48 protein-coding genes and 12 pseudogenes (2 of these 60 cut by a window edge) are annotated in these 57,671 nt (G+C 65.4%); 38 read left to right on the top strand and 22 right to left on the bottom strand.

Features of this window, described 5'->3' with window-relative positions:
* Positions 1 to 1,540 carry the 3' portion of a TonB-dependent receptor gene (locus tag PIB19_RS12055; RefSeq protein WP_271237556.1) on the top strand. The gene continues 1,187 nt to the left of window position 1, outside the view, so only the last 1,540 of its 2,727 coding nucleotides appear in the window; its start codon lies off the left edge, out of view; its stop codon occupies positions 1,538 to 1,540.
* A gap of 142 nt (positions 1,541 to 1,682) precedes the next feature.
* On the opposite strand, the pseudogene PIB19_RS12060 reads toward PIB19_RS12055, so the two are convergent.
* From PIB19_RS12060 to PIB19_RS12130, 15 genes and pseudogenes are all read right to left on the bottom strand, one after another.
* Positions 1,683 to 2,149 (bottom strand): annotated as a pseudogene (locus tag PIB19_RS12060) (GreA/GreB family elongation factor).
* Positions 2,146 to 3,208, bottom strand: a pseudogene (gene mgrA, locus PIB19_RS12065) (L-glyceraldehyde 3-phosphate reductase). The pseudogenes PIB19_RS12060 and mgrA overlap by 4 nt, the downstream one beginning before the upstream one ends.
* Before the next feature lie 44 nt (positions 3,209 to 3,252).
* On the bottom strand, positions 3,253 to 3,609 hold the full coding sequence (locus PIB19_RS12070; protein ID WP_271237557.1) for a HesB/IscA family protein: 357 nt from the start codon (positions 3,607 to 3,609) through the stop codon (positions 3,253 to 3,255).
* On the bottom strand, positions 3,602 to 3,877 hold the full coding sequence (locus PIB19_RS12075; protein ID WP_271237558.1) for a hypothetical protein: 276 nt from the start codon (positions 3,875 to 3,877) through the stop codon (positions 3,602 to 3,604). Before PIB19_RS12075 ends, PIB19_RS12070 begins: the two co-directional genes overlap by 8 nt.
* Complete coding sequence (locus PIB19_RS12080; RefSeq protein WP_271237559.1) at positions 3,877 to 4,341, bottom strand: SUF system Fe-S cluster assembly protein; 465 nt, start codon at positions 4,339 to 4,341, stop codon at positions 3,877 to 3,879. Before PIB19_RS12080 ends, PIB19_RS12075 begins: the two co-directional genes overlap by 1 nt.
* A pseudogene (locus PIB19_RS12085) lies at positions 4,338 to 5,548 on the bottom strand (cysteine desulfurase). Before PIB19_RS12085 ends, PIB19_RS12080 begins: the two are co-directional and overlap by 4 nt.
* Complete coding sequence (locus PIB19_RS12090; RefSeq protein ID WP_271237560.1) at positions 5,545 to 6,627, bottom strand: SufB/SufD family protein; 1,083 nt, start codon at positions 6,625 to 6,627, stop codon at positions 5,545 to 5,547. Before PIB19_RS12090 ends, PIB19_RS12085 begins: the two are co-directional and overlap by 4 nt.
* A gap of 105 nt (positions 6,628 to 6,732) precedes the next feature.
* Positions 6,733 to 7,476 carry a Fe-S cluster assembly ATPase SufC gene (gene sufC / locus PIB19_RS12095; protein WP_271240974.1) on the bottom strand — a complete coding sequence of 248 codons (744 nt, stop codon included), beginning with the start codon at positions 7,474 to 7,476 and terminating at the stop codon, positions 6,733 to 6,735.
* A gap of 7 nt (positions 7,477 to 7,483) precedes the next feature.
* Entirely contained in the window at positions 7,484 to 7,783 is a 300-nt protein-coding gene (locus tag PIB19_RS12100) for a hypothetical protein (RefSeq protein ID WP_271237561.1), read from the bottom strand.
* Positions 7,780 to 8,205, bottom strand: a complete 426-nt coding sequence (locus PIB19_RS12105) for a hypothetical protein (protein ID WP_271237562.1) — start codon at positions 8,203 to 8,205, stop codon at positions 7,780 to 7,782. Before PIB19_RS12105 ends, PIB19_RS12100 begins: the two co-directional genes overlap by 4 nt.
* A gap of 79 nt (positions 8,206 to 8,284) precedes the next feature.
* On the bottom strand, positions 8,285 to 8,797 hold the full coding sequence (locus tag PIB19_RS12110; RefSeq protein WP_271237563.1) for a hypothetical protein: 513 nt from the start codon (positions 8,795 to 8,797) through the stop codon (positions 8,285 to 8,287).
* Positions 8,797 to 9,006, bottom strand: coding sequence for a hypothetical protein (locus PIB19_RS12115; RefSeq protein ID WP_271237564.1), 210 nt, complete (start codon positions 9,004 to 9,006; stop codon positions 8,797 to 8,799). The genes PIB19_RS12110 and PIB19_RS12115 overlap by 1 nt, the downstream gene beginning before the upstream one ends.
* A pseudogene (gene sufB / locus PIB19_RS12120) lies at positions 9,003 to 10,465 on the bottom strand (Fe-S cluster assembly protein SufB). The gene PIB19_RS12115 and the pseudogene sufB overlap by 4 nt, the downstream one beginning before the upstream one ends.
* A 1-nt stretch (position 10,466) precedes the next feature.
* Positions 10,467 to 10,943, bottom strand: a complete 477-nt coding sequence (locus PIB19_RS12125; protein WP_271237565.1) for an SUF system Fe-S cluster assembly regulator — start codon at positions 10,941 to 10,943, stop codon at positions 10,467 to 10,469.
* Positions 10,944 to 11,017: 74 nt separating this feature from the next.
* Positions 11,018 to 11,947, bottom strand: a complete 930-nt coding sequence (locus PIB19_RS12130; RefSeq protein ID WP_271237566.1) for a helix-turn-helix domain-containing protein — start codon at positions 11,945 to 11,947, stop codon at positions 11,018 to 11,020.
* 241 nt (positions 11,948 to 12,188) lie between these two features.
* On the opposite strand from PIB19_RS12130, the gene PIB19_RS12135 reads away from it, so the two are divergent.
* The 3 genes and pseudogenes from PIB19_RS12135 (at position 12,189) to PIB19_RS12145 (ending at position 16,757) form a co-directional block, all read left to right on the top strand.
* Positions 12,189 to 13,175: a quinone-dependent dihydroorotate dehydrogenase gene (locus tag PIB19_RS12135; RefSeq protein WP_271237567.1), complete on the top strand. Its 987-nt coding sequence runs from the start codon at positions 12,189 to 12,191 to the stop codon at positions 13,173 to 13,175.
* A gap of 45 nt (positions 13,176 to 13,220) precedes the next feature.
* Complete coding sequence (ggt, locus tag PIB19_RS12140) at positions 13,221 to 14,936, top strand: gamma-glutamyltransferase (protein WP_271237568.1); 1,716 nt, start codon at positions 13,221 to 13,223, stop codon at positions 14,934 to 14,936.
* A gap of 37 nt (positions 14,937 to 14,973) precedes the next feature.
* Positions 14,974 to 16,757: pseudogene (locus tag PIB19_RS12145) on the top strand (AMP-dependent synthetase/ligase).
* Positions 16,758 to 16,915: 158 nt separating this feature from the next.
* On the opposite strand, the gene PIB19_RS12150 reads toward PIB19_RS12145, so the two are convergent.
* Positions 16,916 to 19,636 (bottom strand): M16 family metallopeptidase, encoded by a 2,721-nt coding sequence (locus PIB19_RS12150; RefSeq protein WP_336297136.1) that lies wholly within the window; start codon positions 19,634 to 19,636, stop codon positions 16,916 to 16,918.
* 325 nt (positions 19,637 to 19,961) lie between these two features.
* Here PIB19_RS12150 and PIB19_RS12155 point away from each other — a divergent pair, with 325 nt between their 5' ends.
* The 13 genes and pseudogenes from PIB19_RS12155 (at position 19,962) to PIB19_RS12215 (ending at position 30,433) form a co-directional block, all read left to right on the top strand.
* Complete coding sequence (locus PIB19_RS12155; protein WP_271237569.1) at positions 19,962 to 20,225, top strand: hypothetical protein; 264 nt, start codon at positions 19,962 to 19,964, stop codon at positions 20,223 to 20,225.
* Between the two features lie 71 nt (positions 20,226 to 20,296).
* Positions 20,297 to 20,872: a NifU family protein gene (locus PIB19_RS12160; RefSeq protein ID WP_271237570.1), complete on the top strand. Its 576-nt coding sequence runs from the start codon at positions 20,297 to 20,299 to the stop codon at positions 20,870 to 20,872.
* A 32-nt stretch (positions 20,873 to 20,904) separates the two neighbouring features.
* The gene (locus PIB19_RS12165; protein WP_271237571.1) at positions 20,905 to 21,498 is read left to right on the top strand and encodes a malonic semialdehyde reductase; all 594 of its coding nucleotides are present in this window, start codon (positions 20,905 to 20,907) and stop codon (positions 21,496 to 21,498) included.
* A 4-nt stretch (positions 21,499 to 21,502) separates the two neighbouring features.
* A complete protein-coding gene (gene tsaB, locus PIB19_RS12170) occupies positions 21,503 to 22,132 on the top strand; it encodes a tRNA (adenosine(37)-N6)-threonylcarbamoyltransferase complex dimerization subunit type 1 TsaB (protein ID WP_271237572.1) in 630 nt (209 codons plus the stop codon).
* A complete protein-coding gene (locus tag PIB19_RS12175) occupies positions 22,129 to 22,605 on the top strand; it encodes a GNAT family N-acetyltransferase (RefSeq protein WP_271237573.1) in 477 nt (158 codons plus the stop codon). Before tsaB ends, PIB19_RS12175 begins: the two co-directional genes overlap by 4 nt.
* A gap of 109 nt (positions 22,606 to 22,714) precedes the next feature.
* Positions 22,715 to 23,128, top strand: a complete 414-nt coding sequence (locus tag PIB19_RS12180; RefSeq protein WP_271237574.1) for a MucR family transcriptional regulator — start codon at positions 22,715 to 22,717, stop codon at positions 23,126 to 23,128.
* A gap of 109 nt (positions 23,129 to 23,237) precedes the next feature.
* A complete protein-coding gene (locus tag PIB19_RS12185; protein WP_271237575.1) occupies positions 23,238 to 23,660 on the top strand; it encodes a Fur family transcriptional regulator in 423 nt (140 codons plus the stop codon).
* A 181-nt stretch (positions 23,661 to 23,841) separates the two neighbouring features.
* Positions 23,842 to 24,620, top strand: a pseudogene (locus PIB19_RS12190) (lysophospholipid acyltransferase family protein).
* Between the two features lie 162 nt (positions 24,621 to 24,782).
* Positions 24,783 to 26,063 carry a tRNA (N6-isopentenyl adenosine(37)-C2)-methylthiotransferase MiaB gene (gene miaB / locus PIB19_RS12195; RefSeq protein ID WP_271240975.1) on the top strand — a complete coding sequence of 427 codons (1,281 nt, stop codon included), beginning with the start codon at positions 24,783 to 24,785 and terminating at the stop codon, positions 26,061 to 26,063.
* A 421-nt stretch (positions 26,064 to 26,484) separates the two neighbouring features.
* Positions 26,485 to 27,491: pseudogene (locus PIB19_RS12200) on the top strand (PhoH family protein).
* A gap of 124 nt (positions 27,492 to 27,615) precedes the next feature.
* A complete protein-coding gene (gene ybeY / locus PIB19_RS12205) occupies positions 27,616 to 28,125 on the top strand; it encodes an rRNA maturation RNase YbeY (RefSeq protein WP_271237576.1) in 510 nt (169 codons plus the stop codon).
* An 8-nt stretch (positions 28,126 to 28,133) separates the two neighbouring features.
* Positions 28,134 to 29,057 carry a hemolysin family protein gene (locus PIB19_RS12210; RefSeq protein ID WP_271237577.1) on the top strand — a complete coding sequence of 308 codons (924 nt, stop codon included), beginning with the start codon at positions 28,134 to 28,136 and terminating at the stop codon, positions 29,055 to 29,057.
* 5 nt (positions 29,058 to 29,062) lie between these two features.
* Positions 29,063 to 30,433: a PQQ-dependent sugar dehydrogenase gene (locus tag PIB19_RS12215; protein WP_271237578.1), complete on the top strand. Its 1,371-nt coding sequence runs from the start codon at positions 29,063 to 29,065 to the stop codon at positions 30,431 to 30,433.
* A 3-nt stretch (positions 30,434 to 30,436) separates the two neighbouring features.
* Here the strand turns inward: PIB19_RS12215 and PIB19_RS12220 are convergent, their stop codons facing one another.
* A complete protein-coding gene (locus PIB19_RS12220; protein WP_271237579.1) occupies positions 30,437 to 30,739 on the bottom strand; it encodes a polyhydroxyalkanoic acid system family protein in 303 nt (100 codons plus the stop codon).
* Positions 30,739 to 31,158, bottom strand: a complete 420-nt coding sequence (locus PIB19_RS12225; RefSeq protein WP_271237580.1) for a VOC family protein — start codon at positions 31,156 to 31,158, stop codon at positions 30,739 to 30,741. Before PIB19_RS12225 ends, PIB19_RS12220 begins: the two co-directional genes overlap by 1 nt.
* Before the next feature lie 234 nt (positions 31,159 to 31,392).
* Between PIB19_RS12225 and PIB19_RS23060 the strand changes: the two genes are divergently transcribed.
* The 13 genes and pseudogenes from PIB19_RS23060 to PIB19_RS12285 all read left to right on the top strand — a co-directional run bounded on the left by PIB19_RS23060 (position 31,393) and on the right by PIB19_RS12285 (position 45,400).
* Entirely contained in the window at positions 31,393 to 32,304 is a 912-nt protein-coding gene (locus PIB19_RS23060; protein WP_336297137.1) for a hypothetical protein, read from the top strand.
* The gene (gene lnt / locus PIB19_RS23065) at positions 32,301 to 32,936 is read left to right on the top strand and encodes an apolipoprotein N-acyltransferase (RefSeq protein WP_336297138.1); all 636 of its coding nucleotides are present in this window, start codon (positions 32,301 to 32,303) and stop codon (positions 32,934 to 32,936) included. The genes PIB19_RS23060 and lnt overlap by 4 nt, the downstream gene beginning before the upstream one ends.
* A gap of 73 nt (positions 32,937 to 33,009) precedes the next feature.
* A pseudogene (gene metK, locus PIB19_RS12235) lies at positions 33,010 to 34,220 on the top strand (methionine adenosyltransferase).
* Between the two features lie 193 nt (positions 34,221 to 34,413).
* Entirely contained in the window at positions 34,414 to 35,130 is a 717-nt protein-coding gene (locus PIB19_RS12240; RefSeq protein ID WP_271237581.1) for an EAL domain-containing protein, read from the top strand.
* A 59-nt stretch (positions 35,131 to 35,189) separates the two neighbouring features.
* Positions 35,190 to 35,870, top strand: coding sequence for a tRNA (guanosine(46)-N7)-methyltransferase TrmB (trmB, locus tag PIB19_RS12245; RefSeq protein ID WP_271237582.1), 681 nt, complete (start codon positions 35,190 to 35,192; stop codon positions 35,868 to 35,870).
* Positions 35,871 to 36,128: 258 nt separating this feature from the next.
* Positions 36,129 to 36,227 (top strand): annotated as a pseudogene (locus PIB19_RS23070) (Arm DNA-binding domain-containing protein); the annotation flags it as partial.
* Positions 36,228 to 36,236: 9 nt separating this feature from the next.
* Complete coding sequence (locus PIB19_RS12255; RefSeq protein WP_271237583.1) at positions 36,237 to 36,698, top strand: hypothetical protein; 462 nt, start codon at positions 36,237 to 36,239, stop codon at positions 36,696 to 36,698.
* A complete protein-coding gene (locus PIB19_RS12260) occupies positions 36,614 to 37,210 on the top strand; it encodes a tyrosine-type recombinase/integrase (RefSeq protein WP_271237584.1) in 597 nt (198 codons plus the stop codon). The genes PIB19_RS12255 and PIB19_RS12260 overlap by 85 nt, the downstream gene beginning before the upstream one ends.
* Before the next feature lie 367 nt (positions 37,211 to 37,577).
* Complete coding sequence (locus tag PIB19_RS12265; RefSeq protein ID WP_271237585.1) at positions 37,578 to 38,486, top strand: LysR family transcriptional regulator; 909 nt, start codon at positions 37,578 to 37,580, stop codon at positions 38,484 to 38,486.
* 274 nt (positions 38,487 to 38,760) lie between these two features.
* Positions 38,761 to 39,871 (top strand): annotated as a pseudogene (locus PIB19_RS12270) (MFS transporter).
* The gene (locus tag PIB19_RS12275; protein ID WP_271237586.1) at positions 39,868 to 40,983 is read left to right on the top strand and encodes an alpha/beta hydrolase; all 1,116 of its coding nucleotides are present in this window, start codon (positions 39,868 to 39,870) and stop codon (positions 40,981 to 40,983) included. The pseudogene PIB19_RS12270 and the gene PIB19_RS12275 overlap by 4 nt, the downstream one beginning before the upstream one ends.
* A gap of 185 nt (positions 40,984 to 41,168) precedes the next feature.
* A complete protein-coding gene (locus PIB19_RS12280; RefSeq protein WP_271237587.1) occupies positions 41,169 to 41,294 on the top strand; it encodes a hypothetical protein in 126 nt (41 codons plus the stop codon).
* A gap of 518 nt (positions 41,295 to 41,812) precedes the next feature.
* Positions 41,813 to 45,400 (top strand): autotransporter family protein, encoded by a 3,588-nt coding sequence (locus PIB19_RS12285; RefSeq protein WP_271237588.1) that lies wholly within the window; start codon positions 41,813 to 41,815, stop codon positions 45,398 to 45,400.
* A 510-nt stretch (positions 45,401 to 45,910) separates the two neighbouring features.
* Here the strand turns inward: PIB19_RS12285 and PIB19_RS12290 are convergent.
* Complete coding sequence (locus tag PIB19_RS12290) at positions 45,911 to 46,177, bottom strand: GlsB/YeaQ/YmgE family stress response membrane protein (RefSeq protein WP_271237589.1); 267 nt, start codon at positions 46,175 to 46,177, stop codon at positions 45,911 to 45,913.
* 424 nt (positions 46,178 to 46,601) lie between these two features.
* On the opposite strand from PIB19_RS12290, the gene PIB19_RS12295 reads away from it, so the two are divergent.
* The 7 genes and pseudogenes from PIB19_RS12295 to PIB19_RS12325 all read left to right on the top strand — a co-directional run bounded on the left by PIB19_RS12295 (position 46,602) and on the right by PIB19_RS12325 (position 53,541).
* Entirely contained in the window at positions 46,602 to 47,591 is a 990-nt protein-coding gene (locus PIB19_RS12295) for a sugar-binding domain-containing protein (RefSeq protein ID WP_271237590.1), read from the top strand.
* Positions 47,588 to 48,217 carry a glycoside hydrolase family 2 TIM barrel-domain containing protein gene (locus PIB19_RS12300; RefSeq protein WP_271237591.1) on the top strand — a complete coding sequence of 210 codons (630 nt, stop codon included), beginning with the start codon at positions 47,588 to 47,590 and terminating at the stop codon, positions 48,215 to 48,217. The genes PIB19_RS12295 and PIB19_RS12300 overlap by 4 nt, the downstream gene beginning before the upstream one ends.
* Positions 48,103 to 48,753, top strand: coding sequence for a hypothetical protein (locus PIB19_RS12305; protein WP_271240976.1), 651 nt, complete (start codon positions 48,103 to 48,105; stop codon positions 48,751 to 48,753). The genes PIB19_RS12300 and PIB19_RS12305 overlap by 115 nt, the downstream gene beginning before the upstream one ends.
* Complete coding sequence (locus PIB19_RS12310; RefSeq protein ID WP_271237592.1) at positions 48,750 to 49,286, top strand: DUF4982 domain-containing protein; 537 nt, start codon at positions 48,750 to 48,752, stop codon at positions 49,284 to 49,286. The genes PIB19_RS12305 and PIB19_RS12310 overlap by 4 nt, the downstream gene beginning before the upstream one ends.
* A gap of 372 nt (positions 49,287 to 49,658) precedes the next feature.
* Positions 49,659 to 50,957 (top strand): annotated as a pseudogene (locus tag PIB19_RS12315) (TonB-dependent receptor plug domain-containing protein); the annotation flags it as partial.
* 56 nt (positions 50,958 to 51,013) lie between these two features.
* Positions 51,014 to 52,600 carry a TonB-dependent receptor domain-containing protein gene (locus PIB19_RS12320; protein WP_271237593.1) on the top strand — a complete coding sequence of 529 codons (1,587 nt, stop codon included), beginning with the start codon at positions 51,014 to 51,016 and terminating at the stop codon, positions 52,598 to 52,600.
* 572 nt (positions 52,601 to 53,172) lie between these two features.
* A complete protein-coding gene (locus tag PIB19_RS12325) occupies positions 53,173 to 53,541 on the top strand; it encodes a UrcA family protein (protein WP_271237594.1) in 369 nt (122 codons plus the stop codon).
* 6 nt (positions 53,542 to 53,547) lie between these two features.
* Here PIB19_RS12325 and PIB19_RS12330 read toward each other — a convergent pair.
* Positions 53,548 to 54,287 (bottom strand): annotated as a pseudogene (locus PIB19_RS12330) (LytR/AlgR family response regulator transcription factor).
* A complete protein-coding gene (locus PIB19_RS12335) occupies positions 54,277 to 55,470 on the bottom strand; it encodes a sensor histidine kinase (RefSeq protein WP_271237595.1) in 1,194 nt (397 codons plus the stop codon). Before PIB19_RS12335 ends, PIB19_RS12330 begins: the two are co-directional and overlap by 11 nt.
* On the opposite strand from PIB19_RS12335, the gene PIB19_RS12340 reads away from it, so the two are divergent.
* Positions 55,469 to 55,657 (top strand): hypothetical protein, encoded by a 189-nt coding sequence (locus tag PIB19_RS12340; RefSeq protein ID WP_271237596.1) that lies wholly within the window; start codon positions 55,469 to 55,471, stop codon positions 55,655 to 55,657. The two genes, PIB19_RS12335 and PIB19_RS12340, sit on opposite strands and share 2 nt — an antisense overlap.
* Positions 55,658 to 56,446: 789 nt before the next feature.
* Here PIB19_RS12340 and PIB19_RS12345 read toward each other — a convergent pair.
* Positions 56,447 to 57,671, bottom strand: the 3' portion of a protein-coding gene (locus PIB19_RS12345) for a S8 family serine peptidase (protein WP_271237597.1). It continues 131 nt past the right edge of the window; the window shows 1,225 of its 1,356 coding nt (coding positions 132-1,356); its start codon lies beyond the right edge, outside the window — the gene reads right to left on this strand; the stop codon is at positions 56,447 to 56,449.

Genomic DNA, 57,671 nt, shown 5'->3' on the forward strand with positions numbered 1-57,671 from the left:
GGTGAGCTGTCAGGTCGGCTATATCGGCGGTACGCCCTATTTCGGCCGTGACCTCAACGGCGACGGCGACCTGCTCGACACCGTCCGCTTGCTCGCGCCGAGCCAGACGCAGACCCATCGCATCGGCGTGATCTCGTCGCTGCGCTACACCGTCGCGCCGGGGCAGACCGTGCGCGTCGCCTACACCTATGATCGCGCACGCCATCGCCAGACCGGCGAGACCGGCTTCCTGCAGTATAACGGCAAGCCCTTCGACGTCTTCCCGGTCAACGATCCGATCCTCGACGTGAACGGCCGCGCCCTGCAGAAGCGCGATCGCCTGTCCTTCGCGATCCTGCATCAGTTCGCGGCGCAGTATAATGGCGAGTTCTTCGACGGCACCGTCCGCGTCGATGCGGGCATCAGCGTCAAGTTCATGCGCCGGAACCTGAACAACTATTGCGCCACGTCGAGCGCGGCGGGCTTCATCGAGTGCTTCGGCTCGGACAGCGCGGCGCAGGCCGCGTGGCTTGCGGCGAACCCGACGCAGACCGTGCCCTACGCCGCAGGCGTCGGGGGCGCGACCTGCCCGGCCAACCCGGTGCCGGCGACCAACTGCACCTTCCCGACCCAGGGACCGCAGCAGCGCATCGTCGACTATAAGCGCGCGCTGCCGAACATCGGCTATGTCGCCGACATCACCGACAAGCTCTCGCTCTACGGCAACTTCTCGCAGAGCATCCAGGTGCCGGGTACGGATAATCTGTACAACTCGTTCTTCTACCCGGTGACCGCCGAACAGGCGAACCCGAAGCCCGAGACCACCGACAATCTGGAAACCGGCGTGCGCTATCGCTCGTCGAAGATCCAGGCACAGGTCGCGGCGTGGTACACCAACTACAAGAACCGGCTCGCTTCGTCCTACGACGCCGATCTGGACAAGACGGTGTATCGCAACCTCGGCAAGGTGAAGCGCTTCGGCTTCGACGGCACGATCGCCTATCGCCCGATCAACGAGCTGAGCGTCTATGCCTTCGGTTCGTACCTCGACTCGGAGATCCAGGACGATGTGGTCGCCGGCCGCACTGCGGCGGGTGCGCCGATCTACGCTCCCACCAAGGGCAAGCGTGAATCGAACGCACCGGTCTACACCTTCGGCGGCGGCGCGCAGGCGACTCTGGGCTTCGCCGACTTCGGCTTCAACGTGAAGCGTACCGGCCCGCGCTACGTCTACGACACCAACGAGCCGGTGCGGCAGATCGTCAGCGGCAACGTGGTTCAGGTCTTCGGCGCCAAGGTCCCGGCCTATACGCTCGTCGACTTCAACGCGCGCATCCCGCTCGGCTGGGCCGGTCTCAACGACAAGACCTACTTCCAGCTGAACGTGCTCAACGCGTTCGACAAATTGTGGGTGAGCTCGCTCAACAGCGGCAACGGCGCGCTGAACCAGGGCCCGACCTTCAACCCGGGGACGGGCGCGGTCACGGCGTACGGCAACGCGCCGAACTCGCAGATCGGCTATCCGCGCACCTTCATGGGTTCGCTGGTGGTGGGCTTCTAAAAGCCCGGCTTCCGATCCGGGAACGAAAAAGCCGCCGCTCCAGCGATGGAGCGGCGGCTTTTCTTGTCCGCTGTGTCTGGTTCCTGATGACTTCACTCGAAACGAACGGGGAATGTAGGCGCTCCGACCAACTCCTGCCGCGCTAGCCCGGGATCGCGGAGACTTCCAAAATCTCGATGGCCTCTGGCCGGCCGTTGAAATCGACGCACTCGCCTTCTTCCGCGCCGAGCAGCGCGTGCGCGAGCGGGGCCGAGAAAGCGAGGCGATCGGCGTGCGGATCGGCTTCGTCATGGCCGACCAGATCGATCGTCCGCGCCTTGCCCCCAGCCGGATGCGCACCCGCGATCCGATGCCGACCACGCCTTTCTCCGGCGGAGGCGCGATCTCGGCGGTGGTGCGGCGGGTGTTCCAGTAGCGCAGCTCGCGCTTGAGGACTTCGCGCGGCTCCTCGGCGGCCTCGGCGGCGATGGCCGCCTCGAGCTCGGCAACCTTCGTCTCGATCAATGCGAGCCCGCGCGCCGTCACCAGATTGGCGCCGGCGGGCAAGGGGATTTCGAACTTCGGTTCCTTATGTTCCTCGTCGCTCTCGCGACGGAAGGCGACGCTCATCGCTGCGGCAATTCCTCTAGCGTGGATGATATCTTCCAAAGATCCACGGCGCCTTCGGTTGCATGGGTGTCGATTTCGGCGAGCTCATCGGCACTGAATCCGAGATTCTTCACTGCATCGAGCGAGATCATCGAGCTGCTGGACATTGCGCGCGCCGATCAGCGCCGAGGTCACCCGCGGATCGCGCAGCACCCAGGCGATCGCCATCTGCGCGAGCGTCTGGCCGCGGCGTTCGGCGATGGCGTTGAGCGCGCGGATGCGGGCGAGGTTCGCATCCGACAACAGCCCCTGCCCGAGCGAACCGCCCTTGGCCGCGCGCGCATCCGCGGGAACGCCGTTCAGATATTTGGACGAGAGCATCCCCTGCGCCAACGGCGAGAACGCGATGCAGCCGGTGCCGAGATCGCCCAGCGTGTCGAGCAAATCCTCCTCGATCCAGCGATTGAGCATCGAATAGCTCGGCTGGTGGATGAGCAACGGCACCTTGTATTCGGCGAGGATCGCCGCGGCCTGGCGCGTCAGCTCGGGCGAGTAAGACGAGATGCCGACATAGAGCGCCTTGCCCTGGCGGTGGATGTGCGCGAGCGCGCCCATCGTCTCCTCGAGCGGGGTCTTGGGATCGACGCGGTGCGAATAGAAGATGTCGACGTAATCGAGCCCCATCCGCTTCAGGCTCTGGTCGCACGAGGCGATCAGGTATTTCCGGCTGCCGCCGACATCGCCATAGGGGCCCGGCCACATGTCCCAGCCCGCCTTGGTCGAGACGATCAGCTCGTCGCGGTGCGCGGCGAAGTCGGCCGCCATCACGCGCCCGAAATTCTCCTCGGCCGAGCCGTAAGGCGGGCCGTAATTGTTCGCGAGATCGAAATGGGTGACGCCGCGATCGAATGCACGGCGCAGCATCGCGCGGCCGGTCTCGAACACATCGGTGCCGCCGAAATTCTGCCAGAGGCCGAGGCTGATCGCCGGGAGATCGAGCCCCGAGCGGCCGGTGCGCCGATAGGGCATGCGGCCGTCGTAACGCGCGGGATCGGCGGTCCAGGGCTGGGGATAGGGCATGGTCTCTCTCCGATGGTGTCGGACAGCGCCCTATGCGCCATGGCTCAGACGGTAAAGCTCTCGCCGCAGCCGCACGCGCCCTTGGCGTTGGGGTTCTCGAACGTGAAGCCGGCGGCGAAATCGTCCTCGACCCAGTCCATCGTCGAGCCGACGAGGTAGAGCACCGAGGCACCGTCGACATAGAAGGTCCCGCCCGGCGTCTCGATCTTCTCGTCAAAGGGCGCCGCCTCGCTGACATAGTCGACCGAATAGGCCAGCCCCGAGCAGCCGCGGCGCGGCGTCGAGAGCTTGACGCCGATCGTGCCCTCTGGCGCCTTGGCCATCAGCTCGGCGATGCGCGCGTGGGCGCGCTCGGTGAGGTTGAGCGCGGCGGGGCGCTGGCGGGTCTTGGTCTCAGTCACGGGGCTGCCTCTTGATCCCGATGCCCTGTTTCATCGCCTCGATATTGATATTGACGCCAACAGCAGTCGGCACCACGGTTTCGATTAATTTAGCAGCATTTTCTTCACCTTGCCGACGACACATCGAGGCTGCGCTAGCGGCTACGAAGTTCAACTGCTCCTCGGTCAGGGCACCTGCAACCCCCAACTGTGCCATCAAAGCCAGTTGAAGATTGAAGGCGGCCGTGGCGATTTCGTCCGGGGCTACGGATAGCTTTCCTTCAGCCATCACAGCATCCCCAGTTCGAGCTTGGCGTCGTCTGTCATCTTCTGCGGATCCCAGGGCGGATCCCAGACGAGGTTGACTTCGGCATGGCCGATCCCGGGTACCGATCCGACGCGCAGTTCGACTTCGCCGGGCATGGATTCGGCGACCGGGCAATGCGGCGTGGTGAGCGTCATCTGCACCGAGGCATGGCCGTCGCTGGTGATGTCGACGCCGTAGATCAGCCCGAGATCGTAGATGTTCACCGGAATCTCGGGATCGTAGATCTCCTTGAGCGCCTGGATCACCGATTCGTAGAGCTCGCCGCCGGGCTCGCCGGCCGGATGGGCCTCGGGCTTCTGCTGAAGGAAGCCCGTCAGGTAATCGCGCTTGCGCTCGAAAGTCTGAGCGACATCCTCGACGCGCGCCTTGGGCGGCGCATCGACGGCGTCGACTTCCTCGACTGCGATCTTGCGTTCCTCGTTCACCCGAAAATCCTCGTCACGCGTTCGATACCCTTCACCAGCGCGGCGATATCGGCCGCATTATTGTAAACCCCGAAGCTCGCCCGCGCCGTCGCCGGCACGCCCAGCGCATCCATCAGGGGCTGCGCGCAATGGTGGCCGGCGCGGATCGCGACATTGCCTTCGTCCAAGATGGTGGCGACATCGTGCGGATGCACCCCTCGACTGCGAAACTGACGATGCCGGCGCTGTCGTCCGGACCGAACAGACGGACGCTGTTGATCCGTGACAGCGCATCGCGGGCCTGACGGACCAGAGCGGTCTCGTGCGCGTGGATGCGATCCAGACCGATCGCGTCGACATAATCGACTGCGGCATGGAGCCCGACCACGCCGACGATGTGCGGCGTCCCCGCCTCGAAGCGGCCCGGCGGCGGCGCGTAGGTCGTCTTCGCAAAGGTGACGCGGTCGATCATCGATCCGCCGCCCTGATAGGGCGGCATCGCGTCGAGCAGCTCATAGCGGCCCCACAGCACGCCGATCCCGGTCGGGCCGTAGAGCTTGTGGCCCGAAAAGACGTAGAAGTCGCAGCCGATCGCGGCGACGTCGACCGCCATGCGCGGCACGGCCTGGCAGCCGTCGAGCAGGATCTTCGCGCCCACCGAATGCGCGATCTCTGTCGCACGCTTGGCGTCGAGCACCGAGCCGAGCACGTTGGAGACATGCGCGAGCGCCACCAGTTTGTGCGCCGGCGTGATCATCGCCGCCATCGCGTCGAGATCCACGCGCTGATCGGCGGTGAGCGGGATCACGTCGATCGCGGCGCCGATCTTCTCGGCGACCATCTGCCAGGGCACGATGTTCGAATGATGCTCGAGCGTCGAAAGCAGGATGCGGTCGCCGGCTTTCAGCTGCGTGCCTGCCCAGCATTGCGCGACGAGGTTGATCCCCTCGGTCGCGCCACGGACGAAGATCGTTTCCTGCGGCTTGCCGCCGATGAAGCGCGCGACCCGCTCGCGCGCGGCCTCGAACGCGAGCGTCATATCGGCCGAGCGTTGGTACACGCCGCGATGCACGGTGGCATAGGTCTCGCCATAGCCGCGGTTGATCGCGTCGAGCACCGGCTTGGGCTTTTGCGAGGTCGCGGCGGTATCGAGATACGCCCAGCCCGCCGGGATCGCCGGGAAATCGGCGAGCAGGTCGAGCGGGCGGGTGTCGGTCGTCACGCTCACAGCGCACTCTCCAGCCACTTGTCGGCGTCCGCCACGAACGCATCGCGCACCTTTTCCTCGCCGATCCGCGACATCGCGTCGGAGACGAAGGCGCGGGTGAGCATCGCTTTGGCGCGCGGCGCGGGGATGCCGCGGCTCTGCAAGTAGAAGAGCGCGCGCTGGTCGAGTTCGCCCACCGTCGCGCCGTGCGCGCACTTCACGTCGTCGGCGAAGATCTCGAGTTCGGGTTTGAGGTTCACCGTCGCGGCGCGTTCGAGCAGCAGCCCGCGCAGCGACTGCTCGCCGTCGGTCTGCTGCGCGCCGCGCGCGACTTCGACGCGGGCCGCGAGGCTCACGGTCGAGCGGTTGGCCGCCACGGCGCGCCAGAGCTGGCGCGAAGTGCCCTCTACCGCCTCATGCCGGACGACCACGGCCGCCTCCTGCTTCTGCGTCCCCGAAGTGAGCAAAGCACCGCCCATCTCGGCAAAAGCGCCCTTGCCGGTGAGCGTGAGCGCGCCGTCGATCCGGCTGCCCATTCCGCCGGCACCGAGGAAGATCGAGACCAGGCTCGCCGCCTCGCCGATCTCGGCCTCGTCGCGCAACGAGACGAAGCCATCGGCCTGGAGCAGCCGCACCGAGCGCATCAGCCGCGCGCCCTTGCCGAGCGCGATCTGCGTCAGCCGATTGGCCCAGCCGCTGCCGGCATAGGTCTCGACGACCGACGCGACCGCGTCGTCGGCCAAAGTGATGCGCGCGGGGACATGGCTCTCGCCGCCCGAGCCGAGATGGACGATCTGGATGCCGGTCACCGCCGCTTGCGGATCGAGCGACAGCACCCAGCCTTCGCCTTCGGCCATGCCGCCGAGCGGATGCGCGGTCTCGGGCGCGAAGCGCGCGACCTTGACCGGGCCCGGGCGGCTATGCGCGGGCTCAAAGACGCCGTCGACGAAGAGCAGGCGCGGACCTTCCACGTCGAGGAACAGGTCGGCGGGCTTGATTCCGGCGTCGCGCGGCTCGGCATCGGCGGCGACGCGTAGCGCCTGCATATCCGCCCAGCGCCATTCTTCAAGACGCGGGGATGGAAGTTCGAGCGTGGTCACGCGCGCACCTTCTTCGTGCCTTCGTGTCTTTGTGTGAGAAAAATTGACTCACACGAAGACACGAAGGCACGAAAGAATTGAGAGCGCCTTCGGCGCGAAGCGCGCTCATGCCGCCACCGCTCCATAGCCTTGCGCTTCGAGCTCGTGGGCCAACTCTGGCCCGCCGGTGCGCGTGATGCGCCCGGCTTCGAGGACATGGACGAAATCGGGCTGCACATAATCGAGCAGCCGCTGGTAATGGGTGATCAGCAGCACCGCCTTGTCGGGCGCGCGCATGATCCGGTTGATCCCCTCGCCCACGGCCTTGAGCGCGTCGATGTCGAGGCCGCTATCGGTCTCGTCGAGGATCGCGAGCTTCGGGCCGATGATGCCCATCTGGACCATCTCGTTGCGCTTCTTCTCGCCGCCCGAAAAGCCGACATTGACCGGGCGCTTGAGCATTTCCTGATCCATGCCGAGCGCATCGGCCTGCGCGCGAGCGAGCTTCAAGAACTCGCCGCCCGAGAGCGGCGCCTCGCCGCGCGCGCGGCGCTGCGAATTGAGCGCCTCGCGCAGGAACTGGACGTTGGAGATGCCGGGGATCTCGACCGGATATTGGAAGCCGAGGAACAGGCCGGCCGCGGCGCGCTCGTGCGCGGCCATTTCGAGCAGGTCCTCGCCGCCGAAGGTCACGCTGCCGCCGGTCGGCTCGTATCCAGGGCGTCCGCCCAGCACATAGCCGAGCGTCGACTTGCCCGCGCCGTTGGGGCCCATGATCGCGTGCACTTCGCCTGCGTTCACTTCGAGGCTGAGCCCCTTGAGGATTTCCTTGCCGTCGATTTCGGCGCGGAGATTGTCGATCTTGAGCATCATGGTCCTATTGGTTGGCATTGGCGCCGAACTGATCGTTGATGATCGCCGTCATCTGCGTCTGCGTGCAGGCCTGGATCGCCTTGCGGCTGCGGTCGGGCTCGCGCGAGCACGCGGCGACCGTTTCGCAGGTCAGCCGGTCGAAACTCTCGTCGCCGCTCGACCGGGCGATCGCGCACGCGCGGACGCGGCGCTTCGAATCGAGCTGCACGCTCACCTGGAGCGGACGCGCGCGGCCGGTGACGACGATGTCCTCGCCGATCACGTCCTGCGCGCCGAGCAAGGCGAGGCCGAGCGCGACGATCACAGCGGCACCGTCAGCAGCTTGACCGACTTCAGCGGCTCGGGCGCGTTATAGGCGTCGACCCGGCTGCCATCGGGCAACTCCCAGATGATCTTGTATTGCTTCGGCTGGACGATCGCGGTCGCGATATCCGCCTCGATCGCATCGAGCGTCCCGCGCATCCGGCCCCACCAGCGCGCATTGACCGGACGATCGCCGAGCATCACGCGGCCCTGCGTGAAATCGCCCTCGGTGAATTCGCGGCAACCTTTGGTCGCTTCCGCCACCTTGGCTGCGCGCGCTGCTGCGGCCGCGGGCGCGATGCCGACCTGCCGGACGATGCAGCGGGCATGGCGGGTGGCGATGCCGATCTGCGGCGTATCCTCGACGACCACGCCGCCCGCACTCTGGGCAGCGGCAAGCGCGAACAACATTCCGAACATCATTGCGATACTCCCGGGAGCCCGAACACCGGCCCCATCCCCATGCTTGCCCGAACCATGCTTGCGCGGCGCTGACTGCGGATCATTCGCCCAACTCCTTCGCCGGCCCGACGCGGATGATCGGGCCATCCGAGGGCGGCTTGGGCAAAGGCGGTAATTTGACGCGCTGACGCTCGGTCTCGCGGCTCGGCTCGGAGAGGCCGAGCGGGCCGGCCTGGCCCGGCGCGAGCGCCGGCTTCGGATCGGTGAACTTGGGCAGCGTGAAGGCCTGCGGCACCCCGGCGCCTGCAGGGCGCGTCTCGCCGGGGGTCGCGGCCGACGCCAGTTCGAGGAAGGTCATCTCACGGCAATCGGTGACTTCGTCAGCGGTCTTGGCATAGCAGACCGGCGTCGCCTGGCACGCATTGGTGTCGCGCCTCTGGCTGCCGCTGGAGACCATGATCCGGCAATTGCGCAGCTTGCCGTCGGCACCCTTGTCGAACAGCATCGTCGTGAGCCCGAACTGCGCGCGCACGACGATTTCCTCCTCCGCCGACTCCTCGGGAGCCGGTGCGGGTGCATCTTGCGCGAGAAACAGGAGCAGCGTCAGAATCATTAATGCGCCTCGGCGAGCTGCTTCAACTTCTCAATGAGACGCGGAACGCTTTGACGAGGGATGACAATCCAAGGTTCATCATCCTCGTAAGGGGCAGCCTCCTGGCGGATCACTACATCGTTATCCGGATTCAAATAGACGATCACTGCTCGCGTAGACCGGACGATCTCATCGCCCTTAAACTCGCTCCAATCGAATTTGTCGCTCATCCAACGCTCCCCTCCAGCGAGATCCCCAGCAGCTTTTGCGCTTCCACCGCGAATTCCATCGGCAGCTGCTTGAGCACTTCGCGCGCGAAGCCGTTGACGATCAGCGCGACCGCGGCCTCCTGATCCAACCCACGCTGCATCGCGTAGAACATCTGGTCCTCGCTGATCTTCGAGGTGGTCGCCTCGTGCTCGATCTGCGCGGTCGGGTTCTTCACCTCGATGTACGGCACGGTGTGTGCACCGCACTGGTCGCCGAGCAAAAGGCTGTCGCACTGGGTGAAGTTGCGGACATTCTCGGCGCCGGCATTGACCAGCACCTTGCCGCGATAGGTATTGTCGCTGCGGCCGGCGCTGATGCCCTTCGACACGATCGTCGAGCGCGTGTTCTTGCCGATGTGGAGCATCTTGGTGCCGGTATCGGCCTGCTGGCGGCCGTTGGTCACTGCGACCGAATAGAATTCGCCGACCGAGCCGTCGCCCTGCAGGATGCAGCTGGGATATTTCCACGTGATCGCGCTGCCGGTCTCGACCTGGGTCCAGCTGACCTTCGAGTTCGTACCCGCGCACAAGGCGCGCTTGGTGACGAAGTTGAAGATGCCCCCACCCCGTTTTCGTCGCCGGGATACCAGTTCTGGACGGTCGAATATTTGATCTCGGCATCGTCCAATGCAACCAATTCGACCACCGCGGCGTGGAGCTGGTTCTCGTCGCGCATCGGCGCGGTACAGCCTTCGAGATAGGAGACGTAGCTCCCCTTGTCGGCCACTATGAGCGTGCGCTCGAACTGGCCGGTATTCTCGGCATTGATGCGGAAATAGGTGCTCAGCTCCATCGGGCAGCGCACGCCCTCGGGCACATAGACGAAGGTGCCGTCGGAGAAGACCGCCGAGTTCAGCGCCGAGAAGAAATTGTCGCGCTGGGGCACGACCTTGCCGAGCCACTTCTTCACCAGCTCGGGATATTCGCGGATCGCTTCGCTGATCGACAGGAAGATGACGCCGGCGGCCTTCAATTCCTCGCGGAAAGTGGTCGCCACCGAGACGCTGTCGAACACTGCGTCGACCGCGATTTTCCGGGCGCCCTCGACGCCCGCGAGCACCTTCTGCTCCTCGATCGGGATACCGAGCTTCTCATAGACGCGCAGGATCTCGGGATCGAGCTCGTCGAGGCTGCCGATGGTCTTTTTCTGCTTCGGCTCGGCGTAGTAGTACGCGTCCTGATAATCGATGTGCGGGATCTGCAGCTTGGCCCATAAGGGAAGCTCCATCTCCTGCCACATGCGGAACGCCTTCAGGCGCCAGTCGAGCATCCATTCGGGCTCGTTCTTCTTGGCCGAGATGTAGCGGACCGTGTCTTCGCTCAGCCCCTTGGGGGCGAACTCCTGCTCGATATCGGAGGAGAACCCCCATTCGTACTTCTTGTTCGCGGCGGCGAGCGCCTCGGCATTCTTCGTGGCCATGTTACACCTGTTCCCCGGCAAGCGCCGGGACCCGGTCAGCGGACTCGGGATGCTGCGCCCCGGCCGGAGCCGGAGCAGCGGAAAGTTGGGATAGGGTGATACCCGCGAGCGCGCCCTTTACGGCGCCGTTGACGGCATTCCAATGCGGTTTGACGCGGCAGGTGCCCTCGACCACGCAATCATGCTTGCCGCTGTCTACGCACGTCGTGAGCGCGATCGGGCCCTCGATCGCCTCGACGATGTCGGCGACGGTGATCGCCGCAGGAGGCCGCGCGAGGCGGAAGCCTCCGCCGGTGCCGCGCGCGCTCTCGATCAGCCCGGCGGCGGAAAGCTTGCTCACCAATTTCTGCACGGTAGGAAGCGGTAGTCCCGTCTCCTCGGCGAGCAGCGTCGCGTTGAGCCGCACGCACGCGCCGCAATGGCGCGCGGCGGCGGCCATCATCACTACGGCATAATCGGCAAGGCTCGAAAGACGCATCTAATCCCACTCGCCCTTTGCGCAACGGCGCGACGGGCATCAATCAGAACGATTCTGTCCGATTGCAGATGGGCCTAGTTGCCCCGAAGGTCAACCGGCTCGGGGATGACGTCGGGCAGGAAGTGCAGTTCCTCGTTCTTCAGGGTCAGCGCCAGCGTGGGATCGCTGCTGCCGCGCAGGCTGGTCGGCGTATAGCCGGTGAAGTGCTTGATCTCGTTGATCATGTGCGACTGATCGGAGAAGGGGCCGAGCACGTCGGAAAGCGGCGCTCCCTGGAAGATCTGCATCGCCGCGCGGATCGCGCGGAACTTGCGCTTGAGCTTGGTCGGCGGCCCGCCGAAATATTCGAGGCACAGCCGCTGGACCTGGCGTTCGCCCAAGCCACTGCTCTCCTCGATCGTGGCATAAAGCGCGTCGATCGTCGGATCCTCGCTCGCGGCCCATTCGCGCACCCGGCTGAGAAAGGGGAAATGCGGATCGGGAACCGGCTTCACTTCCTCCTGGCGCATGATCAGCTGCGGCGCGATCGCCCCGATCATCTCGTCGAGCTCGGTCATACTGCGCAGCTGCTCGAGCAGCCTGGGCGCGCGCTCGCAGAACAGTTTCTCGCCGTCGATGATGTGATCGGTGACCTTGTGCGCGGGAATGCCGATCAGTGCCTTCCAGCCGATCGCGCGCAGGACGACGCCGAAGCAGAGCACCGGACCGCGCATCCGATAGCTGGCCGCGGCGGTGCCGGGACCCGCCACCATGATCGGCTTGAGCGGCTCGACATGGCCGTCGGGGAAGGTCATCTCGCCCTCGCCGCGGATCAGGAAGCGGATATGGCCGATATCGACGCGCTCGGGACCTTCGAGCTCGCCCTCGCCGGCGCGGAACAGATAATAGGATTCGACATGCGGAAGCAGCCGGCCCTTGGCCGACTTCATTTCGATCGTCACCGTCGGCGCGCGCTCTGCGCCCAGGTCGGTAACGTCGGGTTTTCTTATGGTTGCGCCCCGCATCTACGACTCGAGCCCCCATCCCGAGAATCTGTGTCTGCCGGTTACCTATAGCGGGTGCGGGGCCCAGATAAAGTGGCCCGGCCGGTTGCCCGGCCGGGCCAGTGGAAAGGGTTCCCCCGTTGAAGCGGAAACCCCTCGGGTCGCAAAGCCTGACTAGCGCCTACGTAGGCTTACGTATTGGACGGATTCGACACATCCTAAATTTTTGACGCGCGGCCCCCTCGATGCGAAGGCGGCGGGCATGGCCTATCCGCTCCGATCCGCATTGTTCGCGCTGGACCCCGAAACCGCACACCGCGCCACGATCGCCGCTTTGCGGGCGTGGGGAAGCGCCGGCACTCCCTTCGCGGCAAAATCCGTATCGGATGAATCGCTTCGGGTGCGGCTTGCCGGGATCGACTTCCCCAATCCGGTGGGGCTCGCGGCGGGACTCGACAAGAATGCCGAAGCGGTGGCCGGGCTGTTCGGGCTGGGCTTCGGGGCGGTCGAGGTGGGGACGCTGACGCCGCGTCCCCAGCCGGGCAATCCGAAGCCGCGGCTGTTCCGGCTCGTCGAGGACGAAGCGGTGATCAACCGGATGGGGTTCAACAATGACGGCGTGGACGCCGCACTCGCCCGGATCGCGACCATCGGGACGCGCCCGGGAGTGCTGGGCATCAATGTGGGCGCCAACAAGGATTCGGCCGATCGGGTCGCGGACTATGCCGAGGGTGTGCGGAAAGCGGCGCCGCATGCCGATTACATCACGATCAATGTCAGCTCGCCCAACACGCCGGGCCTGCGCGATCTCCAGTCGCGGCCGGCGCTGGATGAGCTGCTCGCGGCCTGCGATGCGGCACGCGGCGCGACTCCGTTGTTCCTCAAGATCGCACCCGATCTCGATCGCGCGGGGATCGAAGGCGCGATCCGGGCGGCGATCGACAACCGCGTGGACGCGCTGATCGTCTCGAACACGACGATCTCGCGGTCGGCGGGCCTGCGTTCCAGCTTTGCAGGCGAGAGCGGCGGCCTTTCGGGCGCCCCCTTGCGCGATCTGGCGCGCGCGAAGCTTGTCGAGGCCCGCGAGGCCAGCGGCGGCGAACTGCCTTTGATCTCCGCCGGCGGGATCGACAGCGCCGACGAGGCGAAGCGCCGCCTCGATGCCGGGGCGGTGCTGGTGCAGGTCTATAGTGCGCTGGTCTACAAGGGCCCCGGCCTGATCCGCGACATCCTCTCCGGAATGCGCTGACGTAGCGTCTTTGCCGTCCGGCCAAAGCCCGCTACGGCTGGCACAATGAAAAAGCTGGTCGCGCTGCTGATAGCCCTGTTCGTGCCCTTCGCCGCCATGGCGCAGGGGGTTGTGAGTGCCGCCGATCCGCGCGCCGCGGCGGCAGGCGTCGAGATCCTCCGCAAGGGCGGGACGGCCACCGATGCGGCGATCGCGACGATGCTGGCATTGAACGTGGTCGAGCCGCAAAGCGCAGGGATCGGCGGCGGCGCCTTCTTCGTCCAATATGACGCGAAGAAAAAGGCGACCACCACGGTCGACGGCCGCGAGGCCGCGCCGATGGCCGCCGATCCGCGCTGGTTCTACGCCGACGGCAAGCCGCTCGGCATCCGCGACGCGATCCCCGGCGGACGCAGCGTCGGCGTTCCGGGCACCCTGCGCGCGATGGCGCTGGCGCACCAGCGCGGCGGCAAGCTGCCCTGGGCAAGCCTGTTCGAGCCGGCGATCCGGCTGGCCCGCGACGGCTTCGCGGTCTCGCCGCGCTTCAGCAGCGCACTGGGCCGCTTCGCCAGCCGCGCCGACGCGAGCATCCGGACGGTCTTCTACGATGCCGAGGGCAAGCCGCTCGCGCCGGGCACCACCACGCGGAACCCCGAGCAGGCGGCGTTGCTCGAGCGCATCGCCAAATTCGGCCCCGACAGCTTCTATGTCGGCCCGCAGGCGGCGAGGCTGGTCGCCACGGTCAACAATGCCGCCCGCAATCCTTCGAAGATGACCGTCGGCGATCTCGCGGCATACGCGGCCAAGGAGCGCCCGGTGCTGTGCGGCAGCTATCGACGGCACAGGATCTGCTCGATGGGTCCGCCTTCGTCGGGCGGCGTGGCGGTGCTGATGATCCTCAAGCAGCTCGAGCGCTTCGACATGGCGAAGCTGGGCAAGGATTCGCCCGTCGCCTGGCACCTCTTCGCCGAGAGCTCGCGCCTCGCTTACGCCGATCGCGACATGTATCTCGGCGATCCCGATTATGTCCGGGTTCCGCTCAAGGGCCTGCTCGACCCGAAATACATCGCGCGCCGCTCGGCGCTGATCAGCGCGACCGGTAGCATGCAGGACGTCGCCGCCGGCACCCCGCCGGGCGCGCCGCCGCGCGTCCGCGCGCCGAACAGCGAAGTCGCCGGCACCACCTCGCTCTCGGTCGCCGACGGCGCGGGCAATGTCGCGCAGGTGACCACGACGATCGAAAGCCCGTTCGGCTCGGGACTGTCGGTCGACGGGACGATGCTCAACAACGAGCTCACCGATTTCGACATCGTTCCGGAGAAGGACGGCTATCTGGTCGCCAACCGAGTCGAGGGCGGCAAGCGCCCACGCAGCTCAATGGCACCTTCGATCGTTTACGCTCCCGACGGCACCGTCCGTCTCGCGGTGGGCGCCGCGGGCGGATCGACGATCATCGCGCAGGTCGCCAAGGCGATCATCGGGGTGGTCGACTGGAAGCTGAGCGCGCAGGATGCGATCGCGCTCGGACTGGTATATGCTCCGGGCCCGGTCGCGATGATCGAGAAAGGCACCGAACGCGAGGCGATGATCCCGGCGCTGCAGGCGTTGGGCGAGAAGGTCCAGGCCGCGCCGCTCGGGCTCAAGGCCAATGCGATCGAGCGGATCCATGGTCGCTGGGCCGGCGCGGCCGATCCGCGCAGCGAAGGCGTGGCGATGCATCAGGACGGGCGCGTGCCGGAGATCAAGCGTTTCGGCGCAGTGCCGAACCGACCGTCCGAATAACGGGAAACCGCAACAAGCGGCGCCCAAGGGGAGAATGATGCGACAGCTCGAACGGTTCGACAATCTGGTCCAGATGTTCTTCACCCGGGCACGGGAGAAGGGCGACAAGCCGTTCCTCTGGCACAAGGCCGGCGGCGCATGGCAGCCGACGAGCTGGGCCGAGGCGGCGCGCCAGGTCGCCAGCCTCGCCACTGCACTGCAGGCGCTGGGGCTGAAGAACGGCGACCGAGTGATGCTGGTTTCCGAGAACCGGCCGGAATTCTGCATCACCGATCTCGCGATCATGGCCGCGGGCTGCGTGACCGTGCCGACCTACACCACCAACACCGAGCGCGATCACCAGCACATCATCGAGAATTCGGGCGCCTGCGCGATCGTCGTCTCGAATACCAAGCTGGCGAAGACGCTGCTTCCCGCCGCGATCCGCTCCTCCTCGGCACGGATGGTGATCGGGATCGACGAGGTCCGGGTCGGGCAATCGGGGACGATGGACTTTCACGACTGGCAGGACCTGATCGCCCGCCACCCGGCCGATCCCGAGACTTTCGCCGCCAAGGTGAACTTCAAGCGCGAGGATCTGGCCTGCCTGATCTATACCAGCGGCACCGGCGGGTCCCCGCGCGGCGTGATGCAGCATCACGGTGCGATCCTGCACAATGTCGACGGCTGCTGCACGATCATCTCGGAGGATTTCGGCTGGGAGGACGAAGTGTTCCTCTCCTTCCTGCCCTCTCTCACGCCTATGAGCATACCGGCGGGCAGCATTTCCCGATCGGGCTCGGCGCCGAGATCTATTATTCCGAAGGGCTGGAGAAGCTCGCCTCGAACATCGAGGAAGTGCGCCCGACGATCATGGTGGTGGTGCCGCGGCTGTTCGAAGTGCTGCGCACGCGGATCAGCAAGGCGGTGGAGAAGCAGGGCAGGCTTTCCGCGTATCTGCTCGACCGCGCCGTGGCGATCGGCGGCAAGCGCGCGGCCGGCGGCGTGCCGATCCAGGACCAGCCGATGAACCTGATCCTCAAGGCCACATTGCTTCCCAAGATCTCGAAGCGCTTCGGCGGGCGGATGAAGGCGATGGTATCGGGCGGCGCGCCGCTCAACCCCGAGGTCGGCATCTTCTTCCAGTCGCTCGGCCTGACCTTCCTCCAGGGCTATGGCCAGACCGAGGCGGCGCCGGTGATCTCGTGCAACCGGCCGAGCGCGGGCCTCAAGATGGACACGGTCGGCCCGCCGCTGAAGGGCGTCGAAGTAAAGATCGCGGAGGACGGCGAAATTCTCGTCCGCGGCGAGCTCGTCATGCACGGCTATTGGCGCAACGAGGAGGAGAGCAAGCGCGTCCTCAAGGACGGCTGGCTCCATACCGGCGACATCGGGCTGATCGACGAGAAGGGCCGGATCCAGATCACCGACCGCAAGAAGGACATCATCGTCAACGACAAGGGCGACAATGTTGCGCCGCAAAAGGTCGAGGGGATGCTCACGCTCCAGCCCGAGATCGTCCAGGCGATGATCGCCGGCGACAAGAAGCCCTATATGACCGCAGTGATCGTCCCCGATCCCGAATGGGTCCAGGAATGGTGCGCGCGCACCGGCACCCGATGCGACTTCAAGAATCTGGCGCACGATCCCGATTTCAAGGCCGCGCTAGGGCACGCAGTCGAGCGCGTGAACAAGGATCTTTCCGTGATCGAGCGGGTGCGGAAATTCATCGTCGCCGATGAACCGTTCACGATCGAGAACGAGCAGTTGACGCCCAGCCTGAAGATCCGCCGCCACGTGCTGCGGCAAGTGTACGGCGCGCGGCTCGACGCGCTGTATTAGGCATCGATGTTCCCCTCCCTCTTAGGGAGGGGCTAGGGTGGGTAAGAAAAGGCCGGGCTCGATGCCCGGCCTTTTCTTTTGTCGAGACACTGTGGACGGGCTCGCTGACGCTCGCACCCACCCCAGCCCCTCCCTTGCAGGGAGGGGAGCAAGATGAGTTACTTCGCGCCCGCTTCCGGCACGACGATCATCGACCAGTCCTTGTCCGGGCGGAGATACTTCGCCGCAAGCGCCTGGACCTCGGCGGGCGAAGTCGTCGCGATGTCGCGTGCCAGCGTGTCGACCGCCGCGATCCGCGCGGGATCATAGGTTCCGCCCTCGACCAGCCGCATCCAGAACATGTTGCCGCTCGACTGGCGGATGAGCTGCTGCTTGATCGGCGTCAGCGCGCGATTGAGCTCGTCGGCGTCGACCGGCTTGGCGATCAGATCGGCGGCGATCCCGCGGGCGAGTTCGAAGAAGAAATCGGTCTTGTCGGGCGGGACCATGCCCAATGCGATCAACTTGCCGCCCGATGCGAGGCCGAGCGGCCACTGGCTGGCGACGTTGGGCGAATAGCTCACCCCTGCCTGGCTGCGGAGCTGATCGATCAGGCGGTCGCGGAACACCGCGGCGAGCACGTCGAGCTTGCGGCTCTCGGTGATCCCTGCGCTGCCCCCGCCGGTCGGCCAGGCGATCGCCGCGGCCGCCTGTTCGGGCTTGCCGGTGTGGGTGCGCACGACCGGCTTGTCGACATGCGCGGGGAAAGTGACGGGCGGCGGAGGCTCGGTGCCGGCGGGCCGCGGCTTCATTGCGCCGAACGTCTCCGCCACAGCCTTGACCGTCGCTTCGGAATCCATGTCGCCGAACACTTCGACTTCGATCGGGCCGCTGGCGAGCAGCGGCTCCCACAATTTGCGGAAGCTCGCCGGGGTAGTCGCCTCGATCGCCTCGCGCGAAGGGATGCCCCAGCGCGGGTCGTTCGAATGGAGCAGCCGCTCGAGGTCGCGGCCGAGCACCGCGTCGGGCGACGAGGAGAGACCGGCATAGCCGGACAGCATCGCGGTCTTGGCACGGATCACCGGGTTCGGATCCCAGGCGGGTGCCACGAGCTTGGCCGCGAACAGCCGCAGCTGATCGGGAAGATCGTCCTTGTTGGTCTGGCCGGCGAAGCGGAAGGCGTCCGAATCCACGTCGAAATCGAAGCCCATCTGGCGCCGGCCGATCAGCGCATCGAGCTCTTCCTGACCGAGCTTGCCGATGCCGCTCGCGACCAGCGCCATGTCGCCTGCCCAGGCCGGGCTCGGCCGATCGGCGGGCAGCCCGTTGAGGCCGCGCCCGAAGCGGACGTTGACATAGACCTTGCCGACTTCGGACGAATCCTTGCGCATCAGCAGATTGACGCCGTTGGCGAAGATGACCCTCTCGATCTGGAGCTCGGCCAGCGCCGGCGTGCGGCTCACGACCTTGCCCGGGGCGCCCAGCTTCGGAAGCTGCGCGAAAGTGACGTTGCCCAGCGCCTTGCGCTTCGCGCCGTTGGCGACGACGTCGGCCGCGAGCGCGGAGGTCACCTTGGTCACCAGCTGCGGATCGGGCGTGTGGGTGTTGACCAATGCGCGCACCGCAGTGCCCTGGAACACGCGCTTCGATGCCGCCTGCACGGTTGCGGGCGTGAACATCTTCGCAGTCACCGCCGACTTGAAGATGTCGTACGACGCCTCGGGCGTGGTCACCGTCTCGTTGATGTCGACTGCCTCGACCAAGTCGTCGGCGAGCTTCATCCCCGATTCGACCGGCGCTGTGGAGATGCGCTGCTTCATCGACGATTCGATCTCGGCGACTTCGCGGTCGATCTCGGCCTGGGTGGGGGCAATGGTCTGCGCGTCGGCGATCACGCCGCGCACGTCGCGCAGCGCCGTCTCCCAGTCTGCGCCGACCGGCATGACGTTGACCGTGGTGACGTTGGCCGAGCGCGCAACGTCGCTCAGATCGGCACCCGCGGCGACGAAGCTGCCGCCCGACCGCGCTTTGGTTTCGAGCCGCCGGTTGATGATCCGGATCGCGACCAGATCGATCATGCGCTTCTGGTTGAAGATCACCGTGTCCGAAAACACCGTCCATGGCCGCACGACCGCCATCATCGCCAGCGGCGGCACTGCCGGCTCGACGATGCTCGCCGCGACCGGCTGGCCCTCTACCGGCTTGCCGAAATCCGGGGCCTGCGGCGTGGGTCCTTCGCCCTTCCAATCCGCGAAATGCTTTTGCACCATCGCTTCGAGCACGGCAGGATCCATGTCGCCGATGACGATCACCACAGCCTTTTCGGGGCGGTACCAGCGATCGTGGAACGCCTTGACCGAAGCGGCGGTCGCCGCAGCCAGCGCCGCGGTGGTGCCGATCGGCTTGCGATTGGCGACCGGCTGGCCGGCGAACATCAGGCCCAGCATCGCGTCCTGCATCCGCTCCTGCGCGCCCGGCTGCTCGCGCGCCTCGGCCAGCACCACCGGCCGCTCGGCGTTGAGCGAGACCTGGGTGATCGCCGGCGCGGACATCATGCCCGCCAGGATCTTGAAGCTCTCGTCCAGCCCCTGCGGCGTCGCGGTCGGCAGATCGAGCTTGTAGACCGTCTGGGTGAAGGTGGTGCTCGCGTTCGAATCCGAGCCGAAGGTCACGCCGAGCCGCTGCCAGATCCGCTTCGATTCGCCGTCCGGAACGAAGGTCGATCCGCGGAAGGAGAGATGCTCGAGAAGGTGCGCGAAGCCGCGTTCGCTCTCCTGCTCGTTCAGCGAGCCCGCATCGATCTCGCACGCGCACCGAGACCTGGCCCGGCGGCACGCCGTTCCTGCGCACCGCATAGCGCAGGCCGTTCGGAAGCCGCCCGAATTTCCAGGCGTCGTCATGGACGAGGTCGCTGTTCTTGTAGAGCCACGGATCGTCCGCGGTCTGGACCGGCCGCGGCGCAGTCTGCGCCAGCACCGGCAGGGCCGGCGAGAGCGTGACGAGGGCAAGGGAGGCGAGGAGCGGCGACCGCAGGAAACGAAGCATGGATCCCCATCTAATGGCGAATTGCCGCGCATGCCACCTTGGACCTTTCGCCCAGGTGTACGGCTTTGCCGGACGGCCGGAGTTCCGGACTCAATTCCCCGTGTGAGGGTGGACGATTCGTCCAATCGACCGTTGAACCGGAGTCGCTACGGCACCATCTCGGCGTCAAAGGAAATCGACATGGCTACCGATACTGCCCAAGCCTGGAGCGAGTTCCGGCGGATGATGCTGTGGATCGCATTGGCCGGCGTGCTGATGGTCGCCGGCGCGCTCTGGTATCTCTCGATCAACGACGCGCTGTATCTGTCGGCGATCCTCGCGACGATCGGCGGGGTGTTCCTCTCGACCCTGCTCGGCTGCGGATTGTTCGCTGCCGCCTTCTTCAGCGACAAGAGCGGGCATGACGCGGACGTGAGCAGCGCTACCAGCCACGACGCCGACTGATTGTCCCCGCGAAACCTTTCGTTTCCCGTCCGCTGCTTGATCCGCGGGCGCCCAGGCGCCACATGACACGCATGCTGATCGAGACCGAAGCCACGCCCAACCCGGCGACGCTCAAGTTCCTCCCCGGACGCACGGTGATGGACGCAGGCACGCGCGACTTCGCGAATCCGGAGGATGCCGAGGCTTCGCCGCTCGCCGAGGCCCTGTTCGGGCTCGGCGACGTGACCGGCGTGTTCTTCGGCCGCGACTTCATTTCGGTGACCGCGGCGCCGGGCGTCGAATGGCGCGAACTGAAGCCCGACATACTCTCGATCCTGCTCGATCATTTCTCGGCCAACATGCCGCTGTTCCGCGCCGGCACCGCCGCGGGCTTCTCGGTGCCGGCCGAATCCGCCGATTTCGGCGACAATCCCGAGGATGCCGAGATCGTCGCGCAGATCCGCGAGCTGATCGAGACGCGCATCCGCCCCGCCGTCGCCAATGACGGCGGCGACATCGTCTATCGCGGGTTCGACGCGGGCAAGGTCTATCTCCAGATGCAGGGCGCCTGCGCGGGTTGCCCCTCCTCGACCGCGACGCTGAAGAACGGCATCGAGCAACTGCTCAAATATTACGTTCCCGAAGTCACCGAAGTCCGCGCGATCTAGGGTCGCGTCTCCCCGCCCGAAAGGATTTGCACATGGGCCGTCCCCTCGATGATGCGGGGCTGGATACGATCTTTCGTACCGCGCGCACCTATAACGGCTATGACGACACCCCGGTCACCGAGGCGGATATCCGGCGCATCTACGACCTGGTGAAGATGGGCCCGACTTCGGCCAACCAGCAGTCGGCGCGCTTCGTCTGGCTGACGAGCCAGGAGAGCAAGGACAAGCTCGCCGATCTTTCGAGCAACACCAACGCCGCCAAGATCCGCAAGGCGCCCGCCGCGGTGATCATCGCGATGGATCTCGCGTTCAACGAGCATCTCCCCTGGCTCTTCCCGCATGCGCCGACCGCGAAGGACTGGTTCCCCGACGACGCGGCGCGCTACGCTCAGGCTTTCCGCAACTCCTCGCTGCAGGGCGCCTATTTCATCATCGCGGCGCGCGCGCTGGGTTTCGATACGGGCCCGATGTCGGGATTCGACAACGCCAAGGTTGACGCAGCCTTTTTCAGCGACCAGCCCAATCTGAAGTCCAACTTCATTTCAACGCTGGGCCATGGCGACCCTTCCACCATCTTCGAACGACTTCCCCGTCCCGAGTTCGACCAGTTCAACCGGGTCGTCTGACGCATTGACCACGCTCGTCATCGAAACCGCGACCGCCGCCTGTTCGGTGGCGCTGCTGCGCGGCGGCGAAGTGGTAGCGAGCGCGCACGAAGTGGTCGGGCGCGGGCATGCCGAGCGGTTGGTGCCGATGATCGGCGGGCTGCCCGGGCAGGGCCGCGCAGCCCGCATCCTCGTCGATGTCGGTCCCGGCAGCTTCACCGGCGTTCGCGTCGGCCTCGCCGCGGCTTTGGGGCTCGCGATCGGCTGGCAGGCGGAGGTCTTCGGCTATTCGTCGCTCGCATTGATCGCCGCAGCCGGATTCCATGCACATCCGGAGTGGCCCACGCTTGCCGTGATCCTCGAAGGCGGGCACGGTGAAGTCTTCATGCAGTCGTTCACGGCATCGCCACTCGCCTCCGAAGGTCCGCTCAAGTCGCTGATACCCTCCGCGGCGCTCGCGGCACTCGAAGGTCGTCGGGCGATCGGCAGCGGCGTTCGCCATCTGGCGGCGCTGGACGCGGGGCTCGAGGCAATAGAGGCGCTCCCCGCGCCGAGGATGCGCGGCTGCTCCCCCGATTTCGCGAACCTGCCCGCGCGCCCGATCTATGGCCGCCCGCCCGACGCGCGGACGCTTGCGGAGCGTGGTCTCGCATGAGCAGCACGCTCAACATCACCGAATTGCGCGAGGGCGGATCGCAGGATCTGACCGAAGTCATCCGCATCATGCAGGATGCCTTCGATCCGCGCTTCGGCGAAGCATGGACCAGCGCGCAATGCCTGGGGATGCTCTCGCTTCCCGGCGTATGGCTGGTGATCGCCAGCCTCGACGGCAACGACGCGGGCTTCGCATTGGCACGCTCGACCGGCGACGAGGCCGAGTTGCTGCTGCTGGCGACGCGCCCCGCAGCGCGCCGCCGCGGCGTTGCCGGAGCGCTGCTCCGCGCCATCATCGCCGAAGCGCGGAATCGCGGAGTCCTTCAACTTCATCTTGAGGTACGCGCGGGAAACGATGCCGTCCGGCTATACCGTCGCGAAGGTTTCGAGAAGGTCGGCGAGCGCAGGAACTATTATAGGGGCAAGACGGGGCAGGCGTTTGATGCTCATACCTATGCGCGCAAGCTTGCCTGATTTTTTCGTAACTGAAGGCCAACGACCTTGCCTTTGGTTTGTAACGGCCCGATAGGGCCCTCGCAGACGGCATTAATAGTCGTCGATAATTTGGGTCGAAGGGAACACCATGGACAATTCAGCTGACATTCAGGAAACGCTCATCACGCTGACCGCGGATATTGTCGCGGCGCATGTGAGCAACAATAGCGTTGCAGTTTCGGATCTTCCCGTGCTTATTCAGAATGTTCACGGCGCATTGACCGGCCTCGGCCGCGTCGTCGCAGAACCTGAAGTGAAGCAGGAGCCGGCTGTTTCGATCCGTTCTTCGGTGAAGCCGGACTTCATCGTCTGCCTCGAAGACGGCAAGAAGCTCAAGATGCTCAAGCGTCACTTGATGACGCACTATCAGATGACCCCGGAACAGTATCGCGCGAAGTGGAATCTTCCTGCTGACTATCCCATGGTCGCTCCCAATTATGCCGAGCAGCGCCGCACGCTCGCCAAGAAGATCGGTCTCGGCACCAAGCGCCGCAAGCGCTGAGCCTTTCGCCGCCTTCCAGAGGTGGGAAAATCAAACGCCGGTCCGGGGATGCCCGGGCCGGCGTTTTGCTGCCCCTTCCCCTCGCGCGCATTGACGTTACATCGGCGCCATGCCGCGGAAAATCGATCTCGAAGCCCTGTGCCACGAAAAGGGCCTGCGCATCACCGAACAGCGAAAGGTGATCGCGCGCGTCCTCTCCGATGCCGAAGACCATCCCGATGTCGAGAAGGTCTATGAGCGCGCCTCAGCGATCGATCCGGGCATCTCGATCGCCACGGTCTATCGCACGGTGCGCCTGTTCGAAGAGGCCGGCATCCTCGACCGTCACGATTTCGGTGACGGCCGCGCACGCTACGAACCCGCGCCCGAAGCGCATCACGACCATCTGATCGACGTCGAATCGGGCAAGGTGATCGAATTCGTCGATCCCGAACTCGAACTGCTCCAGAAGCAGATCGCCGAGCGCCTCGGCTTCCGCCTCGTCGACCACCGCATGGAACTCTACGGCGTCGCGCTCGACCGGAAGAGCTGAGCGCAAACCCTTCACCGTTCGCGCTGAGCTTGTCGAAGCGCCACTATCCAGGAGTGCGTCGCTCGTGGATCACCGCCCTTCGACAAGCTCAGGGCGAACGGAGGGGGCATGTGTGGACTCGCGCCGCGCGGAGGCCGCGGAAGGCGCCACTACCCAACTGACCTTGTCGGAACAGGCCCGCATGTGGGGCCGCGTCGGACTGCTGCTGCTCGCGGTCCTCACCCATGTGCCGATGTATTATCTGTGGCGGCTGCTGCGCCTGCCCATGCCGTGGCCGCGCTGGTTCCTCGGCCGCGCCGCGCGCATCGCCGGTGCCCGCGTCGTCAAGATCGGCACGCCGCTGCGCCGCGACGTCTTCTATGTCTCCAACCATCTGAGCTGGATCGACATCCTCGCGCTCGGCGGCGCGAGCGGCACCGCGTTCGTCGCCAAGGCCGAGATCGGCGCCGCGCCGGTGGTCGGCTGGCTCGCGGGAATGAACCGCACCGTCTATGTAAAGCGCGAGAACCGGCTGGGAGTCGCCGAACAGATCAACCAGCTGCGCGAGGCGCTCGCCGATAATTGGGCGATCACGATCTTCCCCGAAGGCACCACCACCGACGGCAAGTCGCTGCTGCCGTTCAAGACCTGATGCTGCGCGTGCTCGAGCCGCCGCCCCCCGGCGTGATGGTCCAGCCGGTGCTGCTCGATTATGGCGATTTCAGCGAGGAGATCGGCTGGATCGGCCAGGAGCGCGGCCTCAACAACGCCCGCCGCATCCTCGCGCGCAAGGGAAACTTCGAACTCAAGGTCCATTTCCTCGAACCGTTCGATCCGCGCGACTATCCCGGCCGCAAGGCGATCGCCGCGGAAAGCCGGCGGCGCATCGAGGAAGCGCTGGTCGCCGCACTGGGTCATCCGCTGCGCCCGTTCCGCTATGCCGAGGAAGCGATCGGGTACAAGGCGCCGACCAACCAATGACGTCACCCCGGCGAAAGCCGGGATCCAGAGCCAAAAGCTTCACGGCCGGCCGCTCAGGACCCCGGCTTTCGCCGGGGTGACGAATTGCGTCACGCAAGCTATAGCCCCGCCCAAATGAAACCGACCCCGAAAACCTTCCACGTCAAGTCGTTCGGCTGCCAGATGAACGTCTATGACGGCGAGCGCATGGGCGAGCTGATGGCCGCCCAGGGCATGACCGCGACCGACGACGCCAATGCCGCCGACCTCGTCGTGCTCAACACCTGCCACATCCGCGAACGGGCGACCGAGAAGGTCTATTCGGACATCGGCCGAATTCGCAAGGAAGCTTTGCGGAAGCACGGCAAGGACCCGATGATCGCCGTCGCCGGCTGCGTCGCGCAGGCCGAGGGCGCCGAGATCGTCAGCCGCGCCAAGGTCGACGTAGTCGTCGGCCCGCAGGCCTATCATAACTTGCCGCAGCTCGTCGCCGACGCCGCCGCGGGCAAGTCGGCGCTCGACACCGACATGCCGGCGATGAGCAAATTCGGTGCGCTGCCCGCGCGCCGGAAAGTCGGCCCCTCTGCCTTCCTCACCGTGCAGGAGGGTTGCGACAAGTTCTGCACCTATTGCGTCGTGCCCTATACGCGTGGCGCCGAAGTCAGCCGGCCGTTCGACGCGATCGTCGACGAGGCCAGGGCCCTGGTCGATGCCGGCGCGCGCGAGATCACCCTGCTCGGGCAGAACGTCAATGCGTGGGACGACGCGGCGGGCAACGGCCTGCACGGCCTGATCCGCGCGCTCGACCGGATCGAGGGGCTGCACCGCATCCGCTACACCACCAGCCATCCCAACGACATGCGCGAAGGGCTGATCCGCGCGCATGCCGAGGTCGAGAAACTGATGCCCTATCTGCATTTGCCGGTGCAGGCGGGCAGCGACCGCATCCTCAAGGCGATGAACCGGTCGCACACCCGCGCATCCTATCTCGCCTTGCACGAGCGCGTACGCGCCGCGCGGCCCGACATCGCATTGTCCGGCGACTTCATCGTCGGCTTCCCGGGCGAAACCGACGCGGACTTCGCCGATACGCTGAGCCTGATCGACGAAGTCGGCTATGCCGCGAGCTTCAGCTTCAAATATAGTCCTCGCCCCGGCACGCCCGCGGCCGAGATGACCGACGGATTCGTGCCGGAGCCGGTGATGGATGAACGCCTCCAGCGCCTCCAGTCCGCGATCGCCCGCGATCAGGCGGCGTTCAACGCGACCACGCTCGGCAAGACATGCACGGTGCTGATCGAGCGCAAGGGCAAGCTCCCCGGCCAGATGCTCGGCAAGTCGCCCTGGCTGCAATCGGTCCATCTGATGACCGACGCACAGATCGGCGACCTGATCGAAGTCAAGATCGTCCGCGCCGATCCCAATTCGCTGGCCGGCGTGGAGCGGGTGCGGGCGGCGGCCTGAGGCCGAAAGCTGAATGTCCTAACGACCCGGCAGCGAATGCTAAGCCCCTCCCCTTCAGGGGAGGGGTTGGGGTGGGGCAGTGCCCCAAGCGCAGGCTCGGTGAGACGGACAGGCCCCACCCCCAACCCCTCCCCTGAAGGGGAGGGGCTAAGAAGGGCCGCCTTCCACCAATAGCAGATGCAGGCTGACACCGGCCCGCCCGCATCTGTCGTCGCGAGGTCACACACGCACTTTATTCGTCCCGTGCCTCGCCCGCCCCTGTCTTTGTAGGATTTCCTCTGCCATCGTCGCAGCGACTCATGCGCACGGAACCACCTGCTCCGCTCCCAGTTGGCCTATCGAGGCCCCGCATGCCCCGCGTTTCAAAGTTGACGAATGAACCGCGACTCCCGCAACTTTGCCTTACCCCCGAAAGGACCGCATGAGCCGTAAGCCCGTCCCCGCCCAATCCGGTGAACGCTCGCGGGTCGAGGTCACGTTCGACAAGCCCCAGCTCCTGCCGCAGCTCTTCGGCGAATATGATTCGAACATCCTCGCGCTGGAGGAGCGGCTGGGCGTCTATATCCACGCCCGCGGCCAGCGCGTGGTGATCGAGGGTTCGGCCGAAGCCGTCGCGCATGCCCGCGAAGTGCTCCAGGAGCTCCAGGCGCGCGTGATCCGCGGCGAGGATATCGACACCGGGCTGATCGACGCCGTGATCGCGATGTCGAGCGAGCCGATGTTCACCGGCATCGTCAAGGCGGACGTAGCCGGCGGCGGCCCGCCCCTTCGATCATGATCCGCACGCGCAAGAAGACGATCGTCCCGCGCTCGGTCGCGCAGACGCATTACATGCGCGAGCTGATCTCGAACGACATGATCTTCGCATTGGGCCCGGCGGGCACGGGCAAGACCTATCTCGCCGTGGCGCAGGCAGTGGCGCAGCTGATCACCGGCAGCGTCCAGCGGCTGATCCTGTCGCGCCCGGCGGTCGAGGCCGGCGAGCGGCTCGGCTTCCTGCCCGGCGACATGAAGGAGAAGGTCGATCCCTATCTCCGCCCGATCTACGACGCGCTCTACGATTGCCTGCCCGCCGAGCAGGTCGAGCGGCGGATCGCGTCGGGCGAGATCGAGATCGCCCCGATCGCCTTCATGCGCGGGCGTACGCTTGCCGACGCCTTCGTCATCCTCGACGAGGCGCAGAACACCACGCCCGCGCAGATGAAGATGTTCCTCACCCGCTTCGGCGCGAACAGCCGGATGGTGATCTGCGGCGATCCCAAGCAAGTCGACTTGCCCGGCGGCACGCCCGCATCGGGCCTGACCGACGCGATCGGCCGGCTCGAGGGCGTCGACGGCATCGCCTTTTCGTGGTTCACCGCCGCGGACGTGGTTCGCCACCCGATCGTCGGCCGCATCGTCCAGGCCTATGAGGGGCCGGATGCTTGATGCTTCCAACAAAGCCCCTCCCCTTCAGGGGAGGGGTTGGGGGTGGGGCCTGGCCGTCTCACCGAGACTTAAGCTTAGGGCACTGCCCCACCCCAACCCCTCCCCTGAAGGGGAGGGGCTATAGATGCTTGACGTCGCCGCCCTTCGCGAAGAGCCCTGGCCGGAAGGCGATTGGGAAGCCCTCGCCGCCCGCGCCGCCGAGGCCGCGCTCGCCGAAACCCCGTTCGGCGAGTGGCTCGACTGGCCGGCGGTGATCGAGATCGCCGTCCGGCTCGCCAGTGACGACGAGGTCCACAAGCTCAACCATCAATATCGCCAGAAGGACAAGCCGACCAACGTGCTGTCCTTCCCGATGGTCCAGCCCGATCTGCTCGAGACGGTCACGCAGAACAGCGACGACGGTGAGGTGATCCTGGGCGACATCATCCTCGCGCACGGCATCTGCGCCGCCGAGGCGGAGGAGCGCGGCATATCTGTCGAGGATCATGCCAGCCACCTGATTGTCCATGGGGTGCTGCATCTGCTAGGCTATGACCATATGGGAGACGCCGAGGCCGAGGCGATGGAGGAGATGGAGCGCGCCGCGCTCGCCAATCTCGGCCTGCACGATCCGTATCCCGTGCGCGAGGACTGAACACGAACATGCCCGAGGGCCCCAGTACCGGACACAGTACCGGCACCCATGAGTCCACCCATGAGAGCGGCGGCATATGGCGGGGAATCCGCAATTTGCTGTTCGGCGACGAGCAGGAAGAGACGCTGCGCGACCGCATCGAGGAGGCGATCGACGAGCATGAGGACGAAGGCGGCAAGTCGCCCGCCGGCGACCTCGCCCCGATCGAGCGCCAGATGCTCAAGAATTTGCTCCATTTCGGCGAGCGCGACGCCGGCGATGTCGGCGTGCCGCGCGCGGACATCATCGCCGTGGAAGAAGCCACCAGCTTCGCCGATCTCGTCCAGCTGTTCGCGGAAGCCGGGCACAGCCGCCTGCCGGTCTATCGCGAAGAGCTCGATACGATCATCGGCATGGTCCATATCAAGGACGTGTTCGCGATCCTCGCGACGGGCGCGCCGCACCCGCCGAGCATCGCCGGACTGATCCGCCAGCCGGTTTATGTCCCCCAGTCGATGGGCGTGCTCGACCTGCTCGCGCAGATGCGGGCGAACCGCACCCATCTCGCCATCGTCGTCGACGAATATTCGGGGACCGAGGGCCTGATCACCATCGAGGACCTGATCGAGGAGATCGTCGGCGAGATCGAGGACGAGCATGACGAGGCGCCGACCGCCCTGCTCGTGCCGATCGAGGGCGGCGGCTGGGACGCCGATGCCCGCGCCGAGCTCGAGGATGTCGCCGAGACGATCGACCCGCGCCTGGGCGAAGTCGACGAGGATATCGACACGCTGGGCGGCCTCGCCTTCGTGCTCGCCGGGCACGTTCCCCAGCAGGGCGAATGCCTGATCCATGACAGCGGCTGGAAACTCGAAGTGGTCGCCGCCGATTCGCGCAAAGTCACCCGGCTGCGCCTCCATCCGCCCACCAAGCTCGCCGAGACCGAGGACTGAACCTTATGCTGAAGCGCATCCTCATCGTGCTCGCATTGCTGATCGTGCTCGCGATCGGCGGCTGGTTCTGGATCAGCCAGCCCGACAAGGCACGGCTCAGCGAACAGGCCGTCACCGGCAAGGCGCCGCAGCTCAGCGGGACGCGCTCGGAAAGCTTTCCCACGGTCGGCATCGCCAAGCCCGTCGGCTGGGCCGGTGGCGCGAAGCCGATCCCGGCCGCCGGCCTCCAGGTCGCCGCCTTCGCCGACAAGCTCGAGCATCCGCGCTGGCTCTATCGCCTCCCCAATGGCGACGTGCTGGTCGCCGAGACCAATTCACCGCCGCGCGAGGGTGGCGGGATTACCGGCTGGGTAATGGGGCTGCTGCTCGGCCAGGCCGGCGCGGACGTACCTTCGCCCAACCGCATCACACTGTTGCGCGACACCAACGGAGACGGTGTCGCCGATCAGCGCTCGGTTCTGCTCACCGGGCTCAATTCGCCCACCGGCATGGCACTGGTCGGCAACTGGCTCTACGTCGCCAATACCGACGCGCTGGTCCGCTTTCCCTTCACGGCCGGCCAGACCCGGATCACGGCAAAGCCGGAGAAGATCATCGCGCTGCCGGGCGGCGGAAACCATTGGGCGCGTAACGTCGTCGCCGCACCCGACGGCAAGACGCTGTTCGTCAGCGTCGGCTCCTCGTCCAACATCGCCGAGAACGGACTCGAAGCCGAAGGCGCGATCTATTCGGGCGGATCGCGCGCCGATTTCGCCAAGGACGGGCGCGCGCTGATCCTGCAGGTGTTCCCCGACACGAAGGAGGCCCGGGTCTATGCCTGGGGACTGCGCAATCCGAACGGCATGGCGTTCGAGCCGACCACCGGTGCGCTGTGGACCGTGGTCAACGAGCGCGACATGCTCGGATCGGACATGCCGCCCGATTATCTGACCCAGGTCGATTTCGGCGCCTTCTACGGCTGGCCGTGGAATTACTGGGGCGGCTATGTCGACAAGCGCGTCACGCCCGAACGCCCCGATTTGCGCGAATATAGCAAGCGCCCCGATTTCGCGCTCGGCGCGCACGTCGCTCCGCTCGGCCTGACCTTTGCCGGCGACGCGAAACTCGGCGGCAATTGGGCGAAGGGCGCGTTCGTCGGCCTGCACGGTTCGTGGAACCGCGAACCCAAGTCCGGCTACAAGGTCGTCTATGTCCCGTTCGGCGACAACGGCTTCCCGGCCAAGGACGCCAAGCCCGTCGACCTGCTCACCGGTTTCCTCAGCGCCGACGGCAAGACCACCCGCGGCCGCCCGGTCGGCGTGATCACCGATGCGAGCGGCGGGCTGCTGGTGGCGGACGACGTGGGGAACGTGATCTGGCGGGTGAGCGCGAAGTAACGCTCATTTGAGCAGCTTGGTGCCCTTCTCGGCGAGCTTCTCGCGCACCTTAGACGCGAAGAGCGCGAGCATCGGCGGCAAGTCGACTTCGGCATGGACGCGGTTGTCGAACACCTGAAGCCTGCTCGCCACCTGCTGCCCCATCGCGCTGACGGTGAAGTGGAGCGTGTCGCCTTCCCAGCGCTGCTCGACATGGCCGCCGCCCGGCACGATCTCGGCAATCTTGCTCACCCCACCCGCGATCCGCGCGCGGGCAGCGTCGCGGCCGAGCTTGTGCGGGATATCGACGACGACCGGGTCAGCCATCAGCGTGCAAACAGATTGGCATCATCACCAAACGCCTTGAATTCGAGTGCGTTGCCGCTCGGATCGCGAAAGAACATCGTAGCCTGCTCGCCGACCTGCCCCTTGAACCGGACATGCGGCGCGATCCCGAACGGGATACCCGCCGCCTCGACGCGTGCCGCGAGCGCCTCCCAATCGGGCATCGTCAGCACCACGCCGAAATGCGGGACCGGCACATGGTGCCCATCGACTTCGTTGGCGACCGCCACCAGCTTCGCGGCGGGATCGAGATGCGCGACGATCTGGTGGCCGAACAGGTCGAAGTCGATCCATTGTTCGGAGGAGCGCCCCTCCGGGCAGCCGAGCACGCCGCCGTAGAAGGTGCGTGCCGCCGCGAGGTCGTGGACCGGGAAGGCAAGATGGAAGGGACGCAGGGTCATCTGATTGCCTCTAGCCGATCCTCCCCCGGAGCGGGAGGGGGACCAAGCGCAGCTTGGTGGAGGGGTAATCTCCACGGGCGATGTCGCTTGGGGCAACTACCCCTCCACCGCTTCGAGTTCGAGGTCGGATCGTGCCCCGCACGATCCTCGAACGCGCGGGGCGCGTTCGACCTCGAGCTCCCCTCCCCTCCGGGGGAGGATGCGCTAAGCCCCACGCCGATGCTCTCTCGCCCCTTGCTCACCGCCCTCATCGCCGGCCTCGTCTCCGCCACGGGCTTCGCGCCGCTGAACCTGTGGCCGATCGCGCTCCTCGCCTTCGCGATCCTGCTCTGGCTGAGCTGGTCCGCGCCCACGCTCAAGGCAGTGCTGCTGCGCGGCTGGGTGTTCGGCGTCGGGCACTTCACCGTCGGCAACAACTGGATCCAGCACGCCTTCGATTATCAGGACAAGATGCCGCCCGCGCTCGGCTATTTCGCCGTGGTGCTGCTGGCCTTGTACCTCGCAGTCTATCCGGCGTTCGCGATGGGGCTCGCATGGCGCTTCAGCCACGCGGTCAAGCGACGCGACGGCGGGACTGCGCCCGATGTTGCCTTCGTATTCGCCGCCGCCGCCGCCTGGATCATTACCGAATATCTGCGCGGTGTGCTTTTCACCGGTTATCCATGGAATCCGCTGGGCGTGATCTGGCTGCCGACGCCGCTGGCGCAGATCGCGGCATGGATCGGCACCTATGCGTTGTCGGGAGTCGCGGTCTTCGCCGCGGGCCTGCTCTTCCTCGCATCGCAGCGCCAATATCGCCCGCTGCTGATCGGCGCCCCGCTATTGTTCGTGCTGGCCCTGCTCAACCTGGGCTTTGCGGGAACCTCGTCTTTGCCCGATCCGACCGCATCACGCGTCCGTATCGTCCAGCCCAATGTCGGGCAGGAAGGCGTCGGCGAGCCCGATTATCCCGAGCGCGTGCTGGTCAAGCTCCTCGAATGGAGCGGTCGACCCGGTGAAGCGCCGCGGCTGCTCGTCTGGCCCGAAGGCACGGTCAATTATTATGTCGAGGACGGCTATCCCGACACGCGCTTTATGGCCGCGCCGATCCGCGCTGGGTACGCATTCGGATCGGCGCCAGGCTCGGGCCCAAGGACGTCGCATTGATCGGCGGAACCGCCCTGTTCTTCGGCAAGGACGGCAAGATCAGCGGCGCGGGCAATTCGGTGTGGTCTCTCGATTCCGCCGGCACTTTGGGCCCGCGCTACGACAAGGCGCATCTCGTCCCGTACGGCGAATATCTGCCGATGCGCACGTTACTGGCGCCGCTCGGCCTGGCGCGCCTCGTGATGGGCGAAATCGATTTCGTCCCCGGCCCGGGTCCGCGCGCGATCGAAGTGCCCGGCTTCGGCAAGGCGGGCATCCAGATCTGCTACGAGATCATCTTCTCAGGGCAAGTGGTCGATCGCCGCAATCGCCCCGACTTCATCTTCAATCCTTCGAACGATGCGTGGTTCGGCAAATGGGGGCCGCCGCAGCATCTGGCGCAGGCACGGCTGCGCGCGATCGAGGAAGGCCTGCCGATCCTGCGCTCGACGCCCACCGGCATCTCGGCAGTGATCGACGCGCGCGGCCGCGTGCTCGAATCGATTCCGCATCGCCAGGAAGGCGCGATCGAGCTCGCTATGCCCCGCCCATTGCCGCCGACCTTGTTCGCGCGCCTCGGCAATTGGCTCGCCTTTCTCGTCGCCGGCGCATTCTATCTGTTCGCGATTGCGTTCCGTCGGCTGGGCCGCTAGGGGCAGGATATAAGGAAAGCTTTATATGGGCATGGCAACGGCCCGGCTTCCTTCCCACGATTTGAGGAAAACCATGCGTTCCAATTATCTCTTCACGTCCGAATCGGTTTCGGAAGGCCATCCCGACAAGGTCTCCGACCAGATTTCCGACGCCATCGTCGATCTGTTCCTCTCGAAGGATCCCGAAGCCCGCATCGCCTGCGAGACGCTGACCACCACCCAGTTGGTGGTCCTTGCCGGCGAGATCCGCGGCAAGGGGATCATGGACGAGGCCGGCAACTGGGCGCCGGGCGTGCAGGAAGAGGTCGAGAAGACCGTCCGCGATACGGTCAAGCGCATCGGCTATGAGCAGGACGGCTTCCACTGGGAGACGCTGCGTTTCGAGAACAACCTGCATCCGCAGTCGGCGCACATCGCGCAGGGCGTCGACGCTTCGGGCAACAAGGACGAAGGCGCCGGCGACCAGGGCATCATGTTCGGCTATGCCGCCGACGACACGCCCGACCTGATGCCGGCGACGCTCTATTACAGCCACAAGATCCTCGAGCAGATGGCGGCCGATCGCCATTCGGGCGCGGCGCCGTTCCTCGAGCCCGACGCCAAGAGCCAGGTCACGCTCCGCTACGAGGGCAGCAAGCCTGTCGCGGCGACCGCGATCGTCGTCTCGACCCAGCATGGCAAGGGCTATGACGAAGGCGACAAGGAAGCCGCGCTCCACGCTTATGTGAAGAAGGTCGTCGCCGACATTCTTCCGGCCGAATTGCTTTCGGACGAGACCGTCTATCACATCAACCCGACCGGCAGCTTCGAGATCGGCGGCCCCGACGGCGACGCCGGCCTGACCGGGCGCAAGATCATCGTCGACACTTATGGTGGTGCTGCCCCGCACGGCGGCGGCGCCTTCTCGAGCAAGGATCCGACCAAGGTCGACCGTTCGGCGGCGTACATCACCCGCTATCTGGCGAAGAACATCGTCGCCGCGGGCCTCGCCCAGCGCTGCACGATCCAGCTCGCTTATGCGATCGGCGTGTCGAAGCCGTTGTCGCTCTATGTCGACACGCACGGCACCGGCACCGTGGGCGACGACAAGATCGAGGAAGCGATCCTGGGCCTGGCAAAGCTGGGCGGGCTCACCCCGCGCGGCATCCGCACCCATCTCGGCCTCAACAAGCCGATCTATCAGAAGACCGCGGCCTATGGCCATTTCGGCCGCAAGCCAGAGGGCGATTTCTTCCTTGGGAGAAGACCGACCTCGTCGACGATCTGAAGGCCGCTCTGGCCTGATCTGCAGCGCTCGACAAATTCGAAGGGCCGGGGGAGCGATCTCCCGGCCCTTTTCTGTTCGCGACCGGCACTCCGCATATTTGCGGAGCCGCCGTTAACCCCGGGGTAACTGCATTTCTTCACTAGATACGAGACGTACAGGAACCGAACGGTGGACTCGCAATCAGTGACATCCGAATTGGAGCACAAGCCCGTGTCCGACTCGGGCCTGACGATCGCCTTTCAGCCGATCGCCGATCTCTCGGGCAGCCGCGTGTACGCCTATGAAGCGATCGTGCGCGGTCGCAACGGCGAGTCCGCGGTGGAAATCTATGGATCCCTCGAAGGCGAGGCACGCACCACTTTCGGACAGCGTTGCGCGGCCGCCGCGATCCGCTTGTCGATGGCGGCGGGGCTGGGCACCAGCGGCGCGCGCCTGCTCATTCCCCTTCAGGCCGCGGGAATCGATGCGCCCTCCGAGCATCTCGAGCCGATCCTGCGCGTGGCGCGTGTATCCGGCCTCATTCCCGAGCGGCTGATCTTCGGTCTCGAAGGCTATCAGCAGCTGCGCGGCGGCGAACTCGCCGAGATCATCGAGGTGCACCGCAAGGCGGGACCGCTGACGGCATTCGTCGGCCTGGGTCAGGGCCATTCCGGCCTCGCTTTGTGCGGGCGCTATCTTCCCGAGCTGGTGAAGCTCGAATCGGATCTCGTCAGCGCGATCGCCAGCAGCTGGTCGCGCCGCCTCGTCCTCGAGGATCTCACGCCGCGCATCCGCGGTCTCGGCCTCAAGGTGATCGCCACCGGCGTCGACAGCGAGGCCGTGCTTCAGCGGCTGCGCGGTTTCGGGATCCATCTCGTCCAGGGCGAGGAAATCGCCAGCCCCGAAATCTGCGCACTCCCCAATCCGTCGCTGCGCCGCGCCGCCTGATCAGGCCGCATCGCGCGTGCTTCAGGTTGCGTAGCGCAGCAGCGGCGCTAACAGGCGACATGCCCGATCCCGTTACCATTCGCCGCCTCTATGGACGTTCCAAGGGCCATAAATTGCGCGAAGGCCAGGCCGCGCTCGTCGAGGAGATGCTGCCCAGGGTCAGCGTTCCCGAGAGCGGCCCGCTCCATGCCTCCGTCCTGTTCGGCGACGACCGCCCGCTCGAGTTCGAAATCGGCTTCGGCGGCGGCGAGCATCTTGCCGGCCAGGCAAAGATGCGCCCCGATCACGGCTTCATCGGCTGCGAGCCCTTCCTCAACGGCGTGGTCAGCGCGCTCAACCACATCCGCGACGACGCGCTCGGCAATGTCCGCCTGCACATGGGCGACGCGCTCGAAGTACTCGAACGGCTGCCCGATGCGAGCCTGAGCCGCGTCTATCTGCTCCATCCCGATCCCTGGCCCAAGGCCCGTCATGCCAAGCGGCGCATGGTCAACAATGGCCCACTCGACCTGATCGCAGCCAAGTTGAAGCCCGGCAGCGAGTTTCGCCTCGGCACCGACGATCCCACCTATTGCCGCTGGTCGATGATGGTGATGAACCAGCGCCGCGACTTTGCGTGGCAGGCGCAGAGCGCCGCCGATTTCCTCACGCGTCCTGCCGATTGGCCCGAGACGCGCTACGAACGCAAGGCACGCCGGCAGGGGCACGAAGTCTGGTACTTTATTTTCCGACGTATATAACTAACACACTTAGATCGCCGATTTACGTTAAATCAGTAGCTTAGTCCGCCCGTTGCCGCCGAGGGTATCCAGCAGTTTCCGATTTGGTGATTACCCAGTGATTACTTTTCTGGTACATGAGGTATCGGAATTGCGACCGGACGAATCACCAAACGGACCCTCGACGCGCTCCTAACGAACGGCGTTGCGGGCTTCCTGTGGGACGAGGATCTGAAGGGGTTCGGCGTCAAGACGTCGGCCAACGGCTCAGCCTCCTACATCGTTCAGTACCGGATGGGCGGCCGGGAATCTAAGACGCGCCGATATACGATCGGCGGTCATGGCTCGCCCTGGACGCCAGCGATGGCCCGGGAAGAGGCGGCGTGGATGCTGATGCTAGTGGCGCAGGGCGTCGATCCGGTCGAATCGGACAAGCAGCGCCGCCGGGAAGCGGTGGATCTCGCCTTCTCCAACTATGCCGACCGGTTTGCCGGCAGTTGCAAGGGGAAAGGCTGGAAGTTGCTCGTGAAGCGCTCGCTCACGCTCCACATCAAGCCGGTGCTGCGCGACAAACCGCTTCCGACGATCACGCGCGCCGATATCGTCGCCGCGCTCTACCGGATGCCAGACGAGCAGGTCGGGAACCGGCGGAACGTGTTCGCCGTCATGCGGCGGCTGTTCAAATGGGCGATCAGCCGCGGCGACATCACTTCCAGCCCTATGGAAGGCATGGAGACCCCGCCGCCCGTCAAACTGCGCGAGCGGTGGTTGAGGACGAGGAACTGCGCCGCGTCTGGAATCACGCCCCCAAAACACATCGCTGCTTCGGTCCGATCGTCCGGCTCCTGATCGCGACCGGCCAACGGCGCGAAGAGATCGCCGGGCTACACTGGGACGAAGTGAGTCGCGAGGCGCGCGAAATGCGCCTCTCCGGCGAGCGGACGAAGAACGGCGAGCCAACAACGATTCCGCTAAACGACCTCGCGGTCGCGGAGCTAGACCAACTCGCACGCGGTGAAACCTGGCCCAAGCGCGGGCGCGTGTTTCGGACGTCGACGGGCGCGGGATTCACCGCTTACCACAAAGGCAAGGTCAAGCTGGACAAACTGGTCGCCGGAGAGGACGATCCCTTGCCGCCCTGGCGACTTCACGACCTACGGCGGACACTCGCCACCGGCTTCCAACGCCTGGGCGTCCGGTTCGAAGTGACCGAAGCGGTTCTCAACCACGTCGGCCAGTCACGTTCCGGCGTGGCGGCCATTTACCAGCGGCATGACTGGAAACCCGAGAAACGAGCGGCTCTCGACGCCTGGAACGAGCATGTCGTGCAGATACTAGGGATGTCTCAGCGACATCCATGATCGCAGCGTCAGCGCGCCGCTCTCACCAAGGCAGTTCCTCAATGGACAGGGTCATCTCCTGAAAACCGCCGGGTTCGAAACGCAACGCCTTCCTCGCTCTCCTTGGCAACTTGTAGGCGGCCCATTTCCTTCGAGTGGGCACGGATCGGTCGAAGCGCATCGGTGGTGCCCTGATTTCATCTTTTGGGCCGGAAGCAGAATGGCCGCTTTCGGGAAGGAAGACGCAATAGCTGCCCCTCCACACAGCCAGGCGGGAAGTCTCACCGGTCAGGTCTCGCCGGACGCAGAGTCGAGAGAGGTGCTCGGATAGCGATGAGCAGCGCTCATCTTGATTGCTTTTCAGATCCGGCGCGATCACACTCCTTCAGTGCAGATCAGCCGAACCGACCTGGCGGATTTCAGCTATTTCCTCGCGATCGCCAGGCATCGCAGCTTCCGGCGCGCCGGTCTCGAGATGGGCGTCAGCGCTTCCGCGCTGAGCCATGCGTTGAAGGGCCTCGAGACCCGCCTCGGCGTTCGCCTGCTCAACCGGAGCAGCCGGAGCGTCACGCTCACGGCTGCGGGCGAGGAATTGCGTGCAGCCATCGGTGCGCCGTTCGACGCGATCGGGTCGGCGCTCGAGGTGCTAAATCGCTATCGGGAAGAGCCCGCCGGGCGCATCCGGCTGAATGTGCTGGAGCATGCCGCAACGCTTCTTCTCGCACCGGTCCTGCCGGCATTCGTCGATCGGTATCCGGACATCGAAGTCGACGTCTGTGTGTCGAACCATCTGGTAGATGTGGTAGCGGCCGGCGCCGATGCGGGAATCCGTTATGGCGGGACCGTCCCGGAGGACATGATCGCGCAGCGCCTGTCGAGAGACATTCGGTGGGTGGTGGTGGGAGCGCCGGGATATCTTGAACGTTTTGGTGTGCCGGAACACCCGCGCGATCTCATCGCGCACCGCTGCCTGCGGATTCGGCTGGGCGATGACAGCATCTATGGCTGGGAATTCGAGAAGGGCGAGGAAACGCTCGCAATAGACGTGCCTGGGGCGATCACCATCGACGAAACCCAGTTCGCACTCGCTCTTACGGCCGGGGGCGCCGCGCTGGCCTATCTGCCGGAGCCTTGCGTGACTCCGCTGGTCGAGCGCGGCGATCTCCGCCTGGTGCTGGAAGACTGGTCTTCGACGGGGTCCGGATTCCATATCTATTATTCGGGGCGCCGGCAGCTGCCGACGGGCCTTCGCCTGCTGATCGACCTGATCCGCGAGATGCGCCCGCTCGGACCATAAGAGCGCTCCAGGCTCGCGAACGATGAGCCTGGCTCATCGCTTCATCAACGACCGGGCGGGTAATCCACCGCCGTCCCACTGATTATATCGGCCTCTGTCGATCACGGTACTGCCCGTGATCCATCCAAATGACAGATGGGACCGCGATATGGCCGGTAGCGCCAGCATCGAACAGATTTTTGCACACGTCGACAGCTCGGACGCCCCGCGATCCGGCTGGGGCGCGGTGCTGGCGCTGACGCTTTGCGTGTCGACGCTCATCGCGTCGGAATTCATGCCGGTCAGCATCCTGACGCCGATTGCATCCGATCTTCATCTGACCGAGGGCACGGCCGGGCAGGCGATTTCGGTGTCCGGGCTGTTCGCGGTGTTGACGAGCCTCTCCATCGCTTCGCTGACGCGCGGAATCGATCGCCGTGTGCTGTTGCTCGGGCTCACTGTGCTCATGCTCCTATCCGGCCTGTTGGTCGCCTTCGCGCCCAATTTCGCCGTGCTGATGATCGGGCGTGCATTGCTCGGCATCGTGATCGGCGGCTTCTGGTCGATGTCGGCTGCCACGGTCATGCGTCTCGTGCCCGAAGATCAGGTGCCGCGCGCACTCGCTCTGCTCAACGGCGGCAATGCGCTGGCCACCACCGTCGCCGCCCCCTCGGCAGCTTTCTCGGCCAGTTCATCGGCTGGCGCGGTGCGTTCTTCCTCGTCGTCCCGCTCGCCGCGATCACCTTCGCGTGGCAATGGCTGACGCTCCCTCAATGCCTTCGGATCGCACGGTGCGCAGCGCCAGCGCGCTCGGCGTGCTGCGGCGGCCCGGTGCCGCGCGCGGCATGATCGCAGTCGCGTTGCTGTTCATGGGGCAATTCGCGCTGTTCACTTATCTGCGGCCCTTCCTGGAGAACACGACCGGCGTGAGCGTGTCGCTCCTCTCCCTGATTCTGCTGGTCATGGGTGGCGCGGGCCTCATCGGAACCTGGCTGATCGGCCGTGTGGTCAGCAGGAGCCTGACCGCCACGCTGGTGCTCGCTCCGCTGGCCATGGCAGTGGTGGCGCTTGCGCTGATCCCCATGGGAACGCTGCCGCTGCCCACGGCGGCACTGCTCGCGCTTTGGGGCCTGATCGGGACCGCGTTGCCGGTCGCCTGGTGGACTTGGCTGAGCCGCACGCTGCCCGACGATGCCGAGGCCGGTGGCGGACTGATGGTCGCCGTGGTCCAGCTGGCGATCACGCTGGGCGCGGCCGGCGGCGGGCTGCTGTTCGACGCCGGTGGCCATCAGGCGACCTTCCTTGCAAGCGCCGCCCTGCTCGGCGCCTCGACCCTTGTCGGTGCGTCGGGAGCGCGCCGGTCGCGCGATCCCGCGCCTGCCATCTCCTGCGGAGCGTTCAGATGAACAGCGAAAACAGCACCGAACATCGCCAGCCCGACCGAACCGCTGCCGCCGATCTGAGCCGGCGAAGCCTGCTTCGCCTCACCGGGGCAAGTGCAGCGGCGCTCGGCGCCTCGTTCCTCAATCTTTCAACCGCAGAGGCCCAAGACATGTCCAACGGAGCCAATAACTTTTACACCAGCGACCGCGTGACCTCTCGGAAGGTCATGTTCAGCGACCAATATCGCATGCAGGTCACCGGGAATCTGTTCCTGCCCCGCGACCTTGACCAAAGCGCCAGACACCCGGCGCTCGTCATCGGCCACCCGATGGGAGCGGTGAAGGAGCAGAGCGCGAACCTTTACGCAACGAAGATGGCCGAACAGGGCTTCGCGGCGATGTCGATCGACTTGCCCTTCTGGGGCGAGAGCGAGGGCCAGCCGCGCAATGCGGTAGCGCCCGACTTCTATGCCGAGGCGTTCAGCGCCGCGGTCGATTTCCTCGGAACGCAGCCGTTCGTGGACCGCAACCGGATCGGCGGTATCGGCGTTTGCGGCAGCGGCAGCTTCATCGTCAGCGCCGCCAAGATCGATCCGCGCCTGAAAGCGATCGCGACGGTCAGCATGTACGATATGGGCGCGGCCAACCGCAACGCGCTCAACCACTCGCTGTCGGTCGAGCAGCGCAAGCGGATAATCGCGGAAGCCGCCGAGCAGCGCTATGCCGAGTTCACCGGTGGCGAGACCCGATACACCGGCGGGACGACGCATGAACTGACCGCGGATACGGACCCGATCCAGCGCGAGTTCTACGACTTCTATCGCACGCCGCGCGGTGAGTTCACGCCAAAGGGCGGATCCCCGCGCACGACCACCCACCCGACGCTGACCAGCAACGTCAAGTTCATGAACTTCTACCCGTTCAACGACATCGAGACGATCAGCCCACGCCCGATACTGTTCATCTCAGGCGATCGGGCGCACTCGCGCGAGTTCAGCGAAGACGCTTTCCGGCGGGCGGCGGAGCCGAAGGAACTGGTATGGGTTCCGGGCGCGGGCCATGTCGACTTGTACGACCGGATCGATCTGATCCCGTTCGACAAACTCACCTCCTTCTTCAGGCAGCACCTCGCATAGAGGGGGACATCGCGATGAAGTCGATTGGAGCGTTCCTCCTACCGGCGTCGCTCCTCGCCTGCTCGCCGGAGCAGCAGGCGCAGGGGGCACGAGCGCAAATCAGTTCCTCCGAACAAAGAGCAGGGCAGATGGAAATCGGCCGCAGTGCGCCAGGACGCGAGTTGGACGCACGAGCTGGACCTGCAATGACACAAGAACGCAGCGGCCGCGTACCTGCGCCGGGAATTATCGTCCTCGGGCGAGTGACCGGCGATCTGTCGATCTTCGATCGCTCGGGTGCGGTCACGGTTCGGATCGAGCGCGCCGACTGAACCTTCACGGCGCACCGTCTCATTCTTCAAATCGTCGATAGGTCCGCTTTGAGGAAGATAGCCGGTAGCAATGAACGTCCGCAAGCGGGCGCATAGCGGACGCGAGTCAGTTTGGGTGGATCACCTCGGAGGTCATGTGCCTGGGCGGCCGCCCCGTTGATTGCCGTGAAGTCGTCTCCCCGCGCCGCCTTCACGTGCTGGCGCAAAACCATTGCCAAGCCCGCCCGGCACTGAGGGAATACCGGCATAGTAAAGCGTAACAGGGAGGCGCTTGTGCGGCCAGGTGGGCGACGCGGGGCGTTTGCGCGGCGGGCAAGAATCCGTTGTGGCTATCGCGCCATGCTGCTTTGCGGAGTGGGCGCCGTATTGGCATCGGGGGCGGCGCAGGCGCAGGTGGCGGAATCACCCCCGCCCGTCGCTCCCGCAGCACCCCTTCGCCCGAACCGGCTCCGTCCGCTGCTACCGACCAGATCACCGCCACGGCGCCGGCGCTTCGCTTCTGGGATGGCGGCAATCCCGTGCTGCATCAGAACGGCGTGATCGACGGCGGCTCCGGCACGTGGAGCGCGATCGCGCCGAACTGGACCGATTCCGCTGGCGCGATCAACGGCCCGATGCAGCCGGTACCCGCTTTTGCCGTGTTCCAGGGTGCTCCGGGCACCGTGACAATCGACGACAGTCAGGGCATCCTGGCGATCAGCTCGATGCTGTTCGCGACGGACGGCTACCGCCTCACCGGCGGCCGGCTGCGGCTCGATGGCGGCCCCTTCACATCGATCCGCACCGGCGACGGCATGACCGCGCGGATCGACAGCGAAATTACCGGCGCCAGCGGCCTGCTCTACAACGCGCTCGGCACGCTGATCCTCACCGGCGACAACAGCTATACCGGCGGCACGCGCGTCGATGGGGGCACGCTGATCGGCGACACGCGCTCGATCCGCGGCAATCTGGACAATGGCGGCCATGTAATCTTCGACCAGGCGTTCGACGACATTTTTCAAGGCAGCGTCAGCGGCCTGGCCAGCATCTGGGGGCTGATGACCAAGCGCGGTGCGGGCACTCTCACGCTGGCCGGGGGCAGCCAGCTCGACTGGAATGTCGAGCAAGGCGGCCTGATCGCCCGGGCCGAGGGGTTCGGCGGCAATATCCAGGTGTCCAATGGCGCCCGGCTGACGCTCAGCTCGGGCGATGTCGCCGGTGTCACTTCGACCTATCGCTACGCCTTGTCGGGCGCCGGCCGGTTCGACGCCGCCGGCAAGGGCCTGCTTGTGCTCGCCGCCAATTCGGGCGGCTTTACCGGCCACAGCCTGGTGCAGGACACAATGCTGCGCGTCGAGGGCGCGCTGGGCGGATCGCTGCATGTCGGCGCGGGTGGGCGGCTGGGCGGCAGCGGCACGGTCGGAGATGTCACCGTCGGTGCGGGCGGGCGGCTGATCGGCACGCCCGACGAGACGCTGAAGCTGGCCTCGCTCGCGTTCCATCCCAGCGCAGTGATCGACGCGCGGCTGGGCACGGTCGGCACGCCGCAGCTGTTCCAGGTCGATGGCGATCTGACGCTCGACGGCACGCTCAACATCGCCGGTATCGGTCCGATCGGCGCGGGCATCTATCGGCTGATTTCCTATTCCGGCGCGCTCACCGACAACGGCCTCGCAATCGGCAGCCTGCCCACCGGGCAGGAGCGCTCTTTGGTCTCGATCCGAACCTCGGTCCCCTGGTCGGTCGATCTGGTGTCCGAGATCGGCGGCAGCCCGATGCAATTCTGGGACGGCAGCGATCCGACGCGCTTCAACAACGGAATTGTCGATGGCGGCCCCGGCGTGTGGCGCCGCGACCTCGCCGGCTGGACCGATAGCGACGGCAGGAAGAACCAGACCAGCATCGGGACCGCCTTTTCGGTGTTCGAGGGGCACGGCGGGCAAGTGGTGATCGACGCCGGCAATGCAGGCGCGATCCAGACCGGCGGGATGCAGTTCGCCGTCACCGGCTATACGCTCTCGGGAAGCGGTCTGCGCCTCGCGGGCAACGAGCGCACGATATTCCGCGTCGGCGACGGCAGCGAATGGGCACCGACGATGGTCGCCGAGATCGCCGCGCCGATCTCCGGCCATACCCGCCTCGTCAAGGCCGATGCCGGCACGCTGATCCTCTCCGGCGCCAACAGTTACACCGGTCCGACCGAGGTCGAGGGCGGGACGCTGATCGGCAACACCGCCTCGATCCGCAACACCTTGCTCAACGCCGGCACCACGGTGTTCGACCAGCGCGAAAACGCCACTTTCGGCCATATGATCGTCGGCCTGAACGGGCGTTCGGGCGACATGATCAAGCGCGGCAGCGGTGTGCTCACCCTCGCGAAGAGAGGCCGCCTCGACTGGACCGTCGAGGAAGGCCGGCTGGTCGCCCAGGCCGATCGCTACAAGAGCGAAGTCACCACGTTGCTCGGCGGCGGCGAACTCCAGCTGGATACGCCGGCCGATGTTTCGATGGGCACCTTGTTCCGCGGCGACGGCCGGCTGACCAAGACTGGTAACGGCATGCTGGTGCTGACCGGCCATTCGCGCACCTTCGAAGGCACTACCCGGGTCGCCGGCGGCGAGCTGCTGATTGACGGCACGCTGGCCGGCGATGTCATCGTCGAGGACAAGGCAATGCTGTCCGGCGACGGCTGGGTCGGCTCGCTGATCGTGAAGCGCGGCGGAACGCTCTCGCCGCGACCGAGCCCGGGGGCGCCCGATGGCGGGCCGACCACTTCGATGAGGGTCCTCGGCGACTTGACCTTCGAACCCGGCGGGCGCTTCGAAGTCGACGCTGATCCCTCGGGCGTGCTCTCCGACCTGGTCTTCGTCGAGGGCGTCGCGCATCTCGCGGGTTCGGTCTTCCATATCGGCAGTAGCGGCAATTACCGGCCCTCCGCCACCTACACGATCCTCATCGCCGACGGCGGAATCGAGGGGCAGTTCGACGGCGTCTCGTCTTCCTATGCCTTCCTCACCCCGCGGCTCGACTACACATTGTCGGCGGTCAGGCTTACGCTCGACCGTAACGATGTCCGCTTCCAGGACGTCGCCTTGAGCGAGAACCAGCGCGCAGTGGGCGCGGCGCTGCAGACCATGGTCGCCGGGCCGCTGTACGACGCCGTCGTCGTCGCCGACGCGGAGAATGCCCGGCTCGCTTTCGACAGCGTCGCGGGCGATTTCCACGCCTCGCTGCGCACTGCCTTGGTCGAGGACAGCCGCCTGACCCGCGACACCGCGCTTGCCCGGATGCGCGCGCCGCTCGGGCAACCCGGAATATCGGCCTGGGGTCAGGCGATCGGCGACTGGGGCCATTATGGCAGCGACGGCAACGCCGCGCGGCTCGAGCGCTCGGCAGCGGGTGGGCTCGCCGGAATCGAGGCGCAAACACCCGGCGGTGACGTCCGGCTGGGCGTGTTCGGCGGCTATCACCATGCCGATCTGCGCGGTAGCGGCGACGCCGATGTCGATAGCTATCACACCGGTCTCTATGCCGGGGCACGGTTCGGCGCCTTCGCCGTGCGCACCGGCGTGGTGTTCAGCTGGCAGGACGTCGCGACCCGGCGCGGGATCGGCAGCGGCGGGCTCGCGGAACAGATGCACGCCGATTACGGCGCCACTACCGCGCAGGCCTTTGCCGAGGTCGCCTGGCGCCTCGAACTGAGCGGCGGCGCGTTCGAACCCTTCGCGAACATCGCGCATGTCGCGCTCGACGTCGAACAGGGGCAGGAGCGCGGCGGCACCGCGGCACTCGCGCTCGCCCACGGCACTATGGCCACCAATTACGCGACTCTGGGCCTGCGCGGCGAAACGGCACTGCCGGTCGGCGGCGGCAAGCTCTCGCTGCACGGCACCGTGGGCTGGCAGCACGTGTTCGGCGATCGTGTCCCCGGCATCACGATGATGCTCGACGGCGCCCGCTTCGAGAGCGTCGGCCTGCCGATCGCGGAGGACGGCTTCGTCGGCGGCCTCGGCATCGCAGCGGCGATCGGCGAACGGCTGGAAGTGAACCTCGATTATCGCGCCGCGGTCTCGCGCCGGAACCTCGACCATAGCGCCAGCGCGGCGCTGACCTTCCGGTTCTGAGGTCTCAACAACGCGTGGTCGGGGCGGCTCGCATTCGTCAATCCGCCCTTCTCCGAACTCCTGTGATGGCTGCGTCGTGCTCACCACCAGTGGTGAGCCGACAACGTCCTCAGCGTCCTGAGCGAACTGCTCAGCCGGCCTTGGCGTGTCTGCAGCAGATACGCTCCGTCTTCGTACCCTCGGACCATCCGGTACGGGCTCGCGTGTAGCCGGGACGCAAGAACTGGACGAGAGCACCGAGCGCCCCGGCGTCTCATTCGAGACGGCGTTGAAGTACACGGTCTTCAGAATTCGGCTAAGCTTTCCAGGCCATATCGATTCAGTTCATCGAAGGCTGCCTAGGGCCGGTCGTCGCCCCGGCAACGGACAGCAATTCGCGCCGGGGCGGCTACCGCCGCAATGCTTCCGTCAACGAACAATCGCTGCGGAAATCGGCGCCCGGCCCACGCCATCCTTATTTGGTATACCAGCGCATGGGCGTTGAAGAGCGGCTAACCGGGCGACCTCGACTCACCGAATGCTCTTCCGCTGGATCAGATTGAAGATTCCGAGCAGCACCACGGCGCCGACGAAGGCGATGATGAGGCCGGTCAGCGAGAATTCCTGCACACTTCCCCGCACGCCGAAGAGGGGACCGGACAGCCAATTGCCGATAACCGAGCCCACACAGCCGACGACAATGTTGAGGAAAATGCCCATAGAGGCATTGCGGCCCATCACCATGCTGGCAAGCCAGCCGGCGATACCGCCCACGATCAGTGCGATGATCCAACCCATTACAACTCTCCCTGTCTTGGACAGGAAGAGGAATCCGCAGAGATCGACTTTGTTCCGCAGCCGCAACGCTTGCCGACGCGCCGATCATCAACACATGTGTATGCGCGCTGCCTGCCCATCCGCGTAGCGGTAGCAAACAGGACTAGCGCACGCGAACCACTCGCGCCGACAAGCCACTCAGTTGCCGCCGTGCCTTCGCCGCTGCCTTTCCAACGGTGGTGCCGATCGCCGGGCGGGATGAACGACTGCTTTCGTGCTGCGGCTCGATCCCACTAAACGGCGGCAAACGGGCGCAGGGCAGTCGCCTCACCGTCGTCGTGAGTGCCGCCGGTCGACAAAAAGATAACGCTACCGGAGCCAAAAGGAGCGACCTATGACCGCGGCACCGCAAACCATTTGACGCCTGCCGGCCGGAGGAATGATCATGATCAGCTTCAGCCATATCGCAAAGTCGTGCCTCGCAGTCGCCGCGCTCCTCGCAGCGTCTGTGCCCGACATGGCGCAGGCACAGCGCGAACGCATTCGCATCAGCGAGAACTGGCGCTTCACCAAGGGCGATCCGACGGGCGTCAGGACCGATCTGCGCTATGACGTCCGGCCGAGCGTCGAAAAGAGCGCGGACGGTCGCGTCGCGGATGCGCCGCCCGAAGCAGCGGCCGAGATTGCCACCGCAGACGCGCGGGTGCTCAAGCCCTGGATCTTGCCGACCGGCAATGGCTTCATCGCCGATCCCGCTCGGCGGCACGTCCGGCCCGCAGGAGACCCGGGTAGCGACGTTTCGTTCGTGCAGCAGGGCTTCGACGACAGCAAATGGCAGCGCGTGACGCTTCCACACGACTGGGCCATCGCGGGACCGTTTCTGGAAACCGGCCCTTATGGAGGAATGGGCCGCCTGCCCAGCTGGGGCATCGGCTGGTACCGGAAGGCGCTGACGATCCCGGCCTCCGATCGCGGGCGATCGATCTTTCTCGATGTCGACGGCGCCATGTCGTACGCGACCGTCTGGCTCAATGGCCGGCTCGTCGGCGGTTGGCCCTATGGCTATAATGGCTGGCGGCTCGATCTCACGCCCTATGTGTCGTTCGGCGGGCCCAATCAGCTGGCGATCCGTCTCGACAATCCGCCGGAATCCGCCCGCTGGTATCCCGGCGGCGGGCTCTACCGGGACGTCTGGCTGGTCAAGACCAATCGAGTCCATGTCGCGCATTGGGGCAGCATTGTCACCACGCCGCTGGTGTCGAAGGCCGCGGCCACGATCATGCATCGACTGACCGTCGCTAACGATGGCGCCGCCGCCATGCCGGTTTCGGCCGCCACCGAGATCTACGTCGCCGGCGCCGACGGCCGGCGCATCGGCAGCCCCGTCGCGCGTTTCGCTCTTGGCAGCGCGACCGTGGGAGGGGCAACGCCGTGATCCTGAAGGGAGAGGGCGATGTCGCCGATCCGCGCCTGTGGGGGCCGGCGCCAACGCAGCGGCCGAACCTGTATGTCGCGGTCTCGACGGTCCGCGCCACGGGTCGCGTGGTCGACACCTACGAAACCCCGTTCGGCATCCGCACGATCATGATGAACGGCCGCGAAGGACTGGTCGTCAACGGCGAGAAGGTGAAGATACAGGGCGTCAATAATCACCACGACTTGGGCGCATTGGGCGCCGCGTTCAACGTCCGGGCGGCCGAGCGCCAGCTCGAGATCCTGCGCGAGATGGGCGTCAATGCGCTGCGCATGAGCCATAACCCTCCCGCCCCCGAGCTGCTCGATCTGGCCGACCGGATGGGGTTCGTTGTCATCGACGAAGTGTTCGACTCCTGGGAGCGCAAGAAGACGCCGCTCGATTTCCACCTAATCTTCAAGGACTGGGGGAGCAGGACCTGCGCGCCATGTTGCGCCGCGATCGCAACCATCCCTCGATCATCATGTGGAGCATCGGCAACGAAGTGGGCGAACAATATACCGGCGAGGAAGGCGCCAAGGTGGCCCGTTGGCTGGTGGCGATCGTTCGCGAGGAAGATCCCACACGCCAGACCACGACATCGATGAACTATGCCCGGCCCGAAATGCCGCTGCCGGCGACGGTCGACGCCATCGGGATCAATTATCAGGGCGCCGGCGTCCGCTCCCTGCCGCCGCAATACCGGCCTTTTGCCGAGAAATTTCCGGACAAGATCCTGTTCGAATCGGAGAGCGCTTCGACACTGAGCAGCCGCGGCGAATTTCTCTTCCCGGTATCAGGCAGCATCAGTGGCCCCGTCCGGCCCGGTTCGGGCGGCGACCCCGCACGCCAGCAGGTGAGCGCCTATGAGCTCCACGCTGCCGATTTCGGGTCCTCGCCCGATCGCGAGTTCGCCGCGATGGACCAGAACCCGACCGTCGCCGGCGAGTTCGTCTGGACGGGCTTCGACTATCTCGGCGAACCTACGCCTTATTATGGCGCGCGCAGCTCTATTCGGGCATCGTGGACCTTGCCGGGTTCCCGAAGGATCGGTTCTGGCTCTATCAGTCGCGATGGCGGCCCGATCTCAAGTTCGCACACATCCTGCCGCACTGGAGTTGGCCCGGCCGCGAGGGCCAGGTGACTCCGGTCCATGTCTTCACGTCGGCCGACGAGGCGGAGCTGTTCATCAACGGCAAGTCGCAGGGCAAGCAAAAGCGCGCCCCTTTCGCCTATCGCTTCCGCTGGGACTATACCGTCTACGAACCGGGTGAGGTGAAGGTCGTGACCTGGAAACAGGGGCAACCCTGGGCGACGCAGACCGTCACGACGACCGGCGCGGCCGCCGCGCTCTCGGTCGACACCGACCGAAGCCGGATCGCGGGCGACGGCCGTGACCTCGTATTTGTGACGGTGCGTGTTCAGGACGCCAAGGGCCGCACGACGCCAACCGCTTCGAACACCATCCGCTTCACCGTGTCCGGGCCGGGAGAATTGATCGCCACCGACAACGGCGACCCGACCAGCTTCATTCCGTTCCCGTCGGCGACAAGGCCCGCCTTCAACGGACTAGCGCTGGCGATCGTCCGCGCCCGGCCGGGTGCGAAGGGAGCGATCACCGTTGGAGCGCAATCCGACGGCCTGGCCCACGGAACGATCACGCTGACGGCTCGCTAGCCCCGCGCCTTGCGGCAGCCCTAGCGGGCTTAACTCAGACAAGATTGACATGAGACGTCATGAATCTTATGCCTGACGTTAGCGCTACCACAACTTGAGCCGTCACCTGCAAAGCAGGGACCATTGGGGAGGATTGAGAATGGTTTCTCGTATTGAATTAGTTCGCCGTGCGCTTCTGGGCGCTGCGGCGGTGTCCGGCCTCGCCCTGCCGGCCGTCGCAGCGGCGCAGACTGCAGTCCCCCGCCAGCGAGCAGCAGCACAAACGAGCCTGCAAGCCAGGCGCAGGGTGCCGGCCAGACGGCTCCGACTCAAACCGACTCCGCCGATCAGGTTCCCACCGATCCGTCCGCGACGGGCAACGACGACATCGTCGTGTCCGGTTATCGCGCTTCGCTCGAGAGCCAGACCAATGCCAAGCGCAATTCGATAGGCTTCACGGACACGATCTTCGCCGAGGATATCGGCAAGTTTCCGGACACCAATATCGCGGAATCGGTAAACCGCATTCCCGGCGTCACGATCAGTCGCGAAGTTACGGGTGAAGGCACCAATGTCGCGATCCGCGGTCTGGGTACGAACTTCACCCGGGTGCTGCTGAATGGCGCGCCGGTAGCGGTCGCCTCGGTGCGTTTCGACGCGCAGAGCACCAACCGGGAGGTGGACCTCGATCTCCTTCCCACCGAATTGTTCACCCAGCTCACCGTCAGCAAATCACCCGTTGCCAGCCAGATTGAAGGCGGCGCGGCGGGAACCGTGAACCTGCGATCGGCAAGGCCGTTCGACAATCCGAATACCTATGTGAGCTATTCGCTTCAGGGATCAAAGGTCAGTTCCGCGGATAAATGGGGCTATCGCGGCCACCTGCTGGCGAGCACCACCTTCGGCAATTTCGGTATTCTGGCGGGCGTCTCCGTTTCCAAGTCCGAATTCCGGATCGACGGCTATGAGACGATCGGCTGGACGAATCCCAATCTGTCCGCCGCCCAGCGCACCAGTGGCACGTTGAACGCCACGGGCGGTGGCAATTTCAGCATCCCGGCAACGGTTCCCGCGAACGCCGGCAACGGCCTCACCACCGGCGCCGTGATCAACCAGGCATTTCTCCTCGCCAACAATCCCGGCGCGACGATCGATCAGATCGACAACGGCCTGATCCCCCGCCTCAGCCGCCCGCGCACCGAGGTGGGCTCGCGCGAGCGCCAGAGTTATCTCGCGTCGCTCGAGTGGCGGCCCAGCGACTCCCTGCATTTCTATGTCGATGGAATGTACGGCAAGCGCGATACCGAATTCACGCGCACCGCGCTGAATTGGGTCGGCCGCAACGGCGCGGCAATTCCGCTCAACACGACCTATGACCGCACCGATTGCACCACCGGCTGCGTAGTCACGAGCGGGACCTATGCGAATGCGCAGTTCTTCCTCGAATACCGCCCGTACAAGGACACCCAGGACTATTGGGGCGTCAATCCCGGGCTGGACTTCATCGTCAATGACTGGATCAAGGGCGACATCCAGGCGAACTACACCAAGAGCAATTTCCGCCGCGAAAGCCCGACCGTTCTAGTGATCACGCCGCCGAGCAGCGGCGTGACGGCGACCTATGTCAACGATGGGCTCAGGCCCGTCGTCACTGCGAATGTCGATCTCAACAATCCCGCGAATTTCGGCTGGGCGGGCGGCGGCCGCGTCAATCTGAATGGCGAGGAACGCGAGACCGAAACCAAGGGGTGCGCGGCAGCCTGTTGTTCGGCGATGCTGCGCGATTCAGCGTCCGTGTCGGCGCGGCGTACGACGACACGCGTCGGCGGATCACGCCGTTCGACAACACCGCTGTGTGGCAGAACGCGATCTGCGGTAACGGTCCGAACGTCAGTCTGCCGGCGCCCAACACAGGCACTACGCCCTGTACCGGCCTCAACCAGCCGGGCGCCGCGACGCCCGTCGGCTTCCCCACCTTCCCCGGCTACGGCACCAATTTCACGGCGGGCAGCCCGCCGATCAGCTATGCCGGCTCTCTGATTCCCACGGCTGCGGTGCCAGGCTATCTGATGCCTGGAAGCAACGGCTTCATCACCGTCGACTGGAACAAGTTCAAGGCGGCTACCAACTATGATGCCCTGCTGGCTGACGCCGACGAGACCGGCAGCGGCAGCAGCGGCGCCAATGGCGGCCTGATCCGGGAGAAGGTAACAGGTACGTTCGCCGAAGCGAACGGCGTCGTCGATGTCGGCCCGAACACACTGCGGCTGAATGCCGGCCTTCGCTACGTCCGGACCGAGCAGATCATCGGCGGCCGGGTCAGCGTCCCCGACGGGCGCAACTCCACCATCGCGGATGGCGGTCGTTACCCCAACACCGTCACTTTCCCGACGACGACGACGCTCTATTCGAAGTTCCTGCCTTCAGCGAGCGTCGCGCTCGATTTCGGTGGCAAGGCGGTAGTGCGTGGATCGGTCTCGCGCACGATGACTCGCCCGGATCCGAACGCGATGCTTCCCGGGGCGAGCTTCGTGCAGCCATCGGCCGACACCGGCACGGTCGGCAATCCGGATCTCGATCCGTACATCTCGACCAATATCGATCTCGGTTTCGAATATTATACCGGCGGCGAAGGCGTGATTGCGTTCGCCGCATTCCGCAAGTCGATCACGGGCTTCACCGTGAATGGCCTGCGCACCGTACCGTTCTCCTTCTTCAACCAATACGGGATCACGGTCGACTCGCTCACCCAGGCGCAGAGGGATGCGCTGGCCACCCGCGCCAACGGCGGCTCCCTCAACGACGTGCCAGTAGTCGTCCAGCAACAGGTAAATTCGGACGGCAAGCTCAAGGTCAACGGCCTCGAGTTCCAGATCACCCAGCCGCTAGATTTCCTTACCAGCTGGGCGGGTGTCCGTGGCTTCGGTTTCCAGGGCAATCTCACACTCATTGACCAGAAGGGCGAAGGCGCCGGCGCGCCCGCGGTGGCGATCGGCGTGGCACCGACGACTTATACTCTGACCGGCTATTATGAAGACAACGGGCTCTCGGCCCGGCTCACCTACACCTACAATGAAGGGTCGCAAGGTTCGGGCACGAACCAGAACGGCATTCCGGCAGCCGCGATCTTCGGACGGGACTATACCCAGCTCGATTTCTCCGGGAGCGTCGATCTCGGCAAGATCTTCGGCCAGAAGTACCTGCCGACGTTGGTATTGAACGTCATCAACATCACCAAGGAAGCGCAGAGCAGCTACTTCCAGTTCGAGAATGCGACGTTCAACGAATATAATCCCGGCCGGACTGTCCTAGTGGGCATTCGTGGCCGGTTCTAGTTCCGCCTCCCCGAAGATCGGGTGAGTCCCCTCGCCTGATCTGTCCATCCTGGAGCCGCCGAAAGGCGGCTCGTTTTTAGGCGCGGCGTATCACCAAATGTGCGTGTATCGTGAAGGTTGATGAGGTCGCCCATGACATCAGCTTTTCTCGCGATAACCACCGGGCGGACCTAGGACGATTCCACAGCGGCTATCCCGGTGACCGCAAATGGGTACATAGCAGCCAGGCAATAGACCGGAAGTGGGCCGTTAGCGGAATGTCCGCTTTTGACAGCGACGGGTGCGATAGCCGCGTTCGGGGGGCGGGCGGCTTGGTGGGCGCCGATTGAGTCCTCAATCGGCTAGCGAAACGATTCTGACGGCGGCCAACCCTTATGCCGACGCCGCCTAGTCTTTCGTTGGTAGTCGCTCGTCGACCCGTATTTATCGTTCATCGTCCGCCGTAGCGATTGATAGAACGGACCCTCCTGTTGATCGAAGAGCGCGCCGCTCCTGCGGCCCGATCGAATATCCATCGGTCGTCGCCCTTCTCCAAGGGCGATTGATGGCCCGAACAGCATGGGAACAATGTGATGCGTATCGTACATTTGGGACTGTTGTCGCTCGCCTTTGTGGGTTCGTCCCATTTCGCCGAGGCGGCTACGGTCGGGATTGCCATGAAGCAATCGGACAAGACCGTTGTCTCCACGCACGACCTCGACCTTTCGACCGACGCGGGTTTCAGGACGGCACAAGCGCGTATCCGCCGCGCGGCGGAACGTGTTTGCGGCGGCTATCCGCGCGTTGGTCTATTGCCGCCAACCGAGATCGCGCGCTGCCGCACGACTGCGGCGCGCGAAGCAGATGCAAAGATTGCTACATTGGCTTCGAGCGCGCGTGATGATCGCGTTGCCTCGACCGATGCCCCGGTTCGACCGCACGCTCGAGCGTCATCGCGGTAAGGGGACTTACCGGCCGGCCAAGGCCTTTACCGTCGCGAGATAGGAACGGCCGATCCGGACATCGGCTCCATTGGCCAGGATCGCGTACCAGATCCCGAGTCCGTCGTGGCGGAGTTTGGCGATGAAGTCGCGTCTGACGATCGTCGAGCGGTGGACGCGAATGAACCTGGCCGGGTCCAGCCGGCGCTCGAGGTCGCCGAGCGTCTGGTGGAGCAGAAAACTGCGCGACCCGACCTGCAGGGACATGTAATCGCGCATCGCGTCGATGCGATCGACATCGATCGCCGCGATGCGCACCATTTCCGAACGATACGGAACCCAGAATTCCTCGATCCGATCGGACTGCACGGTGGCGCGGTGTTCGGGGTGCCGATCTTCCTGCGCGCACGCGCAATCGCTCGGACCAATCCTTCGGACGTCACCGGCTTCAGCAGATAGTCGACTGCGGCGACATCGAATGCCGCCAGGGCAAAGCCGTCGAAGGCTGTACAAAAGACGATGGCAGGCGGCTGCTCTCCGATGGAGAGCGCCTTCGCCACACCCATGCCGTCCACTTGCGGCATGGCGATATCGAGAAGAACGAGGTCGGGCGACAGCGCCTTCGCCAGTCGTAGCGCGATCTCGCCGTCGGACGCTGTTCCCACGAGCGAGAGGCTGGGGACGTGCGCGCAAAGCATGACCAGCCGCTCGATCGCGAGCGGCTCGTCGTCCACGATCAGCGTGCGCAAGGCGGGTTCAGCGTTCATCGAAGGTCAGCGGCATTGCGAGGTCGACGAGGAATCCGCCGGGATCGAGCGGGCGCACGCGGCAGTAACCGTCACTGCCAAACCGCGCAGCGATGCGATTGGCGACGTTGCGCAGGCCCAGACCGGTTCCTCCCACAGTCTCCTTGCCGGCCATTCCCGGTTCGCCGTCGTCCTGCACCGACAGAAGGAGCATGCCCTGCCGGTCGCTCGCGCGGATGCTGATCGTGACGGGCCGGCGTGATCGCGACACGCCGTATTTCACGGCGTTCTCGATCAGCGGTTGCAAGATCAATCCGGGGACGAGGGCATCGCGCAGATCGTGCGGCAGATCGATGGCGAGGCGCAGCCGGTCGGGAAACCGGACCTGTTCGATCTCGAGATAGAGGCGCTGGAGCCGAATCTCCTCCTCCAGCCGCACATCCTCGGTCGGGTCGCCGACCAGGCTGGCCCGGAAGAAGCTCGAGAGATTGATGATCATGCGTTCGGCGGGGGGACGTCTGTCGGCCATGACCAGCGAAGACAGCGAGTTGAGCGTGTTGAACAGGAAGTGCGGGTTGACCTGATACCGCAGCGCCCGCAGCTCTGCCGCCTGCGCCGCGGCGCGGAACGCGGCGTTCTTGCGCTCCAGGGCACCGACTTCCGCGGCATAGCGTAGCGCCAGATAGAGCGCTGCCCAGCCGACGAAGAAGAAATAGCTGTTGACCGCGCTGTCCGCGATCATCTTGATCACTTCGATATTGGCATCGTCGGCGTTCGTTCCCCCGACCTGCACCATCATCCGGCCGGCTGGCTGGGGCTGCTCCGTGCCGGAAGACGCATTGTCCGCACTGTCGGCGGGCACGGTCCAAGGTGACTTCAGAACCTCGAACACCACCCAATCGGCAGCCGAAAAGGCCAATGCCGCAGGCGCAGCGAGCAGGCCCGCGACGATCATACCACGCCGCAGCGAGCTCGACGCTACACTGCGCAACACCAAATAGAGCAGGTAGGTGAGCCCCATGCTGAAGACCATGAGCTCCAGGTGCCTCACCAAGATGTCGAGTTGGCCGGCCTTTCCAATGACCGCCGACCGCAAGGTGACGATGGCACAATAGAACAGCCAGAAACCGACGATCGACAGCAAGGCGACACGTGGCGAAAGGGCAGGTTCGTCGTGCAGGTCCGCAGCAAATTCGTCAGGCATGGTGGACCATAGCGCTGGGCCGACGGCGGTAGAAGATGGCGCGACGTCGCTGATCGAAGCCTATCGAACATTCATCGAAACGGATGGGCACAAGCGTTTTCGAGAAATCCTGGTTCTTGGCATTGCGGCAATTGGCAGAAGGCCCAAGCCTGTGAGCGCATTGGCTAAATACTCGGAGCAGGCCTGATCGCCGCCCGCGCGGGTGCACGTGTGGCATTGAGCGCGGATTTCTCGCCACGCCAACGAAGGATGGGAATTCGACAGAAAGCTCGCGCTCATCCCAAAGACGAACGAGGCGCGCTAAGCCGAGAACACCGGTTCGTTCGAGACGCGAACGAGGACATAAACCCGCGCTGCTTTCAGGCGTGCTCGAGATCATCACGAGCGACCGATATTGGGCGCTTAGCGGACACAGGCACCAGCGTCGGATATTGGGCCGCAAGCCGACTGGCAGCTTTCAGTTGGCCAGAGTTGCAGAGCGGACATTTATACCCGACAGCCGCTGCTCTATCGAGGCGGCTCGAAAGCCCGTCGGAGATTTCGGCCCGGCCCTTTTGGAGCGCCAATCCGATATAGGCAAAGTCGGTCATTCAGCATCGTCGCGCCGCTGCCCGAAAGCGGCACCAGTACATATTGAGAACATGGTAGAAAACCGCAGAAATCTGCGGTAAAATGGCACCTGCTGGTCCTACGATTTCTCACTATGTTCCGCTAAGGCCCCGCCAAAAGGGGCCACGAACATTAGCAGGAGGCGTGGCCCCACCATGCTTACGACCGTGGAGATTCGTGCGCTCAAGCCCGCAGCTCGCCCGTTCAAGGTTCCGGACAGCACCCACCGATGCCGAGGATCAGCTCTTGCTGACATTCTGACGAGTGACGCCGATCCTCGTCACCGCCTCCATTTCCGCGCAACCCGACCGTCATTGACGAGTACGGAACGCGCCAGCTTCACGACGACGGCCCCCGGCACAGCTCCTCACAAGTTGAGCTGCGAAAAAGCTTCTGCAAGATCAGGGCGCGGTCCGATGCGCTGGGTGGCTGGTCCGGCCAGGCCATCCTGCTGGGGTGAGCCGGTGGCACGTAAAATCGCGCGCGCGGACTCCGGTACCAATAAGCGGCCACTCCGCTTCAGCGCCCCTTGCAGACACGCAAGTGCGCCGGCGACGATCGGAGTTGCACTGGAAGTCCCGGAAAAACGCGCCGTAAATAGTTGCTCTTCGTTCGGTGCACCGAACAGGTCCCCGTAGCCGGTAGTCACCACGCTGCGGCCCCAGCCCTGACAATCCAGCCGGGAGCCGTAGTTGGAAAAGTCCAGCCGCGATCGATCGGGACCGAACAATCCATTGGGCGGCGCGCCCGCGCCTACCAAGATTGCGCCCGAGTCATGAGTGCCACCGAAGGGATTGCGCCATGTCGAAGGAAATTCCGGGTGCGGGGTATCGTAAAGCACGTCGTCGAGATTCTCGGCGCCATTACCAGCCGCCTCGATCACAATTATCCCAAGCGCAACGGCACGCCGGATCGCAATGAAAATGTCTGGCCACCATTCCATCGCAATATAGCCGCGCTGATCCAGTCGGCGCGTGAAGTCGAACCGTGGACCGGCTTCGTGCATCTCTAGCACCATCAGGTCACCTGGCGCGAGGCGCTGGGCGGCCTGCTCGATCGCGCGCGACGCACCGATCCCGCCGTGCGAGACGGCCGCGACACGTGCAGCCGGCGCGATTCCCGTGACACCGGTATTATCGTCGGTGCCTGCCATGGTGCCGAGCACAGCCGTACCATGATCGCGCCAAGCGGGCCCGGGAAGTGCGGTACCCCCAAGCAGCCCGCCGTTCGGTTGCAGGTCGACGTGGTTCAGGCACCAGCCGCCCTCGATATCAATAATGTTGACGCGCTCGCCGTCACCGCCCGGTGTTTGCCAAGCCGCGGCCGCCGCGATGCCCGCCGGCGCGGGCGCCAGATACCCTTGCAGCGCCCTGAAATCGGGGATTCCCACAGCAACAGCCAAATCGGCGGCCACTAACAGCTGATCGCGGTCATCCCAGGGCGCGACGGGATTCTCTGGCTGATGACGGAGATAGGCAGCCTCGACCTCGGGAAGCGTACGGACCCGCGCAGCGACCTCCTCGGCGGTTTCGGCATCAAGTAACGCAGAGGCATAGCGGGCTGCATCGCGGTGCTCGGCATCGCCGATCAAC

This window comes from Sphingomonas sp. 7/4-4 (genome assembly GCF_027941955.1).
Taxonomy (GTDB): domain Bacteria; phylum Pseudomonadota; class Alphaproteobacteria; order Sphingomonadales; family Sphingomonadaceae; genus Sphingomonas.

Excerpts from the sequence above, each read along its gene's own strand:
- PIB19_RS12075 (WP_271237558.1), bottom strand. The coding sequence starts at position 3,877 with ATGGCTGAAGGAAAGCTATCCGTAGCCCCGGACGAAATCGCCACGGCC.
- sufC (WP_271240974.1), bottom strand. The coding sequence starts at position 7,476 with ATGCTCAAGATCGACAATCTCCGCGCCGAAATCGACGGCAAGGAAATC.
- PIB19_RS12105 (WP_271237562.1), bottom strand. The coding sequence starts at position 8,205 with ATGATGTTCGGAATGTTGTTCGCGCTTGCCGCTGCCCAGAGTGCGGGC.
- PIB19_RS12110 (WP_271237563.1), bottom strand. The coding sequence starts at position 8,797 with ATGATTCTGACGCTGCTCCTGTTTCTCGCGCAAGATGCACCCGCACCG.
- PIB19_RS12115 (WP_271237564.1), bottom strand. The coding sequence starts at position 9,006 with ATGAGCGACAAATTCGATTGGAGCGAGTTTAAGGGCGATGAGATCGTC.
- PIB19_RS12125 (WP_271237565.1), bottom strand. The coding sequence starts at position 10,943 with ATGCGTCTTTCGAGCCTTGCCGATTATGCCGTAGTGATGATGGCCGCC.
- PIB19_RS12130 (WP_271237566.1), bottom strand. The coding sequence starts at position 11,947 with ATGCGGGGCGCAACCATAAGAAAACCCGACGTTACCGACCTGGGCGCA.
- PIB19_RS12135 (WP_271237567.1), top strand. The coding sequence starts at position 12,189 with ATGGCCTATCCGCTCCGATCCGCATTGTTCGCGCTGGACCCCGAAACC.
- ggt (WP_271237568.1), top strand. The coding sequence starts at position 13,221 with ATGAAAAAGCTGGTCGCGCTGCTGATAGCCCTGTTCGTGCCCTTCGCC.
- PIB19_RS12150 (WP_336297136.1), bottom strand. The coding sequence starts at position 19,636 with ATGACGACGCCTGGAAATTCGGGCGGCTTCCGAACGGCCTGCGCTATG.
- PIB19_RS12155 (WP_271237569.1), top strand. The coding sequence starts at position 19,962 with ATGGCTACCGATACTGCCCAAGCCTGGAGCGAGTTCCGGCGGATGATG.
- PIB19_RS12160 (WP_271237570.1), top strand. The coding sequence starts at position 20,297 with ATGCTGATCGAGACCGAAGCCACGCCCAACCCGGCGACGCTCAAGTTC.
- PIB19_RS12165 (WP_271237571.1), top strand. The coding sequence starts at position 20,905 with ATGGGCCGTCCCCTCGATGATGCGGGGCTGGATACGATCTTTCGTACC.
- PIB19_RS12175 (WP_271237573.1), top strand. The coding sequence starts at position 22,129 with ATGAGCAGCACGCTCAACATCACCGAATTGCGCGAGGGCGGATCGCAG.
- PIB19_RS12180 (WP_271237574.1), top strand. The coding sequence starts at position 22,715 with ATGGACAATTCAGCTGACATTCAGGAAACGCTCATCACGCTGACCGCG.
- PIB19_RS12185 (WP_271237575.1), top strand. The coding sequence starts at position 23,238 with ATGCCGCGGAAAATCGATCTCGAAGCCCTGTGCCACGAAAAGGGCCTG.
- miaB (WP_271240975.1), top strand. The coding sequence starts at position 24,783 with ATGAACGTCTATGACGGCGAGCGCATGGGCGAGCTGATGGCCGCCCAG.
- ybeY (WP_271237576.1), top strand. The coding sequence starts at position 27,616 with ATGCTTGACGTCGCCGCCCTTCGCGAAGAGCCCTGGCCGGAAGGCGAT.
- PIB19_RS12210 (WP_271237577.1), top strand. The coding sequence starts at position 28,134 with ATGCCCGAGGGCCCCAGTACCGGACACAGTACCGGCACCCATGAGTCC.
- PIB19_RS12215 (WP_271237578.1), top strand. The coding sequence starts at position 29,063 with ATGCTGAAGCGCATCCTCATCGTGCTCGCATTGCTGATCGTGCTCGCG.
- PIB19_RS12220 (WP_271237579.1), bottom strand. The coding sequence starts at position 30,739 with ATGGCTGACCCGGTCGTCGTCGATATCCCGCACAAGCTCGGCCGCGAC.
- PIB19_RS12225 (WP_271237580.1), bottom strand. The coding sequence starts at position 31,158 with ATGACCCTGCGTCCCTTCCATCTTGCCTTCCCGGTCCACGACCTCGCG.
- trmB (WP_271237582.1), top strand. The coding sequence starts at position 35,190 with ATGCCCGATCCCGTTACCATTCGCCGCCTCTATGGACGTTCCAAGGGC.
- PIB19_RS12255 (WP_271237583.1), top strand. The coding sequence starts at position 36,237 with ATGCTGATGCTAGTGGCGCAGGGCGTCGATCCGGTCGAATCGGACAAG.
- PIB19_RS12275 (WP_271237586.1), top strand. The coding sequence starts at position 39,868 with ATGAACAGCGAAAACAGCACCGAACATCGCCAGCCCGACCGAACCGCT.
- PIB19_RS12280 (WP_271237587.1), top strand. The coding sequence starts at position 41,169 with ATGACACAAGAACGCAGCGGCCGCGTACCTGCGCCGGGAATTATCGTC.
- PIB19_RS12290 (WP_271237589.1), bottom strand. The coding sequence starts at position 46,177 with ATGGGTTGGATCATCGCACTGATCGTGGGCGGTATCGCCGGCTGGCTT.
- PIB19_RS12295 (WP_271237590.1), top strand. The coding sequence starts at position 46,602 with ATGATCAGCTTCAGCCATATCGCAAAGTCGTGCCTCGCAGTCGCCGCG.
- PIB19_RS12325 (WP_271237594.1), top strand. The coding sequence starts at position 53,173 with ATGCGTATCGTACATTTGGGACTGTTGTCGCTCGCCTTTGTGGGTTCG.
- PIB19_RS12340 (WP_271237596.1), top strand. The coding sequence starts at position 55,469 with ATGGTGGACCATAGCGCTGGGCCGACGGCGGTAGAAGATGGCGCGACG.
- PIB19_RS12335 (WP_271237595.1), bottom strand. The coding sequence starts at position 55,470 with ATGCCTGACGAATTTGCTGCGGACCTGCACGACGAACCTGCCCTTTCG.